Origin of the sequence: Cryobacterium melibiosiphilum, from assembly GCF_003602235.1 — a bacterium.
GTDB classification, from domain to species: Bacteria; Actinomycetota; Actinomycetes; order Actinomycetales; family Microbacteriaceae; genus Cryobacterium; species Cryobacterium melibiosiphilum.
Genome location: NZ_QZVS01000081.1, coordinates 1 through 57,671, shown reverse-complemented (window position 1 = coordinate 57,671; position 57,671 = coordinate 1). Strand labels below are relative to the sequence as shown.

The 57,671-nt window shown below is 68.7% G+C and carries 48 protein-coding genes and 1 pseudogene (1 of these 49 running past the window's edge); 20 read left to right on the top strand and 29 right to left on the bottom strand.

What is annotated here, in order from left to right; all coding sequences use genetic code 11:
• Positions 1–499, top strand: partial view of an amino acid ABC transporter permease gene (locus D6T64_RS09810; RefSeq protein WP_119973509.1) — the 3' portion only. It extends 170 nt beyond the left edge of the window; the window shows 499 of its 669 coding nt (coding positions 171–669); its start codon lies beyond the left edge, outside the window; it ends in the stop codon at positions 497–499.
• Entirely contained in the window at positions 486–1,304 is an 819-nt protein-coding gene (locus D6T64_RS09805) for an amino acid ABC transporter ATP-binding protein (protein WP_119973507.1), read from the top strand. Before D6T64_RS09810 ends, D6T64_RS09805 begins: the two co-directional genes overlap by 14 nt.
• A gap of 87 nt (positions 1,305–1,391) precedes the next feature.
• Here the strand turns inward: D6T64_RS09805 and D6T64_RS09800 are convergent, their stop codons facing one another.
• Positions 1,392–1,796 carry a DUF2834 domain-containing protein gene (locus tag D6T64_RS09800; protein WP_119973504.1) on the bottom strand — a complete coding sequence of 135 codons (405 nt, stop codon included), beginning with the start codon at positions 1,794–1,796 and terminating at the stop codon, positions 1,392–1,394.
• Between the two features lie 99 nt (positions 1,797–1,895).
• Between D6T64_RS09800 and D6T64_RS09795 the strand changes: the two genes are divergently transcribed.
• From D6T64_RS09795 to D6T64_RS09780, 4 genes are all read left to right on the top strand, one after another.
• The gene (locus tag D6T64_RS09795) at positions 1,896–2,642 is read left to right on the top strand and encodes a tyrosine-protein phosphatase (protein WP_119973502.1); all 747 of its coding nucleotides are present in this window, start codon (positions 1,896–1,898) and stop codon (positions 2,640–2,642) included.
• 122 nt (positions 2,643–2,764) lie between these two features.
• Positions 2,765–3,841, top strand: a complete 1,077-nt coding sequence (locus tag D6T64_RS09790; protein ID WP_233550886.1) for an ABC transporter substrate-binding protein — start codon at positions 2,765–2,767, stop codon at positions 3,839–3,841.
• A gap of 65 nt (positions 3,842–3,906) precedes the next feature.
• On the top strand, positions 3,907–5,583 hold the full coding sequence (locus D6T64_RS09785) for an ABC transporter permease (RefSeq protein ID WP_233550885.1): 1,677 nt from the start codon (positions 3,907–3,909) through the stop codon (positions 5,581–5,583).
• Between the two features lie 70 nt (positions 5,584–5,653).
• Positions 5,654–6,799 carry an ABC transporter ATP-binding protein gene (locus D6T64_RS09780; protein WP_119973497.1) on the top strand — a complete coding sequence of 382 codons (1,146 nt, stop codon included), beginning with the start codon at positions 5,654–5,656 and terminating at the stop codon, positions 6,797–6,799.
• Positions 6,800–6,888: 89 nt separating this feature from the next.
• On the opposite strand, the gene D6T64_RS09775 is transcribed toward D6T64_RS09780, so the two are convergent.
• The 3 genes from D6T64_RS09775 to D6T64_RS09765 form a co-directional block, all read right to left on the bottom strand.
• Positions 6,889–8,292 carry a S1C family serine protease gene (locus D6T64_RS09775; RefSeq protein ID WP_119973495.1) on the bottom strand — a complete coding sequence of 468 codons (1,404 nt, stop codon included), beginning with the start codon at positions 8,290–8,292 and terminating at the stop codon, positions 6,889–6,891.
• Positions 8,293–8,406: 114 nt separating this feature from the next.
• On the bottom strand, positions 8,407–8,913 hold the full coding sequence (locus tag D6T64_RS09770; RefSeq protein WP_119973492.1) for a 5' nucleotidase, NT5C type: 507 nt from the start codon (positions 8,911–8,913) through the stop codon (positions 8,407–8,409).
• A gap of 83 nt (positions 8,914–8,996) precedes the next feature.
• Positions 8,997–9,911, bottom strand: coding sequence for an AraC family transcriptional regulator (locus D6T64_RS09765; protein ID WP_119973491.1), 915 nt, complete (start codon positions 9,909–9,911; stop codon positions 8,997–8,999).
• A gap of 138 nt (positions 9,912–10,049) precedes the next feature.
• Here D6T64_RS09765 and D6T64_RS09760 point away from each other — a divergent pair, with 138 nt between their 5' ends.
• Positions 10,050–11,012 carry an alpha/beta hydrolase gene (locus D6T64_RS09760; protein ID WP_119973488.1) on the top strand — a complete coding sequence of 321 codons (963 nt, stop codon included), beginning with the start codon at positions 10,050–10,052 and terminating at the stop codon, positions 11,010–11,012.
• Positions 11,013–11,030: 18 nt separating this feature from the next.
• On the opposite strand, the gene D6T64_RS09755 is transcribed toward D6T64_RS09760, so the two are convergent.
• Complete coding sequence (locus tag D6T64_RS09755) at positions 11,031–14,078, bottom strand: AAA family ATPase (protein WP_119973486.1); 3,048 nt, start codon at positions 14,076–14,078, stop codon at positions 11,031–11,033.
• On the bottom strand, positions 14,075–15,280 hold the full coding sequence (locus D6T64_RS09750) for an exonuclease SbcCD subunit D (RefSeq protein WP_119973483.1): 1,206 nt from the start codon (positions 15,278–15,280) through the stop codon (positions 14,075–14,077). Before D6T64_RS09750 ends, D6T64_RS09755 begins: the two co-directional genes overlap by 4 nt.
• Before the next feature lie 211 nt (positions 15,281–15,491).
• On the opposite strand from D6T64_RS09750, the gene D6T64_RS09745 reads away from it, so the two are divergent.
• The 5 genes and pseudogenes from D6T64_RS09745 (at position 15,492) to D6T64_RS09725 (ending at position 21,657) form a co-directional block, all read left to right on the top strand.
• Positions 15,492–16,280 carry a DeoR/GlpR family DNA-binding transcription regulator gene (locus tag D6T64_RS09745; protein WP_119973481.1) on the top strand — a complete coding sequence of 263 codons (789 nt, stop codon included), beginning with the start codon at positions 15,492–15,494 and terminating at the stop codon, positions 16,278–16,280.
• The gene (locus D6T64_RS09740; RefSeq protein WP_119973479.1) at positions 16,277–17,338 is read left to right on the top strand and encodes a 1-phosphofructokinase family hexose kinase; all 1,062 of its coding nucleotides are present in this window, start codon (positions 16,277–16,279) and stop codon (positions 17,336–17,338) included. The genes D6T64_RS09745 and D6T64_RS09740 overlap by 4 nt, the downstream gene beginning before the upstream one ends.
• Positions 17,335–19,439: pseudogene (locus D6T64_RS09735) on the top strand (PTS fructose transporter subunit IIABC). Before D6T64_RS09740 ends, D6T64_RS09735 begins: the two are co-directional and overlap by 4 nt.
• 226 nt (positions 19,440–19,665) lie before the next feature.
• On the top strand, positions 19,666–21,324 hold the full coding sequence (ptsP, locus tag D6T64_RS09730; RefSeq protein WP_377011189.1) for a phosphoenolpyruvate--protein phosphotransferase: 1,659 nt from the start codon (positions 19,666–19,668) through the stop codon (positions 21,322–21,324).
• 54 nt (positions 21,325–21,378) lie between these two features.
• Positions 21,379–21,657, top strand: coding sequence for an HPr family phosphocarrier protein (locus tag D6T64_RS09725; RefSeq protein ID WP_119974529.1), 279 nt, complete (start codon positions 21,379–21,381; stop codon positions 21,655–21,657).
• A gap of 150 nt (positions 21,658–21,807) precedes the next feature.
• On the opposite strand, the gene D6T64_RS09720 is transcribed toward D6T64_RS09725, so the two are convergent.
• From D6T64_RS09720 to D6T64_RS09700, 5 genes are all read right to left on the bottom strand, one after another.
• Entirely contained in the window at positions 21,808–25,263 is a 3,456-nt protein-coding gene (locus tag D6T64_RS09720) for a TM0106 family RecB-like putative nuclease (RefSeq protein ID WP_119974528.1), read from the bottom strand.
• Positions 25,264–25,354: 91 nt separating this feature from the next.
• The gene (locus D6T64_RS09715) at positions 25,355–25,717 is read right to left on the bottom strand and encodes a GntR family transcriptional regulator (protein ID WP_119974527.1); all 363 of its coding nucleotides are present in this window, start codon (positions 25,715–25,717) and stop codon (positions 25,355–25,357) included.
• Positions 25,714–26,718: a hypothetical protein gene (locus D6T64_RS09710; protein ID WP_119974526.1), complete on the bottom strand. Its 1,005-nt coding sequence runs from the start codon at positions 26,716–26,718 to the stop codon at positions 25,714–25,716. The genes D6T64_RS09715 and D6T64_RS09710 overlap by 4 nt, the downstream gene beginning before the upstream one ends.
• A 117-nt stretch (positions 26,719–26,835) precedes the next feature.
• The gene (locus D6T64_RS09705; protein WP_119974525.1) at positions 26,836–28,551 is read right to left on the bottom strand and encodes an ABC1 kinase family protein; all 1,716 of its coding nucleotides are present in this window, start codon (positions 28,549–28,551) and stop codon (positions 26,836–26,838) included.
• Positions 28,552–28,555: 4 nt separating this feature from the next.
• Positions 28,556–29,104 (bottom strand): PadR family transcriptional regulator, encoded by a 549-nt coding sequence (locus D6T64_RS09700; protein ID WP_119974524.1) that lies wholly within the window; start codon positions 29,102–29,104, stop codon positions 28,556–28,558.
• 295 nt (positions 29,105–29,399) lie between these two features.
• Here D6T64_RS09700 and D6T64_RS09695 point away from each other — a divergent pair, with 295 nt between their 5' ends.
• Complete coding sequence (locus D6T64_RS09695) at positions 29,400–29,672, top strand: hypothetical protein (protein ID WP_119974523.1); 273 nt, start codon at positions 29,400–29,402, stop codon at positions 29,670–29,672.
• Positions 29,673–29,674: 2 nt separating this feature from the next.
• Positions 29,675–30,604 (top strand): FHA domain-containing protein, encoded by a 930-nt coding sequence (locus D6T64_RS09690; RefSeq protein ID WP_233551011.1) that lies wholly within the window; start codon positions 29,675–29,677, stop codon positions 30,602–30,604.
• A 19-nt stretch (positions 30,605–30,623) separates the two neighbouring features.
• Here the strand turns inward: D6T64_RS09690 and D6T64_RS09685 are convergent, their stop codons facing one another.
• From D6T64_RS09685 to D6T64_RS09640, 10 genes are all read right to left on the bottom strand, one after another.
• A complete protein-coding gene (locus tag D6T64_RS09685) occupies positions 30,624–31,124 on the bottom strand; it encodes a hypothetical protein (RefSeq protein ID WP_233551010.1) in 501 nt (166 codons plus the stop codon).
• 89 nt (positions 31,125–31,213) lie between these two features.
• Complete coding sequence (locus tag D6T64_RS09680; protein WP_119974522.1) at positions 31,214–32,905, bottom strand: CYTH and CHAD domain-containing protein; 1,692 nt, start codon at positions 32,903–32,905, stop codon at positions 31,214–31,216.
• A 141-nt stretch (positions 32,906–33,046) separates the two neighbouring features.
• Complete coding sequence (locus tag D6T64_RS09675; RefSeq protein WP_325049788.1) at positions 33,047–33,913, bottom strand: class C sortase; 867 nt, start codon at positions 33,911–33,913, stop codon at positions 33,047–33,049.
• 142 nt (positions 33,914–34,055) lie between these two features.
• A complete protein-coding gene (locus tag D6T64_RS09670; RefSeq protein WP_119974521.1) occupies positions 34,056–35,561 on the bottom strand; it encodes a SpaH/EbpB family LPXTG-anchored major pilin in 1,506 nt (501 codons plus the stop codon).
• Positions 35,562–35,634: 73 nt separating this feature from the next.
• Entirely contained in the window at positions 35,635–39,681 is a 4,047-nt protein-coding gene (locus D6T64_RS09665; protein ID WP_147364515.1) for a DUF7933 domain-containing protein, read from the bottom strand.
• A 622-nt stretch (positions 39,682–40,303) separates the two neighbouring features.
• The gene (locus D6T64_RS09660) at positions 40,304–40,642 is read right to left on the bottom strand and encodes a P-II family nitrogen regulator (RefSeq protein WP_119974519.1); all 339 of its coding nucleotides are present in this window, start codon (positions 40,640–40,642) and stop codon (positions 40,304–40,306) included.
• Positions 40,643–40,687: 45 nt separating this feature from the next.
• Positions 40,688–41,941, bottom strand: coding sequence for an ammonium transporter (locus D6T64_RS09655; protein WP_233551009.1), 1,254 nt, complete (start codon positions 41,939–41,941; stop codon positions 40,688–40,690).
• A 37-nt stretch (positions 41,942–41,978) separates the two neighbouring features.
• Positions 41,979–42,998, bottom strand: a complete 1,020-nt coding sequence (locus D6T64_RS09650) for a heme-dependent oxidative N-demethylase family protein (RefSeq protein ID WP_119974518.1) — start codon at positions 42,996–42,998, stop codon at positions 41,979–41,981.
• Positions 42,998–44,002, bottom strand: coding sequence for a PDR/VanB family oxidoreductase (locus D6T64_RS09645; protein WP_119974517.1), 1,005 nt, complete (start codon positions 44,000–44,002; stop codon positions 42,998–43,000). Before D6T64_RS09645 ends, D6T64_RS09650 begins: the two co-directional genes overlap by 1 nt.
• Positions 43,999–44,544: a dimethylamine monooxygenase subunit DmmA family protein gene (locus D6T64_RS09640; RefSeq protein ID WP_119974516.1), complete on the bottom strand. Its 546-nt coding sequence runs from the start codon at positions 44,542–44,544 to the stop codon at positions 43,999–44,001. Before D6T64_RS09640 ends, D6T64_RS09645 begins: the two co-directional genes overlap by 4 nt.
• Before the next feature lie 216 nt (positions 44,545–44,760).
• Here D6T64_RS09640 and D6T64_RS09635 point away from each other — a divergent pair, with 216 nt between their 5' ends.
• The 4 genes from D6T64_RS09635 to D6T64_RS09620 are packed head-to-tail and all read left to right on the top strand — an operon-like array spanning position 44,761 to position 47,738.
• Entirely contained in the window at positions 44,761–45,162 is a 402-nt protein-coding gene (locus D6T64_RS09635) for a cupin domain-containing protein (RefSeq protein ID WP_119974515.1), read from the top strand.
• Positions 45,163–45,172: 10 nt separating this feature from the next.
• The gene (locus tag D6T64_RS09630; RefSeq protein ID WP_119974514.1) at positions 45,173–45,682 is read left to right on the top strand and encodes a dimethylamine monooxygenase subunit DmmA family protein; all 510 of its coding nucleotides are present in this window, start codon (positions 45,173–45,175) and stop codon (positions 45,680–45,682) included.
• Complete coding sequence (locus D6T64_RS09625; RefSeq protein WP_119974513.1) at positions 45,679–46,671, top strand: PDR/VanB family oxidoreductase; 993 nt, start codon at positions 45,679–45,681, stop codon at positions 46,669–46,671. Before D6T64_RS09630 ends, D6T64_RS09625 begins: the two co-directional genes overlap by 4 nt.
• The gene (locus D6T64_RS09620) at positions 46,668–47,738 is read left to right on the top strand and encodes a heme-dependent oxidative N-demethylase family protein (protein WP_233551008.1); all 1,071 of its coding nucleotides are present in this window, start codon (positions 46,668–46,670) and stop codon (positions 47,736–47,738) included. Before D6T64_RS09625 ends, D6T64_RS09620 begins: the two co-directional genes overlap by 4 nt.
• A gap of 90 nt (positions 47,739–47,828) precedes the next feature.
• Here D6T64_RS09620 and D6T64_RS09615 read toward each other — a convergent pair whose 3' ends face one another.
• From D6T64_RS09615 to glnT, 8 genes are read right to left on the bottom strand one after another with little or no spacing between them, the layout of a single operon-like run.
• A complete protein-coding gene (locus tag D6T64_RS09615; protein WP_119974512.1) occupies positions 47,829–48,419 on the bottom strand; it encodes a helix-turn-helix domain-containing protein in 591 nt (196 codons plus the stop codon).
• Positions 48,420–48,428: 9 nt separating this feature from the next.
• Complete coding sequence (locus tag D6T64_RS09610; RefSeq protein WP_119974511.1) at positions 48,429–49,736, bottom strand: allantoate amidohydrolase; 1,308 nt, start codon at positions 49,734–49,736, stop codon at positions 48,429–48,431.
• Complete coding sequence (locus D6T64_RS09605) at positions 49,736–50,908, bottom strand: FAD-dependent oxidoreductase (protein WP_119974510.1); 1,173 nt, start codon at positions 50,906–50,908, stop codon at positions 49,736–49,738. Before D6T64_RS09605 ends, D6T64_RS09610 begins: the two co-directional genes overlap by 1 nt.
• A gap of 34 nt (positions 50,909–50,942) precedes the next feature.
• Positions 50,943–51,569 carry a HutD/Ves family protein gene (locus tag D6T64_RS09600; RefSeq protein ID WP_119974509.1) on the bottom strand — a complete coding sequence of 209 codons (627 nt, stop codon included), beginning with the start codon at positions 51,567–51,569 and terminating at the stop codon, positions 50,943–50,945.
• 20 nt (positions 51,570–51,589) lie between these two features.
• Positions 51,590–52,918 carry an FMN-binding glutamate synthase family protein gene (locus D6T64_RS09595; protein ID WP_119974508.1) on the bottom strand — a complete coding sequence of 443 codons (1,329 nt, stop codon included), beginning with the start codon at positions 52,916–52,918 and terminating at the stop codon, positions 51,590–51,592.
• Positions 52,919–52,944: 26 nt separating this feature from the next.
• Positions 52,945–53,649, bottom strand: coding sequence for a GltB/FmdC/FwdC-like GXGXG domain-containing protein (locus D6T64_RS09590; RefSeq protein WP_119974507.1), 705 nt, complete (start codon positions 53,647–53,649; stop codon positions 52,945–52,947).
• The gene (locus D6T64_RS09585) at positions 53,646–54,575 is read right to left on the bottom strand and encodes a class II glutamine amidotransferase domain-containing protein (RefSeq protein WP_119974506.1); all 930 of its coding nucleotides are present in this window, start codon (positions 54,573–54,575) and stop codon (positions 53,646–53,648) included. The genes D6T64_RS09590 and D6T64_RS09585 overlap by 4 nt, the downstream gene beginning before the upstream one ends.
• 39 nt (positions 54,576–54,614) lie before the next feature.
• Positions 54,615–55,985 (bottom strand): type III glutamate--ammonia ligase, encoded by a 1,371-nt coding sequence (gene glnT / locus D6T64_RS09580; protein WP_119974505.1) that lies wholly within the window; start codon positions 55,983–55,985, stop codon positions 54,615–54,617.
• Positions 55,986–56,276: 291 nt separating this feature from the next.
• Between glnT and D6T64_RS09575 the strand changes: the two genes are divergently transcribed.
• Both D6T64_RS09575 and D6T64_RS09570 read left to right on the top strand, forming a co-directional pair.
• The gene (locus D6T64_RS09575) at positions 56,277–56,564 is read left to right on the top strand and encodes a hypothetical protein (protein ID WP_147364514.1); all 288 of its coding nucleotides are present in this window, start codon (positions 56,277–56,279) and stop codon (positions 56,562–56,564) included.
• Positions 56,565–56,670: 106 nt separating this feature from the next.
• Positions 56,671–57,671, top strand: a 1,001-nt coding sequence (locus D6T64_RS09570) for a nitronate monooxygenase (RefSeq protein ID WP_233551007.1), incomplete at its 3' end; no start/stop codon positions are given.

Here is a 57,671-nt window from a genome sequence, read left to right as displayed (position 1 = left end):
CCGCGTCTACATCTCGCTCGTGCGCGGCACTCCGCTGCTCGTGCAGCTGTACGTCATCTTCTACGGGCTGCCCTCGCTCGGCATCGTGCTCGACTACTGGCCGAGCGCGATCATCGCGTTCTCGATCAACGTCGGCGGCTATGCGGCCGAGGTCATCCGCGCCGCGATCCTCTCGGTGCCCAAGGGCCAGTGGGAAGCGGCCTACATGGTCGGCATGTCTCGCTCCCGCACCCTCAGCCGCATCATTCTGCCCCAGGCCGCCCGGGTCTCGGTGCCGCCACTGTCCAACACCTTCATCAGCCTGGTGAAAGACACCTCGCTTGCTTCGCTGGTCCTGGTCACCGAATTGTTCCGCGAGGCCGAACAGATTGCCGCGTTCAGCCAGGAATTCATGCTGATCTACCTCGAGGCAGCACTGGTCTACTGGGTCATCTGCCTCGTCTTGTCGACCGGCCAGGGTTTTCTCGAGAAGCGATTGGACCGTTATGTCGCCCGCTGACCCACCCCGCCCACCAGCCCCGCAGGGGGTTGCTCAGTCACGAGCGGATGCCCCCGCCCTGCTCACCGTGCGCGGCCTGCAGAAGAGCTTCGGCACAACCCGGGTGCTCGAATCGATCGACCTGACGGTGAACCGCGGCACCGTACTCGCCCTGATCGGGCCGTCGGGCTCGGGCAAGACCACGATCCTTCGCTGCCTGAACGGACTCGACCTCGCCGACGGCGGCACCATCGACGTGGCCGGCTATGCCACGCTCACCTTTGACCCCGCCCCCGGCAAGAAGCAGCTCACGACCCTGCGTGACCGCTCGGCAATGGTGTTTCAGCACTACAACCTGTTTCCGCACAAGACCGTGCTCGAGAACGTGATCGAAGGCCCGGTCATCGTGCAGAAGCGCAACCGGGCCGAGGTGACCGCCGAAGCCCTCGCGCTGCTCGACCGGGTGGGACTGACCGAAAAGAAAGACAGCTACCCCTTCGAGCTGTCCGGCGGGCAGCAGCAGCGGGTCGGCATCGTGCGCGCCCTCGCCCTGCGCCCCCAGCTGCTGCTCTTCGACGAGCCCACCTCGGCCCTGGACCCGGAGCTGGTCGGTGACGTGCTGCGACTCATCAAGGAACTCGCCACCGAGGGCTGGACCATGGTCATCGTGACCCACGAACTCGAATTCGCGCGCGAAGTCGCCTCCGAAATCGCCTTCGTCGACGGCGGCACCATCGTCGAACACGGCGCCCCGAAAGACCTGCTGCGCAACCCCCGCGAGGAACGCACCCGCCAGTTCCTGCACCGCCTGCTCTTTCCGTTCTGACGCGCGGTCCAGCCTCACACGAGTGAGCACTTTATGCACTTCCCGGGCTCCGGAACTGCAGAAAGTGCTCACTCGCGCAATGTCTATTTAGGTGCTCGTTTCTTGGGGTGCGTTCTCGGCCCCGGCTCGGCGGGCCGCGAGGGTGCGCTCCCTCATGCAGAGGAACAGGGGGAACATACAGGCGAACGCGGTGACCCCGGACAGCACCACGTAGAGCCAGCCGCGCCTCATGCCGAGCCGCCGCGCCTCCACGATGATGAACACGCTGCCGGCGATCGCCGCGATCAACAGGTCGACGGTCAGCGACGAGACAGACGGGCCGCTGCCCACCCAGTCACCCAGATAGTCACGGCGCTCGAGGATCGCGATGACGTTATAGGTCCAGGTGCCGATCAGGCCGATGACGCTGAGCACGAGGTAGGTGACGGCGAGCGGCGTCCAGTGTGCGTGCAGGGGCACGCGGGGGAGAACGCGCGGGGATTGAATACTCATGCCACCCAGTGTGCCCGGAAACCACTACGCCCAAGAAAGTTCGGGCACGCGACAGGTGCGGGTCACCAGCCGTTCACCTCGCCGAAGGATGCTGAGGGCATGACTATCCTGAGCGTGCCCGGCACCTATAACGTGCGCGGCATCGGCAGCGCCGCCTCTCCGTGGCTGCTACGGTCGGCGACCCTGGATGCGATCACGGAGGCGGGGGCATCCGTCTTGGCCCGGTTGAAGGTCGCCCTCGTGCTCGACCTGCGCGACAGCGGCGAGCGCGGGGTGGTGCGGCACCCGATTCCGGTACATCACCTGCCCATTTTTGAGGCGACGGATGCGGCGCCGCACGGTCAGTCGCCGGTGTCGCCGGTGTCGCCGTACGGAGAGACGCTCGAGGAAATCTACGAGACGATCCTCTACGCTCGGGCGGCGCAGCTGACCCAGGCTGTCGCGGTGGTCGCGGATACTCCCGGCACCGTTCTCGTGCACTGCGCGGCCGGCAAGGACCGCACCGGCCTGGTCGTCGCCCTGACTCTGCTCGCCGCGGGTGCCGCGCCCGACGACGTTGTCGACGACTACGCGCGCTCGACGACCGAGGTGCGGCTGTTTCGCCGGGACCTGGCCGACGCAGCCCTGCGCGAGCTGCCGTTGACGGAAGAGGAATACGAGGCCGCGCTGAGCCTGCACCTCGACAGCCCGGCCGACGCCCTGCGGCATGTGCTGACCGTGCTGGACCGCTTCGGCGGGGTCGAAGCGTACCTCGTGCGTGGCGGGCTGACCATCGACCAGTTCCATGCCCTGCGGGAGCGTTACGCCGCGAGCCTCGGCACCGACCCCGACACCGCGCTGGACTGACGCGCACTGGACTCACAGTGCACACATCCGTCGGCACTGCTGCTGACCCCCGATTCCCGGGCCTGCCTGTCAGGCCTGCCGGCAACACCCGCACGACTTCCGCGCCCGACCCGAAGGACCCCATGCCCCGCACCACCCCGCGCCTTCCCCCGATGCGCAATTCCCTCAGCACCCTCAGCACCCGCAACACCCGCAACGCCCTCGCGGGACTCGCCCTGGTCGGTCTCGCGCTGACCGGTTGCTCCGCCGCCACCGACACCACCGACGACGCCAGCGCGACGACCGAGGCCGCCACGATCACCCTCTACACCTCCGAGCCGCAGGCCAAAATCGATGCCGTCGTCGCTGCGTTCAACGTGATCGAGCCGGGCGTCACGGTCGACGTGTTCCGCGCCGGCACCGGTGACCTCACCGCCCGCATCGAAGCCGAGCTCACCTCGGGCGACGTGCAGGCCGACGTTCTGCTCGCCGCCGATGCCGGCACCTTCGAGGGGTACAAGGCCGACGACCTGCTCCGGGCCTACACGCCCGCCGACGTGGACGCCCTGAACCCCGATGTCGTCGACCCCGACGGGTTCTACACCGGCACCCGCATCATTCCCACGGTCATCGCCTACAACACGACCATGATCGACACCCCGCCCACCTCGTGGCAGGAGCTGACCGACTCCGCCTACGCCGACCTGATCACGATGCCCAACCCTGATGTCTCGGGCGCGGCCGCATACAACGCCGCGGTCTGGCTCAATACCCCCGACCTCGGCGACGACTGGCTCAGTGCCCTGGCCGCCAACAACCCGGTCATCGCCGAGAGCAACGGCCCGGTCTCGCAGGCCGTCGCGACCGGTACCCAGCCGATCGGCATCGTCGTGGACTACCTCGTGCGCGAGCTCAAGGCCGCCGGGTCCCCCATCGATGTCTCCTATCCCGCCGAGGGCGTGCCGTACGTCTCCCAGCCGGTCGGTATCTTCGCCAGCACGAGCGAGCAGGACGCCTCCGAGGCGTTCGTCGACTTCCTGGTCAGCGCGCAAGGGCAGGAACTGGCCGTCGAGCAGTCCTACCTGCCGGTGCGGAACGACGTCGGCACCCCCGAGGGCGCACCGGCGATGGACGACATCGCCATCCTCTCCCCCGACCTGCAGGTCATCAGCGATTCGCGCGCCGACGCTGTCGCGCGCTTCACCGAACTGTTCAGCTAGAGCGGATGCCGCCAGCCGCCCCGCCCGGCCCGGGCCCGGTCCGTCGTGACCGCGTTCGGCCCACCGTGCCTGCCACCACATCCGGCACCGCAGCATCCGCTGGACCACAACCGCAGCGACGGCCACGCTGGGCGGCCCCGTGGGATGGGATCGACGGGCTGCGGGCGGTGCTCTGGCTGGTCTGCGGGGCGGTCATCCTGCTGCCGCTGTCCGCGATCGTCGTGCTCGCGATCACGAACAACCACCTGCCGCTGCTGCTGAGCGGTGACGTCGTGGAGGCGGCACGGAACAGCGTGGTTTCGGCGGCGACGTCGGCGGTCGGGGCGGTGCTTGTCGGCACGATTCTCGCGCTACTGCTCGATCGCAGCGATCTGCGCGGGCGGCGCACGCTGCGGCTGCTGGCTCTGACGCCGCTGCTGGTGCCGCCCTTCGTCGGCGCGATCGCCTGGATCGGGATAGCGGGTCCCACCGGGCCCGTGAACCGGGCCTGGACCGAGTGGTTCGGCGGCCCGCTCTGGATCATCTACGGTGGCGACGGCGTGGTGTTCCTGTTGATCGTGCACTCGTATCCGATCGCCTACATCATCATGTCGGCGGCCCTGAGGCGGGTGCCGTCGGATCTGGAACAGGCGGCGCGCATCAGCGGGGCGTCGCTGCTGCGCTCGGTGACCGGGATCACCCTGCCGCTGCTACGGCCGGCGGCCTTCAGCGCGTTCACGCTGATTGCGGTGTCCAACCTCGCGGACTTCGGGATTCCCTCCATCATCGGTTTGCCCGAGCGGTTCGTGACCCTGTCGACGCTGGTGTACCGGTACATCCAGTCCGGAACCGTGGAATCTCCGCTCGAGGTGGTGGCCACCATCGGCGTGGTGTTGCTCGGTGTCGCGGTACTGTCGATGGTCATCGATCTGCTCGTGAACCGCACCCGTGTCGAACTCGACCAATCGTCGGCGCCGCCGCAGCCGATTCGCCTCGGCCGTGCGCGCGCGGCGACGTCGATCGTGGCCTGGACCCTGGTGCTGGCGATCACGCTGCTGCCGCTGCTGGCCCTCACCAGCCAGGCGCTGCTGCCGGCGCCGGGCGTCCCGCTCGCGTGGGAGAACCTCACTCTCGATAACATCGTGCGGGCCACGACCGCGCCCGGCACGATCGTGGGTGCGACGAACTCCGTCATGCTGTCGGTGCTCGCCGGGCTGATCTGCACCGTGCTCGGCCTCGCCGTCGGCACGATCGTCACCCGCACCCGTGCCCGCTCCAATGCGGCGCTCGCGACCGTGGCCCTGTTGCCGCAGGCGATTCCCGGCCTCGTCATCGCGGTCGGCTGGCTGATCATCGCGCCGAGAATCGGCCTGTTCAATACGCCGTGGCTGATTCTCTGTGCCTATGTGATGGCGTTCGTCGCCGTCGTGGTGCAAGCCGTCGCCGCGCCGTTGCGGTCCACCCCGATGAGCATGGAGGAGGCCGCCCGCATTTCGGGCGCCAGCCGCCTGCGCGCCCTGATCGACATCTCGTGGCGCATGGCCGTGCCCGCCGCCGTCGCCGGCGGTGTACTCGTCGCGCTCACGGCGGTGCGGGAACTGACCATTTCGGTGCTGCTGCTCTCCCCGGGCTCCCAGACCCTGGGGGTGTCGATCTTCAGCCTGCAACAGGCCGGCGCCTACAACGCCGCCGCGGCACTGTCGCTGCTGGTCACCCTGGTCGGGCTGGCGGGCCTGGGGCTCGTCGACCGCCGGCGACACTGATCGCCAGCAACACTGACCGCCGGCGACACGAACGCCGCCGCACTCTCCCCGATTCTTGGAAAGGTTCACCGTGGCATCCGTTACCCTCAGCAGACTGGGACTGACCTACCCCGACGGCACCGTGGGGCTCGACGCCGTCGACCTGACCGTGGCCGACGGCGAGTTCATCGCCCTCGTCGGTCCGTCGGGCTCAGGCAAGACCACCCTGCTGCGGGCCATCGCCGGCTTCCTCGCGCCGACCACCGGCACGGTGCACATCGGCGACACTCTAGTCGCCGGGCCGGGCACGTTGCTGGCACCCGAGAAACGCGGGCTCGGCATGGTGTTTCAGCAGCACGCGGTCTGGCCGCACCTGACGGTGGCCCAGAACATCGTCTATCCGCTGCGCCGCGCCGGGGTGGGCCGGGCACAGCGTGCGCAACAGCTCGCGCGGGTGCTCAGCACGGTTGGCCTGACCGGCTTCGACAAGCGCAACCCGGCGACCCTATCCGGCGGACAGCGCCAGCGGGTCGCCCTCGCCCGGGCGATCATCGGCTCGCCGCGCGTGTTGCTGCTCGATGAGGCCCTCTCGGCGCTCGATGAGCCCCTGCGCGGTGCGCTGCGCCTCGAGTTGCAGGCTCTCACCCGCTCGATCGGTCTCACCGTGATCCACGTCACCCACGACCGGGAGGAAGCCCTCGCACTGGCCGACCGCGTCGTGGTTCTCGACGGTGGTCGCGTGCAGCAGATCGGCGCGCCACCCGAACTGGTATCCCTGCCGAACTCCCCCGCGGTGGCCAGGTTCCTGTCCGATGCCACGATCTTCAGCGGGGTGCTCTCGCCCAGCGGATTCGTCGCGACGGACCACCCGTGTGCCGTGCCGGGCAGCCGAATCGAGGCGGTGGGCGGGCGATCCGGGCCGGGGTCGATCGCGGTGCTTCCCGAGGACATCGACCTCGTCGCCGCGAGCGCTGATCGCCAGGACGTCCGCGGTGAGGGCGACGACGACCACGGCTCTGCCCGAGTGACCTCGTCGCTGTTCGGGCGCACCGGCAACGATGTGGTCGTCGACTGGGAGGGAGCCTCGGTGCGGTGCCGGGTTCCCGGCGTCCGCCCGCTGGTCGGGGAGCCGGTGCGGGTGTCGGTGCGGCGAGCCGTCTTCTATCCGCGCGCCGCGGCACCCGCCCCCGCCGCCGTGTTCGCAGCCCCGTACCATTCGACGGAGATTGGCGGCTAGCGCCATCGTCTCCGGCCCGAAACGCCGAAAAGCCCGCCCAACACCGTCGAACGGTACGGCGTCGGGTGGGCGAAAGTCCTGGGCGCGGGTCAGTCGGCGGGCCCGGCGATCAGGGTGACGGATGCGGTGTGGCTGGTGCTCGCGGCATCGGTCCACGTCACCGCGACCGCGTCTCCAACGGAGTAGCCCTGCAGCACGGTCGACAGGGTCGCGCCGGTCACGGGAACGCCGTCGACGGCGGTGATGGTGTCTCCCTCGACGAGGCCGGCTGCGGCGGCGGGGGTGCCGGCGATGACGGCCTGCAGCAGGGCTGAGCCGTCGGTCGCGGTGGCGCCGACCGCGACGCCGAGGAAGGCCGGGTAGCCGATGGTGACGGTGTCGGTCTCGACGCCGGACTCGATCGCGGCGACGGTGTCCAGGGCGTTCTCGATGGTGATCGCGTAACCCGTCACGGTCGCGGTTCCCGACGAGGCCGCGGTGTTGATGCCGATGACCTCGCCGTCCGCGTCGAGCAGCGGGCCGCCGGAATCTCCCGATTCGATCTGCGCGTTGACCTCGATGAGTTCGCTGAGCGTTTCGGCGTTGGAGCCGTCGGAGTTCTGGGCGGTGATGGTTTCGTCGAGCGCGGTGACAGCCCCGGCGGCGGCCGTGAGTTCCCCGGTTCCGCCGGCGTTGCCGACGCCCGTGACGGCATCGCCGACGGCCACGGCGGATGTGGTGTCGAGGTCTGCGGGGGTGAGGCCGGAGGCATCCAGCAGCTGCAGCACAGCGATGTCAGCGCTGGAATCCGTGCCCACGACCTCGGCGGTGTACGTGTCGCCGGTCGTGGCGATCGTCACCGAGATGCTCGTCGAGCCCTCGATCACGTGATTGTTGGTGAGGATGAGCCCGTCGCTGCTGAGCACCACACCGGTGCCGGCGGCCGCCGAACTCTCATAGTCGAGTTCGGTCTCGATCAGCACGATGCCGGCCGACTGGGCGTCCGTTGCGGCCGTCGACTCGAGCGTGCTCGTGTCCGTCGACGATCCCGAGGAGCCCTGCGACGAGCCGGGCCCGAAGCCCGCACCGGGGTCGACACCGTTCGGAGCGGAGAACCCGGCCGGCGGACCACCGAATGTGGTGCCGTCGTCGGTGCCGGTCGTTCCGTCGGTCACTCCGGGGATGTCGCCGGTGACGGAGGTCGTGCTCAGGTCGCTCGTGGCGCTGGCGTTGCCGGCCTGGCCGACGGCGTAACCGATGCCGCTCGACCCCACGATGAGCGCCGCAGCGACGCCGATCGCCGCAGCGGTGCGGGAACGCCAGAACGATTTCCGTGTGGACGGCGGGGCGAATCCGGTCGCGATCCGGTTGGTCCCCGTCGTGCCGTCCGGGGCCACCTCGTAGACGACGACGTATGGAGCGGCCGCAGCGGCATCCGCTTCGATGTGCTCTGCCGACCGGTCGTTCGCGGTGTCGTGGGCGTTCTGGCTGTGGTCGTCGTCAGGTGTGCGCATTGCTCTGCCTTTCACTCAGTTCTGTCTGTCACTCAGGGCAACGGCGTGCAGCCATCGTCTCTAAGACAGAGCAAAGTGCATGCGGCTATGCGGTTCCTATGACCCAGATGGGTGTCAGGCGTGAGAAAGACGCCGCGGGGCGCGGTCGTCTTCGGTACCTGCGCGCTCGAGCAGGTACCGCGTGACGGTCGCCCAATCCGGAAAGTCCGGGGTCAGAAACTGGATCAGTTCGCCTTCAAACCGGTCGGCGCCGATCGCGGAGCGGTCGTCGACGAGGAATTCCCCACGATTGAGGTGTTTGTGATGCGAGAGGATGAGCCGTTGGTAGGCCGGGGTTCCCGCTTCCGCCCCGAGATACTCGTGCACCCACTCGAGTTTGTTCTGCCAGGCGCTGGCGTTCGCCCACGGCGCGGTCGACAGGATGTAGGTGTCGAACGATTTGGCCAGGGTGCAAAACGCCTCGATCGCGCCGGGCAACGGCTCCATCCGCGCATAGATGCCGGGAACCTCGTCCAGACGATTCTCGTAGCGGCAGTACTCCGCGTTGGTGAGCCGGTCGATACCCGATTGCACGTTGACCAGCGCATTGTCGAGGTCGATGTAGAGAATTTTCTGCGTCACGCCGGGCTCCCGTCAGCCGCACGCCCCAGTGTGCGCAGCATGTCGAGCGTGGCAGGGGGCGCGCCCCGGGGCAATCCCCAATCTCACCCCCCTCTGGGGGCAGAGTCCGGCCCCCAGATGTCGAGCGAATCACGCCTCGCCCGACGCCACTCACTCGGTGACGCGCCAAACCGTTGACGAAACAGCCGGGTGAACAGCGACGCGCTGCCGAACCCCCACCGTTCGGCGATCGCCGCGACCGGAATCGGGGGCTCCCCCGGCGCGCCCAGGTCGGTGCGCGCGTGCTCGAGCCGACGCTGCTGGATCAGCCGGTGCACGGTGGCAGGCTCGTTCTCAAAGGCCTTGTGCAGCGCCCGCAGCGACATGCACCGCGCAGCTGCAATCGCGGCCGGGGCCAGATCGGCGTCGCGCAGATGCGCGTCAATGTAGTCGCTGACCTGTTGCACCACCCCGCGATGCCGTAGGTCACTGGACGGGTACACCGCGAGCTGTTCGGTGGCGGCGATCCGCACAAGGTCCACGATCACCTCCGCCATCAAGGCGCCGGCTCGGGCGCTCAGGGTGCCGGCAACTCGCGCCAGTTGGGTAATCGCGGCTGCGGCGACGGATGCCCCGCCACCCGGCGCATCCGTCGCCGCCAGCCCCAGGGGCGCCCGGCAGAGGGCGGCCAGATCGGCGTCGGACAGGCCGAGGCGACGCTTGGGCGTTTCGAACCGCGAACTCAGATGGGGCCCCGGATAGGTGAGCACGAACGGGTGAGAGGCGTCAAAAATGAGCAGATGCCCCGCGGGCACCGGCGTGACCTGACCGCCCTGAAACAGTTCCAGACACCCGATCTGCTGAACCTGCACGGTTACCAGGTCGCAACCGGTGTGCCCGGGACCGCGGATGACCTCGGGCTGGAGGGATTCGCGGCGTCCGATCACAAAGCGTTCGTAGCCGTGCTCCGCAGGGCTGTCAGACGGATGCTGGTCGAATCGGCGGGTGAGCACAACCATGCCGATATCGTACTCACCCGGGTATGACGCGGGCCACTGGTCGCTGCACGCACGGGAGGTAGCCGATCCGTGCACGCGCCTGCCGGATCCCGCTCAGGTCGGCGACGATGAACGAGAGCCGAAACTGATGGGATTCTGATGACCGCAAACCCCCGCAACATCGTCCTCGAACCGGCGGCCCAGGCCTTCGCCGAAGCGACGGACGAACGCCCCTATCTCTACGAGCTGCCGCCCAACGACGGCCGCCGTGCCGTCGACGACGTGCAGTCCAGCCACATCCACAAACCGGACATTGACGAAGCCTGGGTGTCGATCGCGGGCGGACCAACCGGACACGTGAACGCCCGTATCGTGCGCCCGGTCGGCACCACGGGCACGCTTCCGGTGATCCTCTACCTGCACGGGGCCGGCTGGGTGTTCGGCGACGCCCACACCCACGACCGCCTCGTGCGCGACCTCGCGATCGGCGCCCACGCCGCGGTCGTTTTTCCGGAGTATGACCGGGCTCCCGAAGCAAAATATCCCATCGCCCTGGAGCAGTGCTACGCGGTGGCACAGTGGATCGTTCGCGACGGTGTCGACCAGAACCTCGATGGCTCACGGCTCGCCGTGGCTGGGGATTCGGTCGGCGGCAACCTCGCGATCGCGCTCACCCTGCTGGCCAAGGAACGCCAGGATGTGCACTTCGTGCAGCAGGTCGAGTTCTACCCGGTGACCAACGCGAGGTTCGACACCGAGTCCTACAAGCTCTTCGCGAAAGGCTACTTTCTGAGCCTCGCGGCCATGAAATGGTTCTGGGACCAGTACACGACCAACGAGAAGGACCGTGCCCAGATCACCGCGAGCCCCCTGCGCGCCACCACCGAACAGTTGCGCGACCTGCCGCCGGCGCTCATCATCACCGGGGAAGCCGACGTGCTGCGCGACGAGGGTGAGGCCTTCGCCGCCAAGCTCCGCACCGCCGGCGTTGCGGTGACGGCGGTGCGCTACACGGGCATCCTGCACGACTTTGTGATGCTCAACCAGCTGCACGACACCCAGGCTGCCCGCGCTGCGATTGCCCAGGCGACGACCACGCTGAAGGAGGCCCTGCACTCCTGACCCTGCCTGCGGCGCCCGCTACCGTTGCGCCTCCACGAAGCTGTCGCCCCGGTCGGTGACCACGATGCTCAGCCGGGCCGGAATCTGCTCTTTCATCGACTCGACGTGGCTGATCAGCCCAATCGTGCGCCCGCCGGCGCGCAGGGTGTCGAGGGTGCCCATCGCCGTTTCGAGGGTTTCACTGTCGAGGGACCCAAAGCCTTCATCAACGAACAGCGTGTCGAGGGTGATGCCGCCCGCCTGATTGGTGACCACCTCGGCCAGTCCCAGCGCGAGCGCGAGCGACGCCAGGAAGGTCTCGCCGCCCGACAGGGAGTGGGTCGCCCGTGCCCGACCGGTGTGTTCGTCGAGTATCGCAAGTCCCAGCCCCGACTTGGTGCCCCGGAACTCCGCCGTGTCGTCGTGTTCGAGCGTGTATCGTCCGCTTGTCATGGTGCGCAGCCGCTGGTTCGCCGCCGCGACGATCTCCTCGAGCTGGGCGGCGAGCACGAAGCTTTCGAGGCGCATCCGCTTGGTGTTCGGTTCGTCGCCGTGCACGACGTCGGCGAGGCCGCGCACCTGTTTCTGTTCCACGAGCAGGGCAGCGGATGCCGCGAAGTGGCGACGGACATCCGTCACCACGGTCGCCAGCTGGCCCGCGCGCTCCGAGATCGAGCTGTGGCCGGTGAGGGCGTCGTCGCGGGCGACACTGGCCTCGCGCAGCAGCAGGTCGGCCGGTTCCCGGTTCACCGGCTCGAGCGGCAGCCCGATCAGGTCGGGCTCGGCGAGGGTTGCCTGGGCGGCGGCGCTGGCATCATCGTGTGCCCGCACCAGCGTCTGTCGCTGGGTGCTCTGCGCCTGGGACAGGCGGGCCGCGGTGGCCGCGGCCCCCGAGTTGAAGCCCTCGTGGAGCAGCTGGACGGCCAGCGTGCTGCGGGCGGCCAGGTCTGCGTCTGTTCGTTCCCGCGCCAGATCGAGGGCGTCGACCAGCCGGCGACTCGCGTCCCGCTGCTGCTCCAGTTGGGCGACCTGGTCACCGATGCTCGCGAAGGCGCCGCGGTGCACGGTGACGCGGTCGGCGACCGTGTGCCGGTGGCTCAGGCGCTCGGTGTGCGCGGTGACTGCGGCGTCTCGAACGGCCCGCACGTCGACCAGCCCGGCGGTCGCCGCGGCCAGGTCTGCACGAAGGGACGCGACCGTTTCGGTCAGGCCGCCCAGCCGGGCGGCAGCCGCCCGAATCGTGCGCAGCGACGCCGTTGCGGCCGTGACGGCGACGGTCAGCTCGTCGACACCGAGGTTTCCGGCTGTCGCCTGTGCGGCGGAGAGGCGAGCACCGATCGCCTGCAGGGTGGTGTGTGCCGCCGCGAGGTCCCGCTGACGGGCGATCATGATGTGTCGGGCCTCATCGAGGTCGGCTTCGGTGACCGGATCGGCTACCGCCGTGGACGGTTGTGGGTGCTCGGCCGACCCACACACCGAACACGGCTGCCCGGGCACGAGCCGGGTGGCAAGCTCGGACGAGAATCCCGCAAACCGAGTCGACAGGAGCGCTTCGTAGCGCGCAGCGGCTGCGGCGTTGGCACTGCTCGCCGCGGCCTCACCGGCCCGGGCGCTCGTGAGCTCGTCGCCGCAGTCGACGACGACCTGTGCGGCTTCACGTGCGATTGTGGCCCGCTTCAGGTCGGCCTTCGCCTCGCCCTCGCCGGCGGCCACGAGGGTCGTCGCGGCGAGATCGGTCTCGACGAGGGTGATCCGTTCGGGTAGGGCATCGATGCGGGCCTGGGCGGCGACCAGCTCGTCGGCGGCGGCGTTCACCCTCGCGGCGAGGCCGGCGATCTCGGTGTCCAGAGCGGGAAGACGCCGCTCGTCGCCGAGGGCGTCGTCGAGGGTTCCGAGGCGCCCGAGCAGACCGTCGAGCAGTGCGCGCACGCTCTCGATCGTGAGCGTGTCGGACGGGCCGGCGTCGGGCTGGGCTACATCGGGCGCGCCGGCATCGGGCCTGGCTGCATCCGGCATGACTCCAGCGTTCGAGCCGTTCAGGGCGACGTCGCCGAGGGCGGCGGCCCAGCGGGTGCGGGCATCCGTTTCAGCCGTGACGGCGGTCGCGAGGGCGGCGGCCGACTGCTCGGCTGCCCGGATCTGTGGCCACACCCGCGCGGCGCGGTCCGCCGCCTGGAGGGCCAGCCGTTCGGAGTCGATGGCCGGTTGCTCCGCGTCGAGGGCGCGCAGCCGCGTCGTCGCGTCGTCACGGCGAGCCTGGCGACGTGCGATATCGTCGACCTGCTTCTGCCCGGCCACCGCGGTCAAGAGGGCCACGGCGGCCCGGTCGGCATGCTCCGCTGCCGCAGCGAGTTCTGAGTGGAGTTCGGCGAGCCCGGCGTCGAACCAATCGAGGCCCGGCGTGTCGGGCACGGCGGGCAGCCGCAGCTGGGTGGCAGCGGATGCCGCCCGCTGTTCAATGCTGCGCACCACCGTGGCGAGCTGCCCGTCGACCGTCTTGCGCCGCAGGAGCAGCGCGGATTCGAGCTGCTCGAACCGCGCCGTGCCGAACAGGGTGCGCAGCACCGTGCGACGATCGTCGGTCTTGGCGAGCAGGAACTTCTGAAAGCGGTTCTGCGCGAGCAGGATGACCTGCAGGAACTGGTCGACCTTCAGGGGCAGGATGCGGGACAGTTCGTTGCCGACGTCGACCGGGCGGGCGGCGACACCGACGAACTCGTCGCCGCGGCGCACCTCGAGCACGGCATCGGGCTGAGAGACCGTGGTTCCCCCGCCGCGTTTCTTCGGCCGGGTGTAGCGGGGTGTGCGGTAGACCCGGTACTGCTGACCCCCGATGCTGAAATCCAGTTCGACGAAGGTGGGGTCGTCGGGGGCGCAGTGGTCGCTGCGCAACGACAGCTCACCGCCGTCGAAACGTGGCACCTGGGCGTAGAGCGCAAAGCAGATGGCGTCGAGGATACTCGATTTGCCGGCCCCGGTCTTGCCGGTGATCAAAAAGATGCCGTCGTCGTCGAACCGCTCGAAGTCGATGAGCTGTTCGCTCTTGTACGGGCCGAAGCCGGCCAGCCGCAGCCGCAGGATTTTCATGGGCGAACCACCGCACCGTCGGACTCGATGCTGGCTTGCTGCGTCAGGAGCTCGGCGATCAGGGCGACTTCGAACTCGGTCGGCCCGACGCCGTTGCGCACGTATTCGAGGAAGCCGGCCACGATGTCGGGGTCGGATTTCGCTCGCACGCGTTCCCGGTAGGTCGAGGCTTCGAGAGCCACCACCACGGTCGGGCGATGCTCGAGCGCCACGCAGAACGGGAACCGCTCGTGAAGCTGTCGCATGCCGTCGAGTGGACGCACCTGATCGGTGAGCACGGCCTTCACCCAGTCCCCCGCATTCTCGAGAAACCGAGCGTCGCCGAGCAACTCCTCCAGCGTGCCGGTGATCTCGCTCAGGCGGCGTGGCACCGGTAGATCGACCCACTCGACGATCGGATCGGCATCCACCGTCCCCAGCTCAACCAGCCAGGCCCCGCGCGGCTTGCCCGCCTCGGAGAAGGAGTAGTGCAGCGGCGCCCCGGAGTACCGCACCCGGTTGCTGAGTGTCGCCCGGCCGTGAATATGACCCAGGGCAACGTAGTCGGGGCCGTCGAACACGCTCGTGGACACCACGTCGAGTCCGCCGGCGGTGATGTCCCGCTCGACCTCGCTGGCTTCGGCGGCGGGTTTGATCCCGGCGGCGAAGCAGTGGGCGAGCACCACACTGCGCCCGCCGCGCGCTGCTGCATCGGCCCGCACCTGCCCCATGACGAAACCGAGCACCTGTTCGTGTGTCTTCAGCTCCACATCGCCAGATTCCGGGCTCTGCAGGGCACGCAGGTGATGGCGGACGATGACCGGCTCCAGGTACGGGATGCCGTAGAAGTGAACGGGACCGTGGGAATCCTCCACGGTGACGGGCTCGAGGTATTCGCTCGGCCCGGTGATGATATGGATGCCCGCGAGCCGGGCCCATTCGGACTGGAAGCCGAGCCGCGCGGCGGAATCGTGGTTGCCGCTGGTCATGACCACAACCGCGCCGGCATCCTTCAGCTGGCGCAGCACGGTCGTGAGCACGCTCAGGCTGTCTTTGGACGGCATGGCCGAGTCGAAGATGTCACCGGCGACGACGACCACGTCGACGCCCCGGTCACGCACGACCGTGACGAGGGCGGTGAGCACCGTGCCGAGGTGGTCGAGGGTGGGGTGGGTATGAAAGGTGCGCCCGATATGCCAGTCCGAGGTATGCAGAATCTTCATGCGTTCCACGCTAACGGCACCCACCGACACTCCCCGCCGCCCACCCCGTGGCCCGTCCCGAACGCCAGAAATTTTCTTTGTTTGTCTGTGTTTTCTCTTGCATGTACAGGCAAACGAAGCTACAGTCAGTGTCACAAGCCTGATTCACCCCCGTTCAGCTTCGTTTCACGCCCCGGGTCACCGCACATCCACTCAAAGTCGAGGAGGCATCATGTTCGCCGAAGAACGTCAGTTACTGATCGCCGAACTCGTCACCGAGTGGGGCCGCGTCACCGTGAACGACCTCGCCGCCCGGTTCAATGTCACCCCCGAAACCGTGCGCCGCGACCTGTCCACCCTCGAGGACAACCGCCAGCTACGCCGCGTACACGGCGGCGCCGTCGCCACCGACCGGCAGAGTCTGTCCGAGCCCAGCCTCGAGCAGCGCCAGACCCAGCGCCTCGACGAGAAGTCCCGCATCGCAACCGCCGCGCTGGCCATGATGCCGCTCGGCCGCACCGGCTCGGTCGTGCTGGACGCCGGCACCACCACCGAGCGCCTCGCCGACCTGCTCTGCGACTGGGTGCCCGCTCCCGGCGCCGACCCGCTGCTCGTGATCACCAACGCCATCCCGATCGCCTACAAGCTCTCGGGAACGGATGCCGTGCAGCTGCACATCCTCGGCGGCCGCGTTCGCGGGCTCACCCGGGCGATCGTCGGTCGCACCACGATCGAACAGCTCGAGGCCCTGCGCCCCGACATCGCCTTCATCGGCGCCAACGGAGTGCACCCCGACTTCGGCTTCAGCACCCCCGACTCCGTCGAAGCGGCCGTGAAGAGCGCCATCGTGCGCTCGGCCCGCCGGGTCGTGGCCTTGGCCGATTCCTCCAAACTCGGTGAGGAGACCCTCGTGCGTTTCGCGACGCTCGGGGAGATCGACACCCTCATCACCGACGCCGCCCCCCATCCGGAACTCGCCGCAGCCCTCGCCGCGGCCGACGTAGAGGTCGTGATCGCATGATCGTAACGCTTACCCCCAACCCGAGCCTGGACCGCACCATCGCCCTGCCCGGCGCCCTCGCCCGCGGCGAGGTGCAGCGGGCCGTCTCGGCGCACCAGGAACCCGGCGGCAAGGGCGTGAACATCTGTCGTGCCCTCGAAGTGTCCGGGGTGCGCAGCCTCGCTATTCTGCCCGGCGACCCCGAGGACCCCGTGCTGGTCGCGCTCACCGCTCAGGGCGTTCCGCACCTCGGTCTGCCGATCGGGACGGCCCTGCGCAGCAACGTCGCCATCACCGAGCCCGACGGCACGACGACGAAGGTCAACGAGCCCGGCCCCGCGCTGACGCGTGAACAGCAGGACGCCCTTGTCGAACTCGTGCTCAGCCAGTCCGAGGGCGCGCGCTGGGTCGTTCTGGCCGGTTCGCTGCCGCCCGGAGTGCCGGCGACGTTCTATGCGGACGTCACCCGCACCCTGCGCGCACGTTTTGGTGCGGCCGCGCCGCGCGTGGCGATCGATTCTTCGGGGGCGCCGCTCGCGGCATCCGTCGCCGCCGCGCCCGACCTGCTGAAGCCCAACGCCGACGAACTCGCCGAACTGACCGGCATCTCCAACCCTGACAGCCTCGAAGCCGACCCCGAGCTCGCCGCGGCCGCCGCGCAGACGCTCATCGCCGCCGGCGTGGGCGCCGTGCTCGCGACCCTCGGTTCCAAGGGCGCACTACTCGTCACGAAGGACGGGTACTGGCTTGCCACGACCCCGCCGATGGTGGCCGTCAGCACCGTCGGCGCCGGCGATTCCGCCCTCGCCGGCTTTCTGCTCAGCAGCAACGCCGGGGCCTCCCCCGCCGACTGTCTGCGCCAGGCCGCCGCGCATGGCGCCGCCGCCGCCGCCCTGCCCGGCTCGACCGTGCCGGCCCTCGAACAAACCAGACCCGATGCTGTCACCGTGACGGCATTCCCCCAGCCCCATACAGAACGCAACACGCATACAGAACCCAGTACCCATACAGAACCCAGTAACAACGAAGTCGTCACCGTGGCGGCGTACCCCACCCATCCAAAGGAGGATGACCAGTGAGTGCACTGATTACCCCGGAGCTTGTCGCTCTGGACAGCAACCTTGGCGCCGAGCCGTCGACCGTGATTCGACACCTCGTCGAGCTCGTGGTCGCCAGCGGCCGGGCCACCGAGGTCGACGGGCTGTTGAAAGACGCCCTGGCCCGTGAAGCCAAGACCGCGACCGGCATCCCCGGCGGCCTGGCCATCCCGCACTGCCGCTCCACGGCCGTGACCGAGCCGACGCTGGCCTTCGCCCGCCTGGCGAGCCCCGTCGACTTCGGTTCCAAAGACGGACCCGCCGACCTCGTCTTCTTCATCGCCGCCCCCGACGGCGCCGACCAGGAGCACCTGAAGCTGCTCGCCAAGCTGGCCCGCTCGCTCATGAAGAAAGACTTCACGGCGTCGCTGCGTTCTGCCGGTTCCGCCGCTGAGATCGTGCAGCTCGTCAGCGCCGTCGTCGCCCCGGTCCCGGTCGCCGCCGGCAGCGTGCCCGCCGAGGGCACCGGAACGGGCACCTCCTCCGGGGCCCACTCCGCGACCAAGCGCCTCGTGGCCGTCACGGCCTGCCCCACCGGCATCGCCCACACCTACATGGCAGCGGATGCCCTCGTTGCCGCCGCAAAGGAGGCCGGCGTCGACCTGCAGGTCGAAACCCAGGGCTCGGCCGGCGCGACGCCGCTCGCCGCCTCGATCATCGCCGCCGCCGACGCCGTCATCTTCGCCGTCGACGTCGACGTGCGTGGCCGCGAACGCTTCGCGGGACTCCCCGTCATCAGCTCCCCGGTCAAACGGGGCATCGACGAACCCGCGAAGATGATCCAGGAAGCCCTCGCCGCCTCCGAGAACCCGAACGCCCGCCGCGTCGCCGGCGGCTCCGGCGCCGTGGCCGACGAATCCACCGAGGCCGGTGAGCACTTCGGCCAGAAGGTCAAGCGCGCCCTGCTCACCGGCGTCAGCTACATGATCCCGTTCGTCGCCGGCGGAGGGTTGCTCATCGCCCTCGGCTTCCTGCTCGGCGGCTACCAGATCACCGATGTCGCCGACGACGTGGTCCTCAACAACAGCTTCGGCAACCTCCCCGAGGGTGGCCTGCTCATCTACCTGGGCGCGGTCTTCTTCAAGATCGGCGCCCTGTCGATGGGCTTCCTGGTTNCAACAACAGCTTCGGCAACCTCCCCGAGGGTGGCCTGCTCATCTACCTGGGCGCGGTCTTCTTCAAGATCGGCGCCCTGTCGATGGGCTTCCTGGTTCCGGCCCTGGCTGGCTACATCGCCTTCGCCATTGCGGACCGCCCCGGGATCGCGCCCGGCTTTGTCGCGGGTGCCGTCGCCGGCTTCATGGGCGCCGGCACCCTCGGCGGTATCGTCGGTGGCCTGCTCGCCGGCGTCGTCGCCGCGGCCATTGGCCGTCTCAGTGTGCCGCGCTGGTTGCGCAGCCTGATGCCCGTCGTCATCATCCCGCTCGTCGCGTCGATCGTGGCCTCCGGACTGATGTTCCTCGTGCTCGGCGGGCCCATCGCCCTGCTCACCGTCGGCCTCAGCGACTTCCTCAACGGCCTCACCGGTGCCTCCGCGATCCTGCTCGGTGTCATCCTGGGCCTCATGATGGCCTTCGACCTCGGCGGACCGGTCAACAAGGTCGCTTACGCCTTCGCCGTCGCCGGCCTCGGCGCCGCGACCCTCGCCAACCAGGCACCGTGGCAGATCATGGCCGCGGTCATGGCCGCCGGCATGGTTCCGCCCCTCGCGATGGCCCTGGCCACCGTGCTCGACAAGAAGCTGTTCACCCTGGCCGAGCGTGAAAACGGCAAGGCAGCATGGCTGCTCGGCGCCTCCTTCATCTCTGAGGGTGCGATTCCGTTCGCCGCCGCCGACGTGTTCCGCGTCATCCCGGCAAGCATGCTCGGCGCCGCCGTGACCGGTGGGCTGTCGATGATGTGGGGAGTGACCAGCAAGGCCCCGCACGGTGGAGTGTTCGTCTTCTTCGCCATCGACAACTTCCTGCTGTTCGTGCTGTCGATCGTGATCGGTACGGTCATCTCGGCCTTCGCCGTGGTCGCGCTGAAGCGCTACGTCGTGCGTAAGCCGAAGGTGGACGAGGCCGCACTGGCCACCGCCTAACCTAGAGTCAGGCCGCGGCCTCGGAGTGGGGCTGCGGCCCCACTCCGAGGCCGCGACGCGGGTAGTATCCAGCACAATCCAGCAGTTCCGGCACACCCGGAAGCCAGCACGTTTCAACAGCATTGCGAAGAATCGAGGATGTTCCGTGCCCACCGTTTCAGAACAGACGAAGTCCACCGAGGCGCAGTCCGAACCGACGTCGGCGCGGTCCTATTCCGGTGTCGGAGTGACCCCCGGCCGCATCGTGGGCGTCATCCGCAAGATGCCCTCTCCCGTCAGCGAACCCACGGTCGGCGAGCAGCTCAGCGGCGCCCCCGAAGACGCCGTCGCCGCCCTGCGCACGGCCTCAAAGGCCGTGCACTCCGAACTCAAGAACCGGGCCGATGGCGCCAAGGGTGCCAGCAAGGCCGTTCTCGAGGCCACGGCGCTGATGGCCGCCGACCCGCTGCTGATCAAGGGCGGCATCAAGCTCATCAACAACTCCGGCCTCACGCCGGAGCGCGCGATCTGGGAGGCGGGAGCATCCGTCGCCGAAATGCTCCACAACCTGGGCGGCTACATGGCCGAACGTGCCGCCGACGTGCTCGATGTGCGCGCCCGCATCGTGGCCGAACTGCGCGGAATGCCGGCCCCCGGCATCCCCCTCTCGGATACCCCCTTCATCCTGGTCGGCGAGGACCTCGCACCGGCCGACACGGCCACCCTCGACCCGTCGATCGTGCTCGCCCTCGTCACCTCGAGCGGCGGTCCGCAGTCGCACACGGCGATCATCGCCCGGGCGCTCGGCCTGCCCGCCATCGTCGCGGCGGCCGGCGTCGAAACCCTCACCGACGGCACCGAAATCTACGTCGACGGTGCCGCCGGAACCATCACCCTGAACCCCGGCACCACCGAGCGCACGGCCGCCGAGGCCTGGGCAACCACGAGCGCGATTCTCTCGGTCTTCGACGGAGAGGGCCGCCTGAAAGACGGCCACCTCGTGCCGTTGCTCGCCAACGTCGGCGGCGCGAAAGACGCCGTCAAAGCCGCCGCCGCGAACGCCCAGGGCGTGGGCCTGCTGCGCACCGAATTCTGCTTTCTCGGCCGCGACACCGAACCCACGATCGACGAACAGGTCGAGGCCTACCGCGGCGTCTTCGATGCCTTCCCCGGCAAGAAGGTCGTCGTGCGCACCCTCGACGCCGGCGCCGACAAGCCGCTGCCGTTTCTGACGGATGCCTCGGAGCCGAACCCGGCGCTCGGCGTGCGTGGCTACCGCACCGACTTCACCTCCCCCGGAGTGCTGGAGCGCCAGCTGCAGGCCATCGCCCTCGCCGCCGAGGGCACCGAAGCCCTGGTCTGGGTGATGGCGCCCATGATCTCCACGACCGATGAGGCCGAACATTTCGCCGGGATGTGTGCCGCCGCCGGACTCACGATTCCCGGTGTCATGGTCGAGGTCCCCTCCGCCGCGATCATGTCCGCGAGCATCCTCACGCACGTGGAATTCGTCAGCCTCGGCACCAACGATCTCACCCAGTACGCCATGGCCGCCGACCGCCAGCTCGGCCCGCTCGCGGAGCTCAACACTCCGTGGCAGCCGGCCGTGCTGCAGCTGATCCGTCTGACGGCGGCCGGCAGCGAGACTGAAGGCCACCACAAGCCCGTCGGGGTCTGCGGTGAGGCCGCGGCCGATCCGGCCCTCGCCGTGGTGCTCGTCGGAATCGGCGTCACGACCCTGTCGATGACCGCCCGGTCGCTGAGCGCGGTCGGCGCCGTGCTGGCCAGCGTCACCCTCGCTGAGGCCCGCGACATCGCCGCGCTGGCCCTCACCGCTCCGACGGCCACCGAGGCCAAGGCACGGGTGCGCGCCGCCCTGCCGATCCTGGCCGAACTCGGCCTGTAGCCTGCGTTTCGCGCCCGTTTTTCCGATCTTTCATCCCCAGACCCAGGAGGACCCATGTCCGAACGTAGAGTAACCATCGCCAGCCGTGTCGGCCTGCACGCCCGCCCCGCCGGTATTTTCGCCGAGGCCGTCGCCGAGCTGCCCCTCGAGGTCACGATCGCGATGGAGGATGAATCGGCCGATGACGCGATGGACGCGTCGAGCATCCTCTCGCTGATGAGCCTCGGTGCCGCCCACGGCGACGTCGTGGTGCTGCGCGCCGAGGGCGACGGCGCTGACGAGGCGCTCGATGCCCTCGTCAAGATCCTCGAGACCGACCTCGACGCCGAGTAGCCCAGCGCCGCCGGTTCAGCGCCGTGACCGCGCCGCTGTGACCGCGCCGCTGTGACCGCACAACACAATGACCGCGCCCGATACGGGTGAGCGCTACCGACGTTGCCGTAGCGGTCACCCGTTTGGGGCGCGCTCGTGCCTGGTGGGCGGCTACTCGGTGAGCGTGATGAACGCGCTCAGCTGGGTGAGGCCGTCGACGCTGGTGGGCAGGTAGTCGGTGATCGCCGGCGAGTAGACCAGGAACGCCGCCCACTGGGCGCGCGAGATGGCGACGTTCAGCCGGTTGGCGAGCAACAGGAACTCGAGCCCGCGGGGCACCTCCTCGGCCGAACTCGCCGCGAGCGACACGATGGCGACCATCGCCTCCCGGCCCTGGAATTTGTCGACCGTGCCGACCGGGACACCGTCGAATCCGGCCGCCCGCAGATGTTCGCGCAGCAGCTCGACCTGCGCGTTGTAGGGTGCAACGACGATGACGTTGTCGGCCGCGAGCGGCGCGGTCAGGCCGGCGGATGTCCACGGCCGGCCGAGCACGTCGCGCACGATCTGCACGACCGCGGCCGCTTCTTCGGCCGAGGAGGTCGAGTTGCCGGCGTGAACGACCGGCACCGCGTGCAGTCCCGGCACGACCCCGTCCAGGCTGCGATCGGACGCGTGGGAGCGCAACTGGCCGTCGTAGGACAGCGCGGAGACGGGCGCGCAGACATCCGGGTGCATGCGCCAGCTGGTGGCGAGAAAATAGCCGAACGCGGGCGGCAACACCCGGTGGCCGGCGCTGAGCCAGCCGAGCGCGGACTCGTCGACGGGTTCGGGGTGTGTGCCCTGGCTGACCTGCGGCAGTTGCTGCGGGTCACCGAGTAACAGCAGCCTCCGGGCGGCGACGGCCGCCGCGATCGTGCTCGCGAGCGAGTACTGCCCGGCTTCGTCGATGACGAGCAGGTCGAGTGAGCCCCGGGGAATGCGCTTGGCGTTGCTGAAGTCCCAGGCCGTGCCACCAACCACGAAGCCGCCCGACTGGTGGGTGAACGGCGCGAAGGTCTTGGCTTCGAGGGGCGTCCACGGCACGGGCTTCTTCTCATCGCCGCTCCTGGCCTTCTTGCCGACCCGCTGCGGGTCGAGGCCGACCTCGACGCCCGCGGTGATGACGGCGCGCAGCATGTTCTCGACGGCGGCGTGGCTCTGGGCGACGACGCCGATGGTCCAGCCGTGGTTGACGACGAGGTCGGCGATGACCCGCGATCCGACGTAGGTCTTGCCGGTTCCGGGCGGGCCCTGCACCGCGAGGTAGGAGTCGCCGAGCCCGAGCAGGGTGTCGCGGATGGCCGCCTGCACGTCGCCGTCGACAACGGTCGCCAGTGGTGACGTTCCCGCTGGCCCGCTGCGGGGCGGGCACCGGCGCAGGATGTCGAAGGCCGCGTTGGGGACGTTCTGCGGCTGGGCGTCGAGCACCGTGCGGCCCCACTCCGAGATCGCCTCGACCTGGGTGCCGGGGTTCGGGGGTGTGCCCGGCGTCAGGGCCATGGGAACGGCCTCGTGGCTGGGCGCGCCGCGCTCCAGCTGCTCCTCAATGAGATAGACCGATTCATCGACGACATCAACGACCGTCGCCTTGTTGTGGGCGGTGCGGGCGCCCGGGGTGCGACTGCCGGTGATCGGCGGGTACGGCAACCCGTAGACGAGGAACGGCTGGGACCCCACCTTCAGCGAGCTGCCCGGGGCGAGCGTTCCCGTGACGCGCAGCAGGCGGCGGTCGAGCAGCTGGCGGCCTTCCCTGTGCCAGCCGACCTCGACCGTGGCAGAGTCGATGACGAGCACATCGCGGGTGTCGGCCCAGTCCTCGACCGGACTGGCGAGCCGGTTGAAGTGGTCCCACCAGAATGACTTCTGTTCTCGGCGGTGGTAGTCGATGGCGGCGGATGCCAGCGCGAGCGCGGTCTGGCCGGTCGAGCGTTGCAGCCGCGGCACCCCCGACAGCAGTGCCTCGAGCTCGAGGTAGACCGGGTCGGCTTCGCGCACGGTCGGGGCGAGGTCGAGCTCGGTGCTCGCCGGCAGGCTCGTCACCGGGTTCTCGGCGGCGCGGGCGAGCAACCAGTCCCGCAGCCGCAGGGTGGACCGGCAGTCGTAGGCGTTGTAGCGGGCGATGTCGTCGAGAACCGCGGCGGCGGCATCCGCTCCACCGGCAGCCGCGAGCGCACGGGCGCGGGCGTACTCGGCGATCGAGTCGGCGGCGTTGGCGACGCCCTCCCGCTCGTCGGCTCCCATGTAGAGCGGCTCAAGTTTCTTGAGGGAGTAGCTGTGGCTGCCGATGCGCAGCCCCTGCCGCACGACCGGGTAGAGGTCGACGAGCACGTTGTCGCGCAACAGGTCGTCGACGGCCTCCTCGCCCACGCCGTGGCGGGCGGCGAGCATCAACAGGTGAGTGCGTTCGTAGGGGGCGTAGTGGTAGATGTGCAGGTTCGGGTAGCGGGCCCGGCGTTCGGCGACGTAGGCGAGAAAGTCGATGAGTGCCTGGCGCTCGTCGGCGTGGGTGTGCGCCCAGAACGGCACGAAGGTGTCGTCGTTTTCGACCAGCCCGAAAAGGTAGTCGAGCCCCCAGACGGTCGAGGCATCGGGGGTGTCGGCGCCCTCCTGGTAGAGCGGGTCGCCCTCGAAGTCGAAGAAGATGTCCCCGGCGTCGGGCTCGGGCAGCGCGGCGAGGGCCTCGGGCTGGATCACCCGCCACTCGGGCCGGCCGTCGGCCGAGGCGACCTGAAGCGCGGCCTGCTGGCTGAGAGTGCCGAGGGTCGCGGCGCTGATCCCGGGCACCGGTTCGCCGGTCGCGGCGAGCTGATCGATGGTGACGATGCCGGCCGCGCGCAGCCGCAGGCGTTGGTTGAGCCTGAGGTTGGCCACGAGCAGAAGGTCGCGGTGCAGCTGCACCTGCTCGGCGCAGAGGGTGCAGCGCCCGCACGCCGTGTAGCGCGGGTCGCCCCAGGGGGTGGCGTTCTCGTCGGCGAGGCGCTCGTCGATCAGGCGTTCCAGCCGCGCGCGCCGGGTGCGATAGACGGGAAAGATGTCCCGCAGCCGGTGCGTGCTCGTGCGGCCGTCACCGAGCACGAGGTGCACGTTCTCCCCCGTGTTCACGCCGATCTTCTGCAGCTGTTCGCTGTAGGCGGCGAGCTGCAGCAACGCGGTGATCTTGGCCCGGCGGGCCAGTTTGGTGTCGTAGACCTCGTAGGTGGGGGTCGTCTCGCCCGGCTCCGAGGAGCGGATGATGAAGTCCGCGTACCCGAGAAAACGCCCGTCGAAAAACGCGGCCTGAAACACCACGTCGGCCCCGGACTGCAGGGCCGCGGTGCTCTGCGCGGCGGCCCTGGCGATCTCGCTGATCGCGGGCCGCTCGATTTCGACGACCGTGTGCGAGCCGCGGAGGCGCTCGAGCATGCGGTGCTCGTGCACGTCGCCGAGCACGGCGGTGCGTTCGAGCATGGCGTCGGCCGGCTCGGCCGTGGCCGAGATGCGCCCCAGGCGGGCGTCGAGGCGCCGCATCAGCGCCCACTCGCAGGTGGCGGCGGCGCTCAGGTCGCTCGCGGAATAGACAACCGTTGCGGGATCGAGCAGAAACACGCGGCCTCCTGGCAGAAGTGGAATCTCAGACACGTCGAGGCTAACGGAGACCACCGACACGCTGCAGTCACCGGCGCCTCCTCCGGGCCCGTTATTCGAGCGGAGGTACTGCCTCGACTCGCCAGACGGCGCGCAGGATCGCGATGCTGTCCTCGAGCGAAACACCGGCACCCTCGCTGGCTTCTGCGAACGCCCGGGCACGCTCGATGACGGCCTGCGGCGCCCGGGACGCGCCCGGGGCGACCCGGGTACCGGCGGCGGTGCGGGTGACGATGAGCCCGTCACGTTCCAGCGATTTGTAGGCCTTCGCGGCCGTGGCCTGCGCAACGCCGAAGTCCCGAGCAGTTTGGCGCACGGTCGGCAGGCGTTCGCCGTCTCCCAGCTGTCCGGAGCGGATCGCGCCGCGAAACAGGGCGTCGATCTCGTCCGCAGACCGCGGCGTCGACGTGGTCATCGGCGTGGCTCGGCAGCGGATGCAACAGGGTCGGATTCGCCGCGCCGCGAGCGTCCCGCCGCGCGCGCGGCACGGGCCGAGTCGACCGCCAGCCGCAGCAGGAGCGCAACCCCGGCACCCTGCAGGCCGTACCCCAGCAGGTTCATCGGCCGGGCGATGGTGTCGTAGCCGCCGGCAACCAAAATCTGCGGGTCGTCGAGCATTACCAGGGCTTGCCCCGAGGAACCGGTGTGCATCCAGACCGCCCCGAGAGTGGTGATCAGGCCGCCCAACAGAATGAGCGTGAACAGTCGAGCCGTCAATTCACGTTCCGAGCGCACGCTGGCAGCGGATGCCCGCGCGAACAGCGGCCGGTTGGCATCCGCTTGGAGCACGGCGACCAGCACGAGAACGGACAGGGCGAGCGCCACGAGGGTGGCGAGGTGGTTCGGCCAGCCAGCGCCGGCCAGATAGCCGTAGCCACTGTTGAACGTCATGTAGATCGGCAGCTCGGTGTAGGAGGGAACGTTACCCAGGAAGCGCCCGTCTTTCGGCGCGGTCGTCGCGATGGCGATCTGCCACAGGGCGGTCAGCGCAAGCAGCGTCACCGTGATCCCGGAGATCCACAGCAACGTTCGCGGCGCAAAGGTATGCCACCGGCGGCGGGGAACGAGCGCTCGTTCGCCAGGAGCGGGAAGGGGCATCCGTCGCAGTGCCAGTGCCGCGATGGCCACGACCAGCGTCGCAGCGACCAGTGGAGCGGGCCGACGCCACCAGCCATCAAACCCCGAGGCGTCAGGCGTCGACACGGCGAGCGCACTGGTCGCCGTCGCGACGGTGACCACGAGCACGGAGCCCGCTACGGCGGCCCAGACCAGTGGCGCCGTGCGCTGGCCGGTCTGCGGCAGCGATACGATGCGGCGCGGGCGAATCCACGACAGCGCGAAGAACACGAGGCCGAAGGTGACGGCCACCTCGAGGGGCAGCAAATCTTGAAGGGCGTGCACAAAGGACCAGAGCATCGAGGTCTCCCCAACCTGAATCGCTCGCGCGCGTCGCGGGCTTGTACTGCAAACCTAGCACAACGTTGTGCTATTCAAACAGTGCAAGTTGCGGATGCGTGTGGTGCGTTCAGGCCATCACCGGCGACCCGCGAGCAGGGCGTGTAGGAGCGGGGCGACGGAGGCGACCATCAGTACCGTGCCGAGCACCACGTCATCCGCTCGCAGAAGCACACCGGCGATGAGCAGCGCGCCGAACAACAGGGCCGACACCGCCTGGCGGGCGGTGCGCTCCAGGCGCGCGACCCGCTTCTCCAGTCCCGGGCTGGCGACCGTGATGGAGCCGTCTTCGAGTCGGGTGATCAGACCGTCGAGTCGTTTCGGGAGGCGGAAAACGATACCGGCCGTCTCCATCGCCTGCTTCGCGACGTCCTGCACCAGATTGCCACTCTCGTCCCGCAGCAGCTGCGCGGCGTAGGGTTCGACCGAATCCCACAGGTTGAAGGCGGGATTGAGCGCGCTGGCCACGCCGGAGGTGAGGGACATCGCTCGGATGATCAGCAGAAAGTTCTCGGGCAGCTGGAACGGCAGCGAACGCACCACATCACCGAACTGCACCGCGAAATCGCGGAACTCCCGCGGATCGACCTCGCGCAGCTCGGCGAAACCCATGCCTCCGAACCGGGCGAACAGGGTCGTCATGGCACGCTCGAGCTCGGTGGTCTCCGCCGAGGGCAGCAGCACGCCCACGTCGCTCATGGCATTGACGAGACCGCGCCCGTCACGGGACGCGGCGGCGATCAGCATCTTGCGCAGGCCCGTACGGGTGCTGGTGGGAACCTCGCCCATCATGCCGAAGTCGATGAAGGTGAGCTTCCACCCGCGGTCGCTGGCGCCGGGGGTCCCGGGCGCGACCGGGGTGACGAAGATGTTACCGGGGTGCGGGTCGGCGTGAAAGAAGCCCTTGGTGAACATCTGGTCGAACATCACCTCGGCGAAGACCGGCGCCACGTCGGCGGGGTCGATGCCGGCAGCCCGGAGGGCGTCCGTGTCGGTGATCTTGATCGCCGTCACGTCCTCGAGCGTGAGCACCCGACGGCTCGTGCGTTCCCAGACGATGGCGGGCACGCTGACCCGGTCGTCGTCGGGAAAGGCGGCCGCGAAGCGCTCCGAGCTCGCCGCCTCGTGCAGGTAGTCGATCTCTTCGAGGCTCGTCGCCGCGAACTCCTCGACCAGGGCCGGCATGTCAACCCGGTTGGAGACGAGCTTGACGTGGCTCAGCCATCCGCCCACCTTGCGCAGGGCCGCCAGGTCGACGTCGATGATCTCGTCGATACCCGGGCGCTGGATCTTGATGACGACGTTTTCAAGGCCGATTTCGGCCGCATCAAACGGCAAGAGGATGGCGCGGTGCGCCTGCCCGAGGGAGGCTGCGGCCACCGGGGTCGGATCGACCGAGGCGAACACCCGCTCGAGAGGCATGCCCAACTCCGCTTCGGCCGCGGTCCGGATGGCCGCGAACGGCACCGGGGCCACTTCGTCCTGCAGGCCTTCGAGTTCCTTGGTGATCTCGGGCGGGAGCACGTCAAGGCGCGACGACATGAACTGCCCCACCTTGATCATCAGGCCGCCGAGGTCTGCCGCGAGGGAGTGAAATCCCTTCGCGAAGCGCTGCATCCGCTTCGATCGGGTGCGCTCGGCGATCTTCACCAGCCCGATGCGGGGCAGAAACAGTTCGAACCACCACGTGACGGCGAGATACCAACTGGCAAAACGCAGGATGCGGCGGTACCGGGCGCGCAGGTTTCCCGCGCCCGGATTCGAGTCGTTTCTGCCCCGACGAGCCGATGGCACCCCGTCAGTCCTGGGCGAGGATCGAGTACAACCGACGACGTGCTTCGTCGAGCACAGTGACGGCCTGCTGCACCTGCTCCGGGGATCCGGTTCGTCCGACCTGGGCTGCCGCCTGGGCCAGCTCGACGCCCGCCTTCGGCAATGCCGCGTAGCCGTGACCGGCGGCGGAGCCGGTGGATGCCCACGGCGCGCTCGTGTCGGAGTCGGCGACCGCGGCACGACCCTCCTCGGTGAGGGAGTAGATTTTGCGGCCGTTGGACTCTTCGGCGCTGATCAGGCCTTCGTCGGCGAGCAGCTGCAGTGTCGGGTAGACCGATCCGGCGCTGGGCTTCCAACTGCCGCCGCTGCGCTCCTCGATTTCGTGGATGATCTGGTAGCCGTGCATCGGCTGTTCGGCGAGCAGCGCCAGCACCGCCGTGCGCACCTCGCCGCGACCGGCCCGGCTGCCCGCGCCTGATTGCTTCTCGAATCGCGAGCGAAATTGCTCCATCGCTTGCCAGATGCCGTCGATGTTGCCAGCATTGAACCCGCCGGTCGTGAATGTGTTGCCCATGATTGCCTCCTCGTGAGTGACCTGTGAACGTGACTAACCAGTGCCTGTCGGTGACGTATGCAGGTTCTTATGAACGATACACAACGATACTGAACGATAGACAACGACACCGAACGATAGACAACGATACCGAACGATGCCCTCGACCGATAGGTACGCGAGTCAGTTCGCGGCCGATGCAGTGCCTGCTTTTCTTTGACCGCCGGTTCGGGCCGGAATATGCCCACTAGAGTTACAACATACCTAACCTGGTTACCGAACGTGTTGCACCAATGATGATGAGAAGGAACCTACCGTGACGGAACACCAGAATTACCTCGGCAACGTAGACAGCACTCCCGAGCCGACCGAGCACACGATCCAGGATTGGACCGACCTGGGCCAGGAAATGTGGTCGTACCTCACCGGCAAGGGCGCCGCGATCAACTACAGCTTCATCGACATGCACGTCGAGGTACCGCGCGACATCGGCCCCGACGCCCCGCGTGCCACGTGGAAGCTCAACGGCACCCTGCGCGTCACCACGAGCGACGCCGACAGCGCCGGCTCCGACCCGCACCGCGCGTAGTCATGTGCCCCGCCACCACCTCGACCGTGCATCTGCAGGTCGATCTGGCGTTCTCGCTGTCGGAGCCGGCCCTGCCGGACCCCGCGCAGCCGGATGCGCCGGCAGCTGCCGCGCCGGACACCATGACCGGAACGATTACCGCCGACGGCACCGAAGTCACCGTCTACACGAGTGACCCCGCGCTGCTCGCGCAGGGTCGCGCGCTGGACCTCGGTCAGGTGCGTGGCATCGCCGACGAACTCGCCAAGCAGGGCCTGACCGTTGCCCTGACCGGACCCGCGGGCTTGATCGCCAAGATCGGCGCCGTCGACGCCCCTCTGCTCCAGCGCCTCGTGACCAAGTCGCCGCACATCACGCTGGGTGCGGCATCCGCCCTTGCCCCGCTGCTGCTCGGTCGCAGTCGGGCGGCGACACGGCCGGTCGCGGTATCGCTGCCGCCGGCCACGCTGTTTCCGCTCGTTCCGACCCTGGACCGCAAGAATCGGCGCCGCGTGACCACGACGCACTACACCCCGGGAAGCGGGCGTCCGCGCCTGATCTTCGTGGTGGGGTCGAAGAACTGGGACGGCACGCCGCCGCGGGAATTCAACCTGTTGCCGACGACCACAACGATTGGCTCGGCAGCCGAGGCGAGCCTGCAGCTGAGCGGGTTGAAATCGTTCCACGCCGAGATTCGTCACGATGAGAACGACGAATACGTGCTGTATCCGCTCGGAGAAGTGTCGGGCAATGTGCGCGAGTCCGATGACGACACCTTCGCTCGGGGTCGTGGTCAGATTCTGCGCACCGGCGCCCGAATCGAGATGGGACCGTGGCGGATGGCGTACTTCCGGGAGGAATTCGCCGACCACGGCCGGCCATTCGGCGGACGGGTCGGTGGCGAACTCGCCGTGCAGAAGCCGCAGCCGCCGCGCCGCACGGCGACCCGGTAGGACCGGGTCGCCAGTCGGGCTAGGAAAAGGAATTCAGCCAGACCGCGCGGGTGCCGGATTCGCCGATCGCCACCACGGCGACCGTCGCAGCTAGTGACACCAGGACCACGAGGACCGAGATCACCGTGGTGATCGCGGTCCTCGTGACTGCACTGCGCAGCAGGCCGGACCAGCGGGCATCCGGTGTCGCCACGAACCGATGCCAGCCCCACTGGATCGTGGTGAGTGCGAACAGCGCGATCGCCCACGGCAGCAGGATGCGCGCCAGGTCCATGTGCGTGCCGAGCAACGGTGTCGCCGCGACCCGCTGAGCCAGCCACTCCCCGGCCTCGACGGTGATCGGCACCATCACGAGGGCGGCGAGGGCCAGGATCGGCGCGACGATACCGATACGGCGTCGGGCAGCCGGCCAGACCGCGGTCATCGTTGCCGCCAGGGCCGCGAGCGGCACGAGCACGACGACGACGTGTATGAACAGAATATGCAACGGCAAGCCGTTGAACTGCCAGTCAATATCCACTCAGCGAGCGTACCCGGCGGGCTTCAGAATTTCCCGAGATCAGGTCGGGAGCGCCAAAGCCTGCAGGAACGCCAGAGCGTGCAGGAACATCAGAGCTTGTGGCTCAGGCGGTCAATGTGCTTGACCTCCCCACGCATATCGGCGAGCACGTCGTCGTGTTCGACCTCGGCACGGGTCGCCAGAACACCGTAGACGAAGGTCGCCTCGCCGGCGGCATGCGCGCGCGTCGCCGCACCGGTCACGTACACGCTGAATTCCCGGTCGTCCCCATGGGCGTCCAGGGCCTTCTCCACCTTTTTCGCCGCGGCGGCGAGGCGCCGATACTTCTTGCCGCCGTCGGCCGCGGGCGTGACCGCCTCCGCCGCGTGCCGCAGTCGACGGGCGGCCGTGTGCACCTCCCGCAGTGCGGCCGCGACCGTGTCGATGCCGGCGAGCGCCGACGATTCACCCGGGGTCGTGGGCACCGCACCGGCGGCGGATGCCCGGGCCGCGAGCGCGACATCGGTGCTTTCCCGCAGACGCCTGCCCCCGCGCCCGAGCGATTTCGTGACCTCGCGGGCGGCGGTCTCGTAGGTCTCCGGTGTCACCGCGGGGTGCAGCAGAAAGACGTCGAGCCGATCGAGCAGCCCGAAATACGGTCGGCTCGTGAGCATCCGGCGCAGTTCAGCGTGGGCGGTCAGGGAGTCGGCCCGCGTCTCGGCCAGCAGCCGGGTCTCGGCGGCCTCGTCCCGAAGCGGTTCAGCGAGGTGGTCGAGGCTTTTTTGCACGCGGCCGGCGCGGGCCTCGGCGTGCGCCGCGGCTTCGAGGGCCGACCCGACCACATCGAGGTCGGCACGCAGGGCCTCGATCGTGTCGCGCTCGAACAGCCTCCGATAGACCGCGAGCACGCTCTGCAGGCGCTGCACGGTCGCGGTCATCGTGCGCAGGCCCTTCGGCTCCTCGGCGCGCACACGCGGATCGGCCTCGAGCAGCCGGGCACCCAGCTCCCGCAACGTGGCGACGACGGATGCCGCGCTCCCGGCGTGCGGTTCGGCGCGCTTCGTCGTGCGCGGAGCCGACGGGGTCAGTTCGGTGAGCGCGTCGGCGCCGAGCGCCCGGGCGATCTTCGCGATGCTGGTGGACGGCTGCGCCCCGGCCGCACGCAGCGCAGCTTCGACGGCATCGAGCAGCGCCGTGCGCGCCTTGCGGCTGTCGGGGGCGGCCGAGAACAGTTCGACCTCCCACTCGCGCCACTTGCGAAAGACGCCGCCGCGCATGTCCGAGGCCGAGACGTCGTCGTCGGCGATTTCGGCGACGGCGTCGCCCTCGTCGTTCAGCAGCAGCACGGTCGTGCGGATGGTGGTGATGCGCGCCAACGGGGTCAGCGGCCGGTCGCGCACGATCGTGCGGATCGGGTCGAGAACTCGACCCGGGACATCCGTCGCCCCGCCATCGATCGCCTCGCCCGGGCCGGTGCTGTCGTCGAGGTCAATGCCCGAACCCGAGCCGGTTTCGACGTCGAGGGGCCACTGCATTTCGGTGCGGCCCTCCCGGGCGGGCAGTTTGATGTGCCAGCCGGCATCGCCGCCGCCCTCCCGGCGGCGCAACACAATACGGTTCTGGGCCAGGTTCATGGTTTCGGTGTCGAAGTACACGGCGACGAGGGTGACCGTGCCGGGAAACTCGAGGCCGGCAACGCCGGGGATCTGCAGCAGGTCGGGCAGCCGAAGTTGGCGATCCACGTCGTACTTGCGTTCAATCTCGGTCGTCGTCGTCATCGAGTGTGTTCCCCTGGGAGTCATGGCGCCAGTCAAGCAGATCGCCGGGCCCCGCGGGAGGTCCGAATGGCCCGACTAGACACCTCAGTGGCGGAGACGGGCTGGCTCGTGAGCAAGCGGGTTATGGTTGCGTCCCCCGCGCACAGCAAAGCTATGACCGCCCTGTCATTCGCCATCACTGCCTCCTCCGCGAGGAATCGGCCGCGGCGGCCGTCCTGAAACCCATATATACGTGCCGGCGCACACGATCACGCCGCCGGCGATGAACATCCACCACGGAAAGCCGGGCACGTCAGGCGGGTCGCCCGCTGCGTCGATGTCGGTCTGAGGGGTGGGGACCACACGCTCGCCCGTGACCAAGATGCGGTGGCTGTTGATTCCGAGGGGAGTGCAGGTGACGAGGGTCATGAGGTCTTTACCGGGTTGGATGAGGAGGCTCTCGGTGTCGTCAGGCTCGACGACGAGGGTTTCGGTGACGCGGTAGGTGAGTATCTCGCCGAAGACCTCGATGGTGAAAGTGTCATCGACCATGACCTCGTCGAGGTTGGTAAAGAGCTCGGAGGTCGCAAGGCCCCTATGTCCGGTGATCACGGAGTGGGTAGACGGCCCGCCAACGGGGAGCGCCGTGCCCTCGAGGTGACCGAGGCCGTGTTCGAGGACAGCGTCGCTCGTGCCGTGGTAGATCGGCAGGTCAACGTTGATCGAGGGAATTTTGATCCGCGCCATGAGGCCCTCGGAATCACCGCGAAGCATGGCAAGGTACTGTCGCTCGTCACCGGGACGAGGTTCATTGGCGAGTGGGAGCCGTTCGTTCGCGGCGACGGCTGCTCCGCCCCCGCTCAGGCCCCGGTTGTACTCGCCTGCCTCGTCGAGCCTCTCGCGCAGGGTCTCGGCGCCGAGGTCGTTGATTGCCTGGGTGAGTTTGTCGATCTCGTGCGACTGCTCGATTGAGCTGAACCACGCGGCCGCGGCCGGGTAGAGCAGAAGTGCGGTGCCGGCGATGATCGCCAGCGCCACCAGCAGTGGCAGCACGGGCAGCCGCCAACGACGTTGTCGGCTGCCCGTGCGCCTGGTCGGAACCGAGGGTGGATCGGTGGCAGATGTTCGGGATTCTTCGCCGGAGCCGTGCGAAGGCGGGGCGCCCTTCTGACGCCCCGCCTTTGCCTTCACAGTGCTAGATTACGGCGCCTGCAGGTGCCAGGGTGGCACGACGACGCGAGCCGACGATTCCGGTACCGAGGGCAATTGCGATGAGCCCAACACCACCGACGGTGAACCACAGGGCGCCGTCACTACCGGTGAGGGGGAGCGCGAAGGCCGGAACCTGGTCGTGCTCGAACTCGACGTAGTTCTGCACCGGCGCCGTGGTCGAGCTCGGACCGGCGACGACCTGAGTGTGCACCTGGCTCGGCGTCGGGAGCTGGAATCCGGCCGGGGGGGTGATCTCACGCACGTAGTAGTTGCCCGGCGTGATGATGGGAATCTCGACGATGCCGTTCGCCCCGGTTGTCCACTTCTGGATTCCATCGATGAGAATCGCGTTCTGGCCCAGGTTGGCGTCGTTCTGGTTGAGGAACACTTGGTACTCGGCGCCCGTGAGGGGGACCCGTACGCCGTTCTCGCTCTGGAAGGCGAAAACGGTGAGCTGGCCGATGGGGGTACTGCCGGTGACCGTCTCGGTGGCACCGTTCACGACGCTGGTCGCCGTGTTCGTGATGATGCCGCTGGCGGGGATTGTGACCGCCCGGCTCAGCACCGTAAGCGTCACATCTCCCCCGGGCAGGGCCATCAGGCTGGTGAGGCCGGCAGGGGTGAAGGTGGCGGTGAGGTTACGTGTGACTTCGTCGTACACGAGGGTGTAGTCCGTGCCCGCGAGGAAGTTCTGGGTGACGCCGGCCGCGTTTTCGACCCGCACACTTGTCGGAGCGACCCCGGTCGGGCCGGTCGCAAGGTAGTCGAGCTCCGCGGGCAGCGTGTCCGTGAGCGTGAATATGTCGAGGGTGTCGCCGCCGGCGAGCGTCGGCACGGCGGAGTTGATCGCCCAGCGAATCAGGTCGGGGTTCTGGGCCTCGATCGAGTTAGCCGGTGCCGGAACCCGCGACTTCGTCAGATCGGTGACAGCGTTCTTGGGGTAGGCGTGAACGTCGTAAATCCACTGGTTCGCCGGTGCGCCGCCCGGGCCTGTCGGGAACGGCAGCGTGACGAGGAACGGCGCGGCCGGGTTGGTCGCCCCAGCCGGCAGCGCGGTCTCCGTCACGAGGTAGAGACCGAGCGGGAGGGTGTCACCGTCGTTGAATACCGCCACACCGTTGACGCCGGTGGTTGCCGTGTAGGTATCGGCAACGGTGACGCGTGAGGCAGCCGTGCCAGGAGTCAAGGCGGAGACCGCGGTCCAGCCTTCCGACGTGGTGAGGTCGACACCCTGAACCAGGGCAGCGGTGAAAGTCGCGCCTGAGAGCGGCGTGCCGGAAACGGCGACTTCCTGGCCGGTGCCGATCTGCTGACCGTTATCGGGGCCCAGCGCGGACTTGTGGATGGTCAGGGTGCGGGAGATCGTCGGGTCGATGTTGCCCGGCTGGGTGACGGCTGTCGCTGGCGCGACAGCGACGAGGGCCGCCGCTGCAGTCAGCGCCAGCACGGCGGCAGCGGCGGAAAGCCGCCGGAGGATGGGGTTGGACATGTGCTTTCTCCTATGAGTGAGGTGCGGGTCGTAAAGGTGAGGTGAGTGGGAATGCGTAGAAAGAGCAGGAACGTCAGACGGGAAGGGCGGGAGCGTGCGTCCACCGGAAGGTGCCTCGAATTCGTCGACGCCTGTGCCACATCGAGAGGGCGAATGCCAGAATGAGCAGCAATCCCCCTCCGATGTAGAACGCGTCGGCGCTCGTGCCGCCGGTGAGGGGCAATCGTGTGGGCTCCACGGGGGCGTTGACGAAGCGGTAGACCGCCGTCTGACCGGCCGCCGGAGCGGAAATCGTTCGTGACGACACCGGGGTCCACGCCGACCCTGTCAGCTGTTCGAGACGGAGTTCCTGGTAGGCGAGCCGCCCTGCCGGATCGACGGCGGCTTCCGAGAACGTGTAGCTGTGGAGCGGTCTCACGTCGAAGGTGTTCGCCGGGTTGCCGGCGGTGACGTACTCGGCGCCGAGCCGGCTCTCCGTTGCCAAGACCCCGCCGGTCAGCGCTGCCGGTGTCGCGGTGACCCTCCAGTCCGGGGCCTGGAAGCCCGTCTGTGGGTTCTGCACCTGAGTGAGCAGGGTGATGGATGCCGTCGCGTTCGTCACCGTGCAGGTGATCGTGGCGCTGGTGGTCGGGATGACGTCTCCCGCGTCAGTGACGTCGATTGTGGCGCCCGTTCCCGTGAGGCATTGCCAGGTGTCGGTCTGCACATAGGTTCGCGGACCGCCGGCTTCGGCCAAGCGGTAGGCAACACCGGGAGTGACGGGAATTCCCGAGGCTGCAGCCGTGCCCGAGCGCCCGGAGGGCCCGGGCAGTGCACCAGTGGGGCCGGTGGCGCTCAGGGTCCAGTCCGTCGGCAGTGCGGACCCGAAGGCCACCTCCTTCACGAGCGTGAGGGATGCCGTTGGCCGGTTCACGATCGTGCATTCGATCACCGAAGAAGGGGTTATTGCCGTGAGGCTGGCACTGAAAATCGACCCGGCCTGAGTGAAGGTGGCCGGGCGGGTCGCGCCGTTCACCGTGCACGAGCCGCTGACGAATGCGAAGCCCTCCTGCTGGACCTCCGAAACGACGACCGTTGCCCGTGACGCCGCCCCGCCGAACAGCACCGTCCAGCTAGCCTGGCCGGCAGCATCCGTCTGCTGTCTCGACGCCCCGCTCGGCAGGACCGTCGCGGTGCCCGTGGTCGCCGCCGCCGTCGTGCCCACGCTCCAGTCGACGCCGGGGCGGGTGAGGCCCGAGAACTCTCGGATGGTCTTCGTGATCCGTACGCTCGAGACCGGAGACGGAGAGTTGAAGTACGTGCAGTTCACGTTCGCGCTGAGCCTGTTCGGCATCGTGACGGTGCCGGTGGTGGTGGTGCCTGCGCTCAGTCGCACACCGTCGACCCAGCACTCGTAGATTGTCGTGTACGCACTGATGGCGGAGCCGGCAGCCATGGTTTCGGAGATCGTGATCGTGTTGCCGATCGAGGTGGGGAAGGGCCCGATCTGCGCGATCTGCCGCCCGGTGGTCGTGCCGGTCGTCGTTGCCGTGGCAAACACTGTCAGCGGCGACCCTGCCGACGCCGTCAGCGTGAACTGGTCGCTCGCAGCCTGACGCCCGACCACGTTCTTCTGCACAGTGATCGTCGGCGGCGATGAGCAGCCCGCGAGGTCGACGGAGTTGACGGCGACGCGCGGCGTGCCGTTCACCCGGCGCCACGTCGTGGCGTCGAACTCGTAGACGCTGCCCGCGTTGGACAGGTAGACGGTGCCGCGTGGCGAGAACGCGATACCGTTGACATTGGCGAAGGCCGCGTCCGTGCCGGTCAACGGCTTGGTCGTCGACGCGCTCACCACAAGCGTGCCGCCGGATGCCGCGGCGAGCGTCTCGGCGGTGACCGTGTAGATCGTTGCGCCGCTCGTGGAGTTGACCGTGGCCGCGCCGACCACGTACAGGTTTCCGCGAGCGTCAAATGCCATGTCACCGTTGCCGTTCGGGGCTGCGCCGGTGGGGACTGCACCGACGAAGGCGAAGCGGGTGGCGGCAGGGTTCGATTCGGTGAAGCTCCAGAGGTAGAACTGCGAGTTAGCGAAAGTGCCAAAGAGGTAGCGGCCGCTCGCCAGGTCGATCGCGCCGGCGACGATGCTGCCATCGACCTGAGCCCCGCCCGCCACGGTCGTATAAGAGGTGTTCACCAGCTTTTGATAACCGGAGCCCGGAGTCCACTTGAGAATCGAAGCCACGTCGCTCCCATCGGCCGACCGGTCGAGCGCGTAGGCGATATTTCCGTCCGAGCCGACGCCGAGGGCGTTGGCCGCCGTTGCGCCCGCCCAGGTACCGACCGGAGCGAGAAGCCCCGAGACGATGTCGCCCTGCTCCAGTGCACCGGCGGCCGTTATCGAGTAAAAGTGGTTCGTGTCACAAACAAGGCGTGCCGTCTGTGTGATGTTTGTGAAGGTGCAGACGACTTCGGTCCCCACTTCGTCGGGAACGGTGATCGTGCCCGATGCTCCGGAGCCGGACGCGATCACAGTGCCAGCCCGGGTGCACTCGTAGGCGTTGGAGTAGCCGAGGCCTGCGCCGGAGGTTTGTGTCTCGTGGATTGTGTAGGTCGAACCGGGCTGCACAACCGAGCGGCTGATCTGCGCGGCTTGGATTCCGGTGGCGGTGCCGGTGGTTGTGGCCGATGCGAGCACCGTCGTTCCCGTTCGCAGTGACAGGGTGAACTGGTCGGCCGTCGCCGTGCGCGCCGGCAGGTTCTTGCGCACTGTGATGGTCGTCGCGGCCGCGACTGTGAGGCTGGTCGGCGGTGAGGTGATGAGTCCCGAGGGGGTCACGGTCCCGCTGGCGTACGTTCCGGCACCGCCTGCCACCACGGCGACGGAGATCGTGCACGAGCTTGCGCCCGCAGGAAGGTCTCCACCAACTGCCGCGATACTGCCCGAACCCGCCACGCCCGTGACGCTGAACGCGCTACCGGCAGCATTCGTGCACGTGCCCGCGACCGTCGGGTTCGGTGCCACCGCAAGCCCCTGAGGGAGCGCCGTCGAGAATCCCCAGTCCGTTTTGGCGAACAGGTCCGTGGTGTTGGTGATCGTGTAGGTCAGGGTCGTCGGGACCGTCGCGGTGGCTGCCGCCGGATCGAAGGCAACGTCGAGGGCGGGCGTGACATCGAGCACCCGGATGTTATCGACGCCGAACCCGCTGCCCGTACCCGTCACCGTGTCCAGGAGCTGCACCTGAGAGGCGGAGATCTGCGCGGGCGTGAGGAGTGCGGTGTTCGAACCGTTGTAGGTCGCCGCACGGACGGAGGCCGACCACGCGGGGTCGACGATGCCAGAGACTGTACCAAAAGTAGGAAGGGTCGGGGACGTGTAGAAGACACTGCCCGTACTCGTGCAGGGAACGACGGGAGACGGGAAACCGGCCAGAAGTGTCGTCGTACCCGAGACCAGGTTCAGCGAGAGCGACGCGTTGTTTGTGCCGCACCGTGTGCCGACGGCACTCATCCCCAGCGCGTAGTACCGCGAGTCCGGGGCTCTCACGCCGATTCCGCCCGTGGACTGGACCACGGTCGTGCCGCCCGAGACCGTGGCGTAGGGAAGCGAGACAAGCGCGTGGTTGCCCTGTGTGCCGGAGGCGGTGGAACCGTTAGCCGGTGATGAAGCGGAAGTGGAGCCGATCACACCCGCCGAGACCTGGCCGAGCACGTCGGCCATGCGTCGAGTGTCGCGTGCAGCGAGTGAGGACTGCCCGGAGCCCCCGATTTGTTGGGTAGGGCAGAACGCAGAGTTCGGGTATTGCGCCAGATAGTTCAGAAGAACTCCCGTGCAGCTGGGTCCGTTTCTCCAGCCTGTCGACGCCGTGTACTGGCCCCCGGAGTAGGCGGGAAGTCCGCTGGCGGCGTTCGTCAGTCCCTGTTCGAAGGACTCGATCCACACTTGGCGGGGCGCCTCGGAAACCCCCGCGGCAGCAATACCAACCTCGGCAAAGGTGTCGAACTGGGCAGGCAACGCGGCGGCAGCCGATACCGACCCGCCCAACACGACCGCATAGGCGACCGCGGCGGCGACAACGCGGATGCCGCGCCGCGCGCTCGATCGGACAATGGCGCGCCGCAGGCCGTTCGAATGTTCCAACAGGGCAGCGCCCCCTCTCGGTGAGTAGTCTTTTGGACGTGTGGGTTCGTTGGCCGACGGGCATCAGGGCGGCGATCCAAAAGAACACAAAGCTCTCCCTGCGGCGCAGCTTGGCGCTGATGACAATCCCCGCATGAACGCAGAGGAGCGTGCCCATCGTGTCCCCTGTATTGCGCTGCCCGACCGGCAGCGCGGGACGGGGGCTTGAGGGGCTCTTCAGACCGCTGAGAAAATCTTCGGACGGATGCCGACCGCGGCGTTCGCGGGTTGCCCACCGTGGTCTCGGCGCAACCGGAGCATGTCAGACGGTAGCGCAGCCCGGAGGTGAATCCCGCTACGGCGGAATTCGGAGCGAGCTTGGCAGTGGGGGCAGGTCATCATCATGGCTTGATCTCCAATCAGTAGAACCCCATTGTGGCAGGACAATACCGTTGGAGGATATGGCTTTATGGGGCTCTTCTACCCCCATTTCAAGGTCGGAGCTGGGGACGTGCACAGTGCGTGGAACCGCCTCACAGGCCCGGTTCGACAGTTCTGCGCTGTTCGATATGCTCGGCCCCGAACGGCCAGAAATCCGCTCCGGCGCTGCGGAGCGGATTTCAGGACCCGTGGGTGCGCCGGCTCAGACCGCAGCGACCCCGCGCTCCCCCGTGCGCACCCGCACGATCTCGGAGACCTCGGTCACCCAGACCTTGCCGTCGCCGATCTTGCCGGTGTGGGCGGCGGCGATGATCGTGTCGATCGTCGCGTCCGTGTCATCCTCGGTGACGACGACGTCGATGCGCACCTTCGGGCGGAAGGCGATGTTGTACTCCGCCCCGCGGTAGATCTCGGAGTGGCCTTTCTGGGCGCCGTAGCCGCTGACCTCGGTGACGGTGAGCCCGTTCACGTGCATCGCGGAGAGGGCTTCGTGCACGGCGTCGAGGCGGTGCGGCTGGATGATCGCGGTGATGAGTTTCATGGTGAGTCCTGTCTGAAGAAAAGGGCCGGACGATTCGGGGTGGGGTTAGACGCGCTCGGAGACGTAGGCCGTCTCGGCGTGCAGCGTCACGTCGAGACCGGCGTACTCATCTTCCTCGCTGACGCGCAGGCCGATCGTCTTGTTCAGGCCCCACGCGATGGCATAGGTCATCACGAAGGAGTAGGTGCAGGTGACCGTGATCGCGACGAGTTCGCGCCAGACGATATCGAGGTTGCCGCCGAACAGGATGCCGGTGATGCCGGCGGGAGCGGCGGAATCGGCGAAGAGCACGACGCAGATGACGCCCACGACGCCGCCGACACCGTGCACGGCGAAGGCGTCGAGGGTGTCGTCGATGCCGAGCTTGGTCTTCCAGGTCAGGGCGAGGCAGACCACGGCGCCGGAGGCGATGCCCACGAGCAGCGCGCCGATCGGGTCGACCGCGTCGGCCGAGGGCGTGATGCCGACCAGCCCGGCGATGGCACCGGATGCCATGCCGAGCGTCGTCGCCTTGCCGTTGCGGATCTTTTCGATCAGGCAGAAGCCGATGATGCCGGCCGACCCGGCAAGCAGCGAGGTGAGCACGACGTACTGGGCGAGAAAGTTCGCTCCCGCGGCGGAGCCGCCGTTGAAGCCGTACCAGCCGAACCAGAGGATGCCGGCGCCGAGCACGACCATCGGCAGGTTGTGGGGGCGGTGCGCGGCGGACTTGCGCTTGCCGAGCACCATCGCGAGGGCGAGGGCGGCAACGCCGGCGTTCATGTGCACCGCGGTGCCGCCGGCGAAGTCGTGCAGTTCGATGACGTTGCGCAGCCAGCCACCGACGTAGCCGGACTCCGGGTCGCTGAAGGTGAAGACCTGGTGGGCCAGTGGAAAGTAGACGAGCGTGAGCCAGAGCGCGGAGAACAGGATCCAGGCGCCGAATTTCATACGGCCGGCGGCGCCACTGGCGACGATGGCGATGGTGATCGCGGCGAAGAGGATGAAGAACGCCGCCCAGTAGAGGCCCTCGGCCCCGCCGGTCTCGAGGTCGGTGACGAAGGTCTGCAGGCCGAAGAATTCGAGCGGGTCCCCGATGATGCCGAGGCCTCCCCACGAGTTTCCGGACACCATGCTGTAGCCGTAGAGCACATACAGCACGCTCGTCACGGCGAGGGAACTCATGACCATCATGAGCATGTTGAGGATGTTCTTGGTGCCGAGCATGCCGCCGTAGAACATGGCGAGGCCGGGGAACATGAGTGAGACCAGGGCAAAAGCGGCGAGGAGCCAGGCGAGGTCGGCTGCAGGCATTGTCATCTCCAGTTGTGTGAACGGGGCAAAAGGATGGGAAGGGTTAGGAGCGAAGCCAGGCGGCGGCATCCGCTTTATGGCCGAGGAAGCCCTTGTAGGCGGCCATGTCGTCGGGAAGCTCGGCGAGCACCTGTGCGAGCTGGTCGCGCCATACGGGCACGGTCTTGATCTCGGCAAGGGAGGCCATGAAGGTGCGGATGCAGAAGGTGATCGCACCCGACATCGGCAGCCGCACGAAATGCTCGAGCTCGATGCGCAGCTGCAGCGTGCCGAAGTCGCGGCGCTGCACGAGCTGGGGCAGGTCGTCGGTCCATTCGGGAAACTCTTCGAGGCTGATGTCGAGTTTGCGGGAGCCGGAGGCGGAGAGGGTCCAGTTGGCGCGGCGGTAGAGCTTGTCGGCGGGCAGCTGCATCAGAAACTGTTCGGCGCGGCTGGTCATGCCCTCGCCGGTCATGCGCGGCACCGGACCGTGGATTTCGCGAAAGTTCATGCCGACGTCGAAGGTGACCGACCAGGCGGCCGCGAAGGTGACCAGGCCGGCGTCGAAGAAGAGCTGGCCGTCGCGTTCCTTGACGAGCAGCAGGTCATCGGGCACCTCGCGGCCGAGGAAGGTCAGCGGATCGACCGAAAGGGTCGTGAGGTCGCCGAGCACGAAGTGCTGGTCGGTGCCGAGCACGGTGTTGGTCCAATGGAATTTGGCGCCGTCGGGGTCTTCCTCGAGGTGCATGATCTCGGGATAGGACACGGCGAGGTCGCGCAGGTAGTACAGCAGCAGGTCCCAGCAGGCGGGCATCATGCCGGTGAGGATCTGGGCGCGCCCGGGGTCGGCGTCGAGGATGCGGCGGCGTTCGGCCATGATCACCGGGTAGTCGGCGCCGCCGAGGTCGACGAGGTGCACGCCCCACACGCCGGCGGCGGTCCGGTGCGGGGTGCGGCCGGGCTCGACGTTCACCGAGTAGCGAAAGGCGGTGAGGTCGTCGGGGAACGGCCACGGCAGGTTGGACAGGTGATCGACGGCCGGTTCGGCGGCGACGACGGGGTGCAGGGCGGGTGCGGTGGTCATTAGAGGTCGACCTCGATTTCGTCGCCGCGCGAGACGCAGCAGAGCATGGATGTGTGGGCAGATTTTTCCTGTTCGGAGAGCACGTAGTCGCGGTGTTCGATGGTGCCCGAGCGCACCGGGATGCGGCACTCCCCGCAGACGCCGCGGCGGCAGAGGTTCGCCACCGGCACGCCGTGCTCGAGCAACGCCTCGAGCAGGCTGACGCCGGCGGCAACCTCGAGGCGGGCTCCGGTCGAGGCGATCGTCGCGGTGAACGGCAGGCCCGGCTCCTGCGGCGGCACCTCGAAACGTTCGGAGTGCAGGCGTTCGAACGGCCAGCCGGCCTCGGCGCCGAGCTCGAGGTAGGTGTCGAGCAGCGACACCGGTCCGCAGGCGTAGGCGTGGGTGCCCATCGGCTGGGCGGCGAGGCGCTCTCGCAGCAGGGCGGCGGCATCCGTCTGATTGTGCGCCTCGAAGAGGGTGATGGCACCGGAGTGGGCGAGCTGGCGCAGGTCGTCGACGTGGGCGCCGTGGCCGGGACGGTAGACGTAGACCACCTCGGCGGGCCGGCCCCAGCGGGCGGCGGCCCGCGCGTGGGAGAGGATCGGGGTGACCCCGATGCCGCCGGCCACGAGCAGGGACGCTCGGGCGGTCGTGAGCGGCGCGAACAGCGAGCGCGGGCCCTCGACCGAGACGCTCGAGCCGACCCTGAGGGTGTCGTGCAGCCAGGCCGAGCCGCCGGATGCGTCCGGCTCACCCGGGTCGCGGCGCAGCACCGAGATGGCGTAGCCGAGGGGGTTCACGCCGTCACCGACGAGGGAGTACGTGTTGCGCACGGCGCCGGCGGTCACGATGAGGTGGCTGCCGGGTTCGTAGGACACCAACCGGCCACCGTTCGGATCGGCGAACTCGAAGTGGGTGATGGTGTCGGTCAGGCGGGTGATCGCCGTCACGGTGAGCTCGCGCAGCCGGGTCTCCGACGACGGATGCGCGTGGACCGACGGCGTAGGCGCGAGCAGACTCATGCCGCCACGGCCAATTCCCGGCGCAGCTCGACGGGCGCCGGCGCCACCATCGAGGCGAGGAAGCTGCCGCGAATCTCGGAGCTGTGCGCGTGGATCTCGACGAGGCGCTCGCAGCCGGGGCAGGTCACTTCACCGCCGGGCGTGCCGGAAACGCGGCTGGTCTGCCGGCAGTGCGCGCAGTAGAGGGGCAGGTCGCGGGTGTGGGTGACCAGGCAGCGCAGCTCGGGCGGCAGAACACCAAGGGAGCGCGAGAGGGCGAGGGCCTGCAGCACGTCGTACTGGCCGCCGACGATGTAGACGCGCGTTCCGACGCGGCTGGCGCTGAGGGCAGCACCCAAGGCGGCGGCCGGTTCGGCGCAGAACTCGGCGAAGGACAGCACCGTTGTCGGCGCGAGGGCCTGGGCCCGCCCAATGACGGCGGCGGCGGCGGCCTCGGCCGGGCCTCCGAGGCAGACGATGGTGTGCGCGGTTCCCGTGCTGTCGAGCTCTGCACTGGGCCACTGCGGGAGACTGCGGGCCGGCGGATGAACGATGAGTGTCATGCAACTATGTTTACTGCTATTCAACGTTTCGATGTTTCACCGAGGTAAATTCGGGGTTCCAATCACCGGCGACCACCCCCGTTCGAGCAGGAATCGGGTTGAATCGAGGGGATTTAACACGGTGGAAACCTACGCCGAGTTTCCTGAGAGTAATCATTGGTTACGCAAGTTCAACCGGTCGGTGTTTCCACCGATCACGTCTGAAGGAGACCACGCATGACACTCGACACCACGCTCCCCACCGCCGAACTCAACGGCACCCTCACCAGGGCCGGCGGCATCCACAAGGTCGAAAATGCTTTCATCGGACTGCCGAGCATGAATGAGCCGGGCTCCGAAGCGTTCATCGGCGACGCCCTCGCGAACCCCGAAGGCGCCACCATCTGCTCGGGATTCTTTGAACTCAAGGCCTCCGCCCCGCTCGTCTATACCTACACCTACGACGAGATGAAGGTCGTCGTCGAGGGCGAGTTCATCCTCACCGACCAGGCCACCGGCGAGACCACCCGCGCCAAGGCCAAGGACGTGCTCTTCTTCCCGAAGGGCACCACCGTCAAGTTCGAGACGGATGACTACGCCCTCGGCTTCTACGTCGGCGCCCGCACCTTCGCCCCGTAACGATTCCCCCATGACCTCCACCTTCACGAGCGTTCCGCGTCCCGTTCCGGGCGCGCTGCTCGCCACGGCCCGCGAACTGCTCGTGGTGTCGTTCGGAGACGACGGCCGTGCGGCCGCGATGGACACCTGGCCGCGCGGCTCGCACCTCGCCGCGCGCTGGTGCGAGTTCGCGGCCGCCCGGGCGGACACCGCGGCCCTCACCCGGCTGCGCAGCATGCTCGCCACGTCCACGGTGGGCTTTCGCCTGCTACTGGCCGGCCCCGAAACGGATGTCTACCTTGCCCGGGCGACCGCCCTGGACTGCGGCGCCCTCGACGAGGAGCTCACCCTGGTGGTCACCTCGAGTGACGAGCGCCAGGTGCTGTGTGCCCACTGCAAAACCCTGACCGAGACCACCGAACCGATCGGAGGCACCGTGCGCTGTGCCGGCTGCGACGCCCTGATGCTGATCTACCACCACTACTCCCGGCGCACCGCGTCATATCTCGGTTTCATGGTCAACGCGGAGGAGCTCGCATGAGCGCGGTCCTGGCCGGCGAGGCCCCCGCGACGCACCCGCTCGCTCCCCCCATTCCGAACGCGCTCGGCCTCACGCTGTCCCGGATCGACGATCTCACCCCGCAGATTCGAGCATTCACCTTTCGCTCGCCGCACGGCGCGGTGCTGCCCGAGTTCGTGCCCGGCAGCCACATTCTGGTTCGCTGCGGCGAACTCACCAACGCCTACTCCCTGACCGGGACCGGCGTGCATCCGCTCGAATACACGATCTCGGTGTTGCGGCTGCCCGATGGGGCGGGCGGGTCGCTCACCCTGCACGCGCTGAAGCCGGGCGACACCGTGCAGGTGTCCCCGCCGCGCAGTGCCTTCGCTCCGGTCGCCACCGCGAAGCACCACCTCTTGGTCGCGGCCGGCATCGGAATCACCCCGATGTTGTCGCACCTCGCGGCGGCCCGGGAATGGAACCGTTCGGTCTCGGTGCTCTACTCCTACCGTGCCAGCGCCGGCGCGCACCTCGACGCCGTGCGCGCGCTCAGCGCCCCGCACCTCGTGGAGAGCACCACCAGGGACGACTTTCGCCGCACCCTGGAGCAACACCTGCGCTCGCAGCCGGTCGGCACGCACCTGTACATCTGCGGTCCGCAGGGCTACACGGATGCCGTGCTGCTCGCGGCCGCGGAGGCCGGCTGGCCCGACAAACGCGTGCACTTCGAACTCTTCGGGGCCGCCGCCCTCGACCCGGGCGACCCGTTCACCGTCACGCTCGCGCGCAGCGGCCGCACGCTGCCGGTCGCCGCCGGGCAGTCCCTGCTCGAAGCCCTCGAAGCGGCGGGTACCGCCGTGCCGAACCTCTGCCGCCGCGGAATTTGCGGGGAGTGCGCCCTGCCCGTGGTGGCCGGAAAGCCGCTGCACCGGGACCTGTACCTGAGCCCCGAAGACAAAGCCGCCAACGACACCATCATGTGCTGCGTCAGTCGCGGCCACGCGAACGAACTGGAGCTCGACCTGTGACCCTGTCCCCGCCCCTGCCGACGACCGCGCCGACGGATGCGCCCGCCGCGCCCGCAGCATCCGCAGCATCCGCCGGAACCACAGCATCCGCTTTCTCAGACCGACCGATCGCGGCGCGGGCCGTGACCCTGCCGTTCCCGTTTCCCGCCGACCAGTATCGGTACGGCACCAACGTCGAGGCGGCGCCGCGATTCGTGCCCACCGAAGCCGGTGGCTGGGGATCCCGAATCATCGACATCGACGGGGACTACCAGCAGGAAATCGCCGAGCGAGGCCGGATTCTGCAGCACGACCCGAGTCGATGCCAGACGCTCCCCCATATGCGTCCCGCGGTATGGGACACCATCACGATGCTGCTGCCCATTCTCGCCGCGGAATATCCCGACGTGATGGCGTACACGCGAGAGGGCAGCCACTGCACCTGGAGCAACGACCTACTCGGCCTGCAGCTCGAATTCACCGTGGGCGACGATTCCACCCTCGGCGTCGACCCGCTCGAATTCATCAGCGGGCAGATCCAGGACGACATCGCCCTGCTCGACGAACGCGAGGGAGCGCTCTGGCTCGACGCCGGCGTGGTCACCTTCGCGGCCGACTGGTGCCTCGGCTTCGACGTGGGCATGCGCTTCGCCGAGATCCACGGGCCGGTGCCGCGGGTGAGCGCGGAGCGAATCGTGAGCCGGGCCGAACAGTTTTTGATGCACCTGCAGCCGGGCGAGAAGTATCGCCGCACCAACTGGAGCATGACGGTGGACCGTCGCCTCGACACGAGCACCGATGTCTATCCCGAGTGGGGGCGTGACCGTCGCCTGGTCGAGGACGACCCGAACTTCGCTGAGCGGATGCATCTGCGCGTGGAGGTGCAGCACCTGATTCGGCTGCCGACATCCGGTGCCATTCTCTTTCTGGTGCGCACCTACCTGATCTCGCTCGCCGAGATCGCCACCGTGCCGGCCTGGCGGGAACGGGTCGGCCGGGTGCTCGAGGAATTGCCCGAGGACATGGCCGACTATAAGGGCCTCACCCGGTTTCGCCATCAGGCCGCCGCCTGGCTGCTCGCTCCCTGAGCCGTACTTCTTCCGCGAGTGAGCAGTTTGTGCACTTCCCGGGCTCGGGAAGTGCAAAAACTGCTCACTCGCGAGAATGTGTGCGGGGGCTTAGGGGGCGGTGATCGCGAGGAAGGTGATGGGGAGCGAGATCAGCTTGAGGGGGCCGTGGGGGCCCTCACCGTCGAGCAGCAGGGAGTCGCCGGGGTGCATCGTGTACTCGTAGGCGCCGTGGCCGTAGACCATGATCCCGCTGATCATGTACAGGAATTCGGTGCCCGGATGCTGGAACAGCGGAAAGATGTCTGAGGCGTCCGTGAGCGTGACCAGGGTCGGTTCGATCGCATCCGACCGGCCCTTCAACGTGCCGAGCACCCGGTATTCATGGCCGTGCTGGGTGCCGCTGCGCACGCTCAGGCTACCCTCGCCGGCCTTGGTGAAGGTCGCGTCGCGATCGGTGTCGGCGCCGCGGAACAGGGCCGTGACCGGCACGTTCAGTCCCTCGGCGAGGCGCTGCAGGGTCGTCAGCGAGCACGAGGTGCTCGCGCTCTCCACCTTGCTGATCATCGCTTTCGACAAGCCCGTACGCACGGCCAGGTCGGCCGAGGACAGGCCGGCCTCACTGCGGTAGTAACGCACCTGGGTGGCGATGACGCGCTCCAGGGCACCGGGAAGAGTCTGAGAATCGACGATGTCTGACACCCTCCGATCTTAGACAGTCTCCCGAGCAGTGTCGGTGACAGGCGATATAAGCAGGGCCTCGAGCGCGTCGGCGAGGGCCGCGGCGCCGGCTTCGGCGTCGCTGTCTTCCACGTATTCCTCGGGTGAGTGCGAGATCCCCGACGGGTTGCGCACGAACAGCATCGCGGTCGACACGAAGCCGCTGAGAATGGCCGCATCATGGCCGGCGCCGGTGTCGAGCACCGGGGCCCCCGGCAGCACGGTGGCCAACCGATCGCGCAGGGCCGGGTCGAAGTGCACGGTGGCGCTCAGGGACTCTTCGGTGAGGGTGACCGTGCAGCCCTCCTCGGCAGCGATCAGCTCTGCTCCGGCATGGATCTCGGCGACAACGGATGCCGTGACCGCGTCGTCCATGTGCCGCGCGTCGAGCCACAGGTCGACCCTGCTCGCGATGACGTTGGTGCCGCCGGGAACGGGCTGCAGCCGACCGACCGTGGCGCGGGCCCGCGGGTGCGCGCGGGCGGTATCGCGCACGAGTACGACCAGACGGGCCGCGGCCACCATCGGGTCTTTGCGGTCGGCCATCAGCGTGGTTCCGGCGTGGTTGCCCTCCCCCGAGATGCTCAGCTTCCAGCGGCCGTGGCCGAGCACGGCGCTGCCGATGCCGACCGGCTGGTGCGCGTCGATGAGGCCGCGGCCCTGCTCGACGTGCAGTTCGACGAAGGTACCGATGCGGGCCAGCGCCTCGGGGTCGGCGCCGACGAAACGCGGGTCGAGGCCGTTGCGGGCGGCGACCTCGGCGAAGCTGTCACCGTTCAGGTCGGTGAGCGACCGGGCACGGTCGGGGTCGATCGTGCCGGCCAGGAGTCGGGAGCCGAGGCAGGCGACCCCGAAGCGCGAGCCCTCTTCTTCGGGGAACACGGTGAGGGCGAACGGGCGCACCGGGCGTACGCCGCGGGCCCGCAGCAGGTCGACGGCGACGAGCGCCGAGGCAACCCCGAGCGGGCCGTCGAAGGCGCCGCCCCCGGGCACCGAGTCGAGGTGGCTGCCCGTGACGACCGCCGGCGCCGACGTGTCAACCGGGGGCTCGCCGGGCCACCAGGCCCAGATCACCCCGTTGCGGTCGGTGTCGACCTGCAGGCCGCGCTTGCTCGCCTGGGCCAGGTACCAGGCTCGCAGGTCGTGCTCGGCGGACGAGAACACCGGTCGGGAGTAACCGCCGCGCACCCGGTCGACGCCGATTGCGGCGATTTCGGCGAGCAGGCCGGTGACGGTGTCCCCACCGGCTACTGGCAGGGCGGGGGCAGCAGCGGCATCCGCTTCGCGGGTTTCGGTCATTATTCGGCCCGGCCGGCGGCGGCGAGCCCGGCGACGCGGAACTGCGCCGGAACCTCGCCGATTCCGGTCGCGAGGTCGGCAGCGAGGCGGCCGATCTCGGGGGCGAACTTGGCGCCGTGGCCCGAGCACGGCGACAGCACGGTGATGCCGTCGACGCGGTCGAGGATGAAGTCCTCGGTGGGGGTGTTCGTGAACAGGCAGGTTGTTTCGGCGTAGGGCTCCGGCACGACCCCGGGCAGGTACCGGCTGACGTAGTCGACGACCCGGGCGCGGTTGCTCGGATCCATCAGGCCGTCCTGGTCGGCGGCCGACGATAGGCGTTTGCCGCCGTTGTATTCGGCGACCTTCTGGCCGTGGAAGCCGGCGTCGCGGCCGCCCGGCAGCCCGTAGACCTGCATGCCGGGCATCTTGTGGATGAAGGTCGGCCAGGCCGGCGTCGATCCGGGAGCCGCCGGCTGGTCGCGGTAGGGAAAGTGGTAGGCCTGTTCCTGCCGCACCTCGAAGGCCGGGATCTGGGCGAGGAAGCCGGCCGGGAGGGCCAGGTTTTCGAGAAGCTGGGGCAGCCAGCCGCCGGCACTGACGATGACGTTCTCGGCGTCGAGGGTCGCCCCGGTCGTCGAGACGACCCGGTACCCGCCGGTCGTGCTCTGCACGGCGGCCACGGGCCAGTCGTTCAGCAACCGAGCCCCGTGCTCCACGGCGAGCCGCACCATGGTCGTCACGGCGGTCTCGGCGTCGATGACGCCGGCCCCCGGGTGCCACAGCACCGGGGTGTCGAAGGCGATCTGCGGCCACCGCGAGCGTGCCTCGGCCGCGCTCAGCAGTTCGTGTTCGATGCCGCGGGCTTCGAGGATGGTCGCGAGCTGCGCCGGGTTGCGGTCGGCGCCGTAGTCGACCGACCCGGTCGGGGTGATCAGCGGGGTGCCGCCGAGGCGGGCGAGTTCGTCCCAGCCGATCTTCGACTGCTGTACGAGGCCGGTGTAGAACTCGTCGGGGTAGGCATAGCGAAAAATACGGGCGGACCCGTGCGAGCTGCCCGCATCGTTGGCGGGGTGCGACCGTTCGACGATCGTCACCTCGTGACCGCGGCTGGCCAGCTGCCAGGCGGTGGCCGCACCGGCGAGGCCGGCCCCGATGACGACGTATTTCGATGCGTTCGTTGTGGCACTCATGCGGGCATGCTCCTTGACGTTGGTTTCACTCTAGCTAGCGGGTCGGACGAATTCGGACTTCCGCCACGGTGGCGGCGGAGCAGTGCGCGGTGCAGCGGATGCCGCGGGTCGGCGCGTTCCAGTGCAGGGAGTCGTAGCGGCCGAGCGTGCGGCCGGAGCGCGGAGTGATGGTACCGCCGAGCACAACGACGGCGACCAGCTCGGGATCATCCCAGGCAACGGGGCCGTCCAGTTCGACGACCGTGAGCTCGCCCTGCCACTGGCCGCGCCGAGTCATCAGGTTCAACGCCCGGCCGCCGCCGACCGCCGGAGTCGACACCACGCGGGCTTCACCGGGAAAGGACAGCACCACGGCGCTTTGCAACTGGTGCGCGGTGCCGTCGACGTCGAGCTGCAGCGCGGCAGCCGAGGTGAGGAGAAAGTGCCGGTCGACCCCGGGAAACAGGGAGAACAGCGCGGTCTGGGTGAGGTCGGCGATGCTGAGGCGCCAGCCGAAGGCATCCGCTGCCTGGCCCGACGGGTTTGACGGGACCGGGCCGACACCGGGCCGGGGCGCAGAGCCCGGCCCGGTCGCCAACTCGCGGGTGTAGCCGCCGCCGTTCTGCCACGCCGTCACCGGAACGCTCGCGAAGGCGAGGCGGTGCACACTGCTCGGATGCATGACGGCGGGACCCCGAAGACCTAGTAGCCGGTGCTGCCGGGGATCCACGAGGTGCCGGCGAGCGGCACCCGGGCCATGGCGGCGGCCTCCACCGTGAGCGCGACGAGGTCTTCGGGCTCGAGGTGATGCAGGTGCGCCTTGCCGCAGGCCCGCGCGATGGTCTGCGCTTCCAGGGTGAGCACCCGCAGGTAGTTGGCGAGGCGACGGCCGCCCTCGATCGGGTCGAGGCGGCTGGCCAGCTCAGGATCCTGCGTGGTGATCCCGGCCGGGTCCTTGCCATCCTGGAAGTCGTCGTAGAAGCCGGCCGCGGAGCCGAGCTTCTCGTACTCGGCCTGGTAGCGCGGGCTGTTGTCACCGAGGGCGATGAGCGCGGCGGTGCCGATCGCGACGGCATCGGCGCCGAGCGCAATGGCCTTGGCCACATCGGCGCCCGAGCGGATGCCGCCACTCACGATCAACTGCACCTTGCGGTGCATGCCCAGCTCTTGCAGGGCCTGCACGGCCGGGCCGATCGCGGCGAGGATCGGGATGCCGACGTTCTCGATGAAGACCTGCTGGGTGGCGGCGGTTCCGCCCTGCATGCCGTCGAGCACGACGACGTCGGCGCCGCTCTTCACCGCGAGCGCGGTGTCGTAGTAGGGGCGGCTCGCGCCGATCTTCACGTAGATGGGCTTGCGCCAATCGGTGATCTCCCGCAGTTCGGCGATCTTGATGGCGAGGTCGTCGGGCCCGGTCCAGTCGGGGTGGCGGCTGGCCGAGCGCTGGTCGATGCCGACCGGGAGGGTGCGCATGCCGGCGACGCGTTCGGTGATCTTCTGGCCGAGCAGCATGCCGCCGCCGCCCGGCTTGGCGCCCTGGCCGAGCACGATTTCGATCGCGTCGGCCTTGCGCAGGTCGTCGGGGTTCATGCCGTAGCGGCTGGGCAGGTACTGGTAGACGAGGTTCTTGGACTGCCCGCGCTCTTCGGGGGTCATGCCGCCGTCGCCGGTGGTGGTCGAGGTGCCGGCCTCGGTCGCGCCGCGGCCGAGGGCCTCCTTGGCGTTGGCGGAGAGAGCGCCGAAGCTCATGCCGGCGATCGTGATCGGGATGGCGAGCTTGATCGGCTCGAGGGCGTTCAGCCCGCCGAGCGTGACGTCGGTGCCGCACTTTTCGCGGTAGCCCTCGAGCGGGTAGCGGGACATGCTCGCGCCGAGAAAGAGCAGGTCATCGAAGTGCGGCAGCGCGCGCTTGGCGCCCCAGCCGCGAATGTCGTAGATGCCGGTTTCGGCGGCGCGCTGGATGTCGTTGATGACCGCGCGGTCGAAGGTGGCCGACTCGCGGAGGCCCTGGCTGGCGTAGCTGGAAGTCATGGTGTGTCCTCTGGGTGCGAGTGCGGTTAGTAGGAGTGGGAGTTGGCGGCGGCGAAGTGGTACAGCGTGCGGGCCGAGCCGTAGCGCTTGAACAGCGCCGGGTCGTCGTCGCGGCCGGCGGCGAGCAGTAGCTCGGCCAGTTCGGCGAGGTGCTCGGCGCGCAGCGGCTTTTCGATGCAGTCGGCACCGAGGGAGCCGACCGCGCCCTGCACGTAGATGCGGGCCTCGTAGATGGAGTCGCCGAGGCCTTCGCCGGCGTCTCCGCAGACGACGAGCCGGCCGGCCTGCGCCATGAACGCGGAGGCGTGGCCGATGTCGCCGCCCACCACGATGTCGACGCCCTTCATCGAGATGCCGCAGCGGGCGCCGGTGTTGCCGTCGACGATCACGAGGCCGCCGTGTCCGGTGGCGCCGGTCGCCTGGGAGGCATCCCCGGTGACGTGCACCGTGCCCGACATGATGTTCTCGGCCAGTCCCACGCCGGCGCTGCCGTGCACGGTGACCTTTCCGCGCTGGTGCATGCCGGCGAAGTAGTAGCCGACGTGCCCGTTGACGGTCACCTCGAGTTCACGGTCGATGCCGACGGCGATGTTGTGAGCACCGGCAGGGTTGTCGACGACCCAGCTGGTGGCATCAGCGGCCTGGTGCAGGGCCGCGTTCAGCTCGCGCACGGTGCTGGCGGCGAGGTCGACGGTCTGGGTCGGGGCGAGGGTCGCGCTCAAAATTGTCACAGGGTCACCAGTTCTTTGGTCGAGTCGAGGGTCCAGGTGTAGACGATGCCCGGGGCGGGCTCGAAGATGCGGGCGTTCTCGATGCCCGGGAGGTGCGCCAGGGCGCGGTATTCGCTGGCCATGGCGACCCAGGCATCCGTTTCGGCGATGATCGCGGGCTTGCACGCGATGGGGTCGCGCACGACGGCCATGCTCGTCGGGGTCGTGACGACCAGGGTGTAGAAGCCGTCGAAGACCGTGCCGAGCTTCTCAAGCGCGGTCGTGAGCGAGTCGCCGTCAGCCATGCGCCAGGCGATGTAGCGGGCGGCGACCTCGGAGTCGTTCTCACTGTCGAAGGTGACACCCTCGGCGCGCAGCTGGCGGCGGATGGTGGCGTGGTTGCTGAAGGATCCGTTGTGCACGAGGCACAGGTCGTCCGCGACGGTGAAGGGGTGCGCGCCCGAGGCGGTCACGGCCGATTCGGTCGCCATCCGGGTGTGCGAGAGGCCTTGGCTGCCCGAAATGCCCTCGAGGCCGTACTGCGCGGCGAGGTCGAGCGGGTGTCCGGTGCCCTTGAGCACGGCGACGTGTTCGCCGCGACCGGCGACGTGGGCGGTCGGCAGCAACTCGGCCACACACGCTTCGAGGGCAGCGGATGCGACGCTCGCGTTGACGAGGGTCGTCTCGCCGAACATCCGCACGGCGACCTCGGTGCCGGCGGGCAGCGCGCCGCGCAGGGCGGCGGCAAGCTCCTCGGGCTCGAGCGTGACGTCGAGCAGCGTCACGGTGCTCGTGCCCGTGGGGGTGAGTCCCGGGTCGCCGTAGAGGGCCATGCCGGCCGAGTCGAGGCCGCGGTCGACGATGCCGCAGAGCATGCCGTGCATCAGCTCGCCGAGGCTGCCGCGCAGCGCCGGGTCACGCAGTTGAAGAGAAGCGATTCCGCACATTCGGTGTCCTGTCTTGTGTCTGGTGTGAAGCGGGGGGGGTCAGTACGCGGTCAGGTAGGTCTGGATTTCCCAGTCCGTGACCGTGTTGTGCCAGCTGAGGAACTCCTCTTCCTTCGCGTTGGCGAAGTACTCGCCGACCGGGTGGTCGGTGCCGAAGCTGTCGAGCAGCATCCGGTCGCGGCGCAGGGCCTCGACGGCGTGCAACAGGGTCTGCGGCAGCATGGCGGAGGTCGCACGCGACTCCCCGGGGCCGCACGGGTCCCCCGGGTCGGTGTGGGAGTCGAGCCCGTCGATTCCGGCCGACACCGTCGCCGCGATGGCGAGGTAGGGATTGGCCGAGCCGTCGCCGGCGCGCAGCTCGAGGCGCTTGTTGTCGGGCACCCGGATGAAGTGGGTGCGGTCGTTGCCGCCGAAAGTGGCCTTTTTCGGCGACCAGGTCGCCCCGGAGGCGCTCGTCGAGGCGCCGCGGCGCTTATAGGAGTTGACCGAGGGGGCGAGGAACGCCTGCAGGCCCGAGGCGTGGTTGAGGATGCCGCCGATGAAGTTGTACGCGGTGTCGGAGAGGCCGAGGCCGCGGGCATCCGTCTCATCGGGAAAGACCGGGTCACCGTCGGCCCAAAGCGAGAAGTGGAAGTGCAGGCCGCTGCCGGCCCGGTCGGCAAAGGGCTTGGGCATGAACGTCGCCGTCATGCCGCGCTGTTCGGCCAGCACGCTGATCAGGTAGCGCAGCGTGACGACGCGGTCGGCGGTGATCAGGGCGTTGTCGTAGGTGAAGTTCTGTTCGAACTGGCCGGCGGCGTCCTCGTGGTCGTTGGCATAGTTGCCCCAGCCGAGCGTGTTCATGGCGTCACTGACGGCGGCGAGGTGGTCGAACATGCGTGTCACGCCGCGGGCGTCGTAGCAGGTGCGGGCACCGTCGTCACGGGTGTCGGCGGTGACGATATCGCCATTGTCGTCCTTGGTGACGAGGAAATACTCCACCTCGGCGCCGACCTTCGCCTCGAAGCCCTTCTCGGCGAGCGCGGCGAGCGCCCGCTTCAAAATAACGCGCGGGGCGTAGGGCCAGGGTTCGCCGTTCACGTGCGGGTCGCAGTGCACGATGGCCAGGCCCTCGCGCACGAACGGGATGGGGATATAGGAGTCGAGGTCGGGGATCGCGATCAGGTCCGAATCCTGCGGGCGCTGGCCGATCAGGCCGGCCGCGAAACCGGCGAAACCGAGGGCGCCCTCCTGCAGTTCGTCGGCGGCGGCGGTCGGCACGAGCTTGGCGCACGGCTTGCCGTTCATGTCGACGAAGACGGCGAGGATGAAACGCACGCCGTCGGCCTCGGCGCGCTCACGCAGGGAGAGCACGGCCGGCGCGGCGACCGGGGCAGGCGATAGGTCGTGAACTGCGGCGAGGATTGTCATTCGTGGGTCTCTCCTGGATGTTGGAATTGACTGTCAGTGAATGGTGTTGCTTCAGAGTAACCACACGGTCGGGTCGACGGCCACCCTCGCGTGTTACAAGCGTGTAAATCCGGCCCTCCCGACCGGGGGCCATCTGCCCTGACGGCGGGGCAAGAGCAGAGAATCCCTCACCTACCACACTTCGCCCGCGGTTGGCTACCCCACGGAATGGGGAGGACATCAGCCTGTCTATCCCCACTAACCTGAAGCCATCGTTCCGCACCAACCGTGTCGGCGATAGGACGGACTATCGTGAAAATGCTCGAAGCTGAATGCCCCAAGTGCCAGCAGACCGTGTGGATTACGTCCGACACGCGCTTCGCGACGTATCACTCGGTGGGCAACCCGCCGATGGACTGCCCCGGCTCACGCACCATCATCCCGGTACCCCCGACCCCGGCCGCCGTGCGCCGCGCCCTGCGCGAGGCTGCCCGCGCTGCCGCCATCGCGGCGAGCCCGCGCCGCCAGAAAAATGAGGCCCTGCGGGCGAGTCGGGCCCTGCAGGAGAGCCAGCAGGGCCAGCACCGCCAGGCCAGCTGAGCACTTCTCCTGTCGCCGACAGCGCGGTCGACGACAGGAGAGACCCCTCGCCCTCCATCGCGTGCGTGATCGCGCGTGGCGTGGCGCGCGTCCTCCATACTGGAGGGTGTTCACTTTTCGCGAGTTGCCCCTGCCCATCGTGCAGGCTCCCATGGCCGGCGGCCCTTCCACCCCCGAGCTCGTTGCCGCGGTCGGTGCCGCGGGCGGCTTCGGTTTTCTCGCCGCCGGGTACCTGAGCGCCACGCAACTGGCCGCCGATATCGCCCGCACGCGAACGCTGACGGATGCGCCTTTCGGCGTGAATCTGTTCGTGCCGCAAGCTTCCGTCGCGAAGATCGCCGAGTTGCAGGCTTACCGTCTCGAACTGCTGCCGGAGGCCGCCCGCTACGGGGTCGAGCTTCCCGAGCTCGTTCTCGAGGCGTCCGAAGCGGATGGCGTCGACAACGACGACTGGGACGCCAAACTCAGCGTTCTCGAAGCGAGCGGCCCGGCCGTGGCCTCGTTCACCTTCGGGCTGCCGCCGATCGCGGTCGTGGAACGACTGCACACCGCCGGAATCGTGGTCGTCGCGACGGTGACCTCGGTTGCCGAGGCCGTGCAGGCCGTCAACGTGGGCGTCGACGTGCTCTGCGCCCAGGGCCCGGGCGCCGGAGGGCACCGGGGAACGTTCGACCCGGCCGCAACACTGGCCACCCAGCCGCTCGAACGCCTGCTCGACAGCCTGGTCGCGCTGACCGAACTGCCGATCATCGCTGCCGGCGGAATCGCCAGCAGCGCCGACGTGCACCGCGTGCTCAGCCACGGCGCCGTCGCCGCGCAGGCCGGAACCGCGTTTCTGCAGGCACCCGAGGCCGGCACCAAACCGGCCCACCGGGCCGCGCTCGGCTCGGCGGAGTTCGTCGACACGGCCGTGACCCGGGCATTCTCGGGCCGCGCCGCCCGCGGACTGGTCAACCGTTTTCTGCAGGCGCACGCCACCGCGCCGCTTGGTTACCCGGAGGTCAACCGGTTGACCGGCCCGCTGCGCGCCGCGGCCGCGGCCGCCGGGGACCCGCACGGCATGGCGCTCTGGGCTGGCACCGGGCACCGGCTCGTGCGGGCCCGGCC

Coding starts and splice junctions, on each gene's coding strand:
- D6T64_RS09605 (WP_119974510.1), bottom strand. CDS start 50,908: ATGAGTGCCACAACGAACGCATCGAAATACGTCGTCATCGGGGCCGGC.
- D6T64_RS09800 (WP_119973504.1), bottom strand. CDS start 1,796: ATGAGTATTCAATCCCCGCGCGTTCTCCCCCGCGTGCCCCTGCACGCA.
- D6T64_RS09680 (WP_119974522.1), bottom strand. CDS start 32,905: ATGACTCCCAGGGGAACACACTCGATGACGACGACGACCGAGATTGAA.
- glnT (WP_119974505.1), bottom strand. CDS start 55,985: ATGACAATCCTCGCCGCAGTTCACGACCTATCGCCTGCCCCGGTCGCC.
- D6T64_RS09670 (WP_119974521.1), bottom strand. CDS start 35,561: ATGTCCAACCCCATCCTCCGGCGGCTTTCCGCCGCTGCCGCCGTGCTG.
- D6T64_RS09715 (WP_119974527.1), bottom strand. CDS start 25,717: ATGACCACGTCGACGCCGCGGTCTGCGGACGAGATCGACGCCCTGTTT.
- D6T64_RS09795 (WP_119973502.1), top strand. CDS start 1,896: ATGACTATCCTGAGCGTGCCCGGCACCTATAACGTGCGCGGCATCGGC.
- D6T64_RS09775 (WP_119973495.1), bottom strand. CDS start 8,292: ATGCGCACACCTGACGACGACCACAGCCAGAACGCCCACGACACCGCG.
- D6T64_RS09585 (WP_119974506.1), bottom strand. CDS start 54,575: ATGTGCGGAATCGCTTCTCTTCAACTGCGTGACCCGGCGCTGCGCGGC.
- D6T64_RS09655 (WP_233551009.1), bottom strand. CDS start 41,941: ATGACAATGCCTGCAGCCGACCTCGCCTGGCTCCTCGCCGCTTTTGCC.
- D6T64_RS09690 (WP_233551011.1), top strand. CDS start 29,675: ATGTGCCCCGCCACCACCTCGACCGTGCATCTGCAGGTCGATCTGGCG.
- D6T64_RS09610 (WP_119974511.1), bottom strand. CDS start 49,736: ATGACCGAAACCCGCGAAGCGGATGCCGCTGCTGCCCCCGCCCTGCCA.
- D6T64_RS09625 (WP_119974513.1), top strand. CDS start 45,679: ATGAGCGCGGTCCTGGCCGGCGAGGCCCCCGCGACGCACCCGCTCGCT.
- D6T64_RS09635 (WP_119974515.1), top strand. CDS start 44,761: ATGACACTCGACACCACGCTCCCCACCGCCGAACTCAACGGCACCCTC.
- D6T64_RS09630 (WP_119974514.1), top strand. CDS start 45,173: ATGACCTCCACCTTCACGAGCGTTCCGCGTCCCGTTCCGGGCGCGCTG.
- D6T64_RS09750 (WP_119973483.1), bottom strand. CDS start 15,280: ATGAAGATTCTGCATACCTCGGACTGGCATATCGGGCGCACCTTTCAT.
- D6T64_RS09600 (WP_119974509.1), bottom strand. CDS start 51,569: ATGCATCCGAGCAGTGTGCACCGCCTCGCCTTCGCGAGCGTTCCGGTG.
- D6T64_RS09700 (WP_119974524.1), bottom strand. CDS start 29,104: ATGGGCAACACATTCACGACCGGCGGGTTCAATGCTGGCAACATCGAC.
- D6T64_RS09725 (WP_119974529.1), top strand. CDS start 21,379: ATGTCCGAACGTAGAGTAACCATCGCCAGCCGTGTCGGCCTGCACGCC.
- D6T64_RS09710 (WP_119974526.1), bottom strand. CDS start 26,718: ATGCTCTGGTCCTTTGTGCACGCCCTTCAAGATTTGCTGCCCCTCGAG.
- D6T64_RS09650 (WP_119974518.1), bottom strand. CDS start 42,998: ATGACCACCGCACCCGCCCTGCACCCCGTCGTCGCCGCCGAACCGGCC.
- D6T64_RS09740 (WP_119973479.1), top strand. CDS start 16,277: ATGATCGTAACGCTTACCCCCAACCCGAGCCTGGACCGCACCATCGCC.
- D6T64_RS09755 (WP_119973486.1), bottom strand. CDS start 14,078: ATGAAAATCCTGCGGCTGCGGCTGGCCGGCTTCGGCCCGTACAAGAGC.
- D6T64_RS09660 (WP_119974519.1), bottom strand. CDS start 40,642: ATGAAACTCATCACCGCGATCATCCAGCCGCACCGCCTCGACGCCGTG.
- D6T64_RS09640 (WP_119974516.1), bottom strand. CDS start 44,544: ATGACACTCATCGTTCATCCGCCGGCCCGCAGTCTCCCGCAGTGGCCC.
- D6T64_RS09790 (WP_233550886.1), top strand. CDS start 2,765: ATGCCCCGCACCACCCCGCGCCTTCCCCCGATGCGCAATTCCCTCAGC.
- D6T64_RS09805 (WP_119973507.1), top strand. CDS start 486: ATGTCGCCCGCTGACCCACCCCGCCCACCAGCCCCGCAGGGGGTTGCT.
- D6T64_RS09765 (WP_119973491.1), bottom strand. CDS start 9,911: ATGGTTGTGCTCACCCGCCGATTCGACCAGCATCCGTCTGACAGCCCT.
- D6T64_RS09745 (WP_119973481.1), top strand. CDS start 15,492: ATGTTCGCCGAAGAACGTCAGTTACTGATCGCCGAACTCGTCACCGAG.
- D6T64_RS09595 (WP_119974508.1), bottom strand. CDS start 52,918: ATGACTTCCAGCTACGCCAGCCAGGGCCTCCGCGAGTCGGCCACCTTC.
- D6T64_RS09760 (WP_119973488.1), top strand. CDS start 10,050: ATGACCGCAAACCCCCGCAACATCGTCCTCGAACCGGCGGCCCAGGCC.
- D6T64_RS09645 (WP_119974517.1), bottom strand. CDS start 44,002: ATGAGTCTGCTCGCGCCTACGCCGTCGGTCCACGCGCATCCGTCGTCG.